The organism is Treponema sp. UBA3813, from assembly GCA_002368605.1.
Taxonomy (GTDB): Bacteria; Spirochaetota; Spirochaetia; order Treponematales; family Treponemataceae; genus Treponema_D.
Genome location: DFEB01000027.1, coordinates 57,672 through 98,884 on the forward strand (window position 1 = coordinate 57,672; position 41,213 = coordinate 98,884).

The 41,213-nt window shown below is 45.7% G+C and carries 41 protein-coding genes (1 of these 41 only partly in view); 24 read left to right on the top strand and 17 right to left on the bottom strand.

Going from position 1 to position 41,213, the window contains the following annotated elements; all coding sequences use genetic code 11:
- The 7 genes in view from B2089_RS04160 to B2089_RS04190 are tightly spaced (at most 19 nt apart) and all read left to right on the top strand, a layout consistent with a single transcriptional unit that may run on beyond the window.
- A protein-coding gene (locus B2089_RS04160; protein ID WP_296326065.1) for a hypothetical protein crosses the window boundary here: on the top strand, positions 1–263 show its 3' portion. 259 nt of this gene lie to the left of the window's left edge; only the last 263 of its 522 coding nucleotides appear in the window; its start codon lies beyond the left edge, outside the window; it ends in the stop codon at positions 261–263.
- 4 nt (positions 264–267) lie between these two features.
- Positions 268–1,545 (top strand): glutamate-5-semialdehyde dehydrogenase, encoded by a 1,278-nt coding sequence (locus tag B2089_RS04165; protein WP_296326063.1) that lies wholly within the window; start codon positions 268–270, stop codon positions 1,543–1,545.
- Between the two features lie 4 nt (positions 1,546–1,549).
- Positions 1,550–2,344: a glutamate 5-kinase gene (proB, locus tag B2089_RS04170; protein ID WP_296326060.1), complete on the top strand. Its 795-nt coding sequence runs from the start codon at positions 1,550–1,552 to the stop codon at positions 2,342–2,344.
- 15 nt (positions 2,345–2,359) lie between these two features.
- Complete coding sequence (proC, locus tag B2089_RS04175; RefSeq protein ID WP_296326058.1) at positions 2,360–3,148, top strand: pyrroline-5-carboxylate reductase; 789 nt, start codon at positions 2,360–2,362, stop codon at positions 3,146–3,148.
- Positions 3,149–4,042: an HTH-type transcriptional activator IlvY gene (gene ilvY / locus B2089_RS04180; protein WP_296326056.1), complete on the top strand. Its 894-nt coding sequence runs from the start codon at positions 3,149–3,151 to the stop codon at positions 4,040–4,042.
- Between the two features lie 19 nt (positions 4,043–4,061).
- Positions 4,062–5,708, top strand: coding sequence for an NAD(P)/FAD-dependent oxidoreductase (locus B2089_RS04185; protein ID WP_296326053.1), 1,647 nt, complete (start codon positions 4,062–4,064; stop codon positions 5,706–5,708).
- A gap of 5 nt (positions 5,709–5,713) precedes the next feature.
- Complete coding sequence (locus tag B2089_RS04190; RefSeq protein ID WP_296326051.1) at positions 5,714–5,941, top strand: hypothetical protein; 228 nt, start codon at positions 5,714–5,716, stop codon at positions 5,939–5,941.
- A 9-nt stretch (positions 5,942–5,950) separates the two neighbouring features.
- On the opposite strand, the gene B2089_RS04195 is transcribed toward B2089_RS04190, so the two are convergent.
- From B2089_RS04195 to B2089_RS04205, 3 genes are read right to left on the bottom strand one after another with little or no spacing between them, the layout of a single operon-like run.
- Positions 5,951–6,742, bottom strand: a complete 792-nt coding sequence (locus tag B2089_RS04195) for a class I SAM-dependent methyltransferase (protein ID WP_296326049.1) — start codon at positions 6,740–6,742, stop codon at positions 5,951–5,953.
- Positions 6,739–7,947, bottom strand: coding sequence for a TraB/GumN family protein (locus tag B2089_RS04200; RefSeq protein WP_296326047.1), 1,209 nt, complete (start codon positions 7,945–7,947; stop codon positions 6,739–6,741). The genes B2089_RS04195 and B2089_RS04200 overlap by 4 nt, the downstream gene beginning before the upstream one ends.
- A gap of 3 nt (positions 7,948–7,950) precedes the next feature.
- Positions 7,951–9,318, bottom strand: a complete 1,368-nt coding sequence (locus tag B2089_RS04205) for a tetratricopeptide repeat protein (RefSeq protein ID WP_296326045.1) — start codon at positions 9,316–9,318, stop codon at positions 7,951–7,953.
- Positions 9,319–9,395: 77 nt separating this feature from the next.
- On the opposite strand from B2089_RS04205, the gene B2089_RS04210 reads away from it, so the two are divergent.
- Positions 9,396–11,141, top strand: coding sequence for a hypothetical protein (locus B2089_RS04210; protein WP_296326043.1), 1,746 nt, complete (start codon positions 9,396–9,398; stop codon positions 11,139–11,141).
- A gap of 113 nt (positions 11,142–11,254) precedes the next feature.
- A complete protein-coding gene (locus B2089_RS04215) occupies positions 11,255–12,682 on the top strand; it encodes an MGH1-like glycoside hydrolase domain-containing protein (RefSeq protein ID WP_296326041.1) in 1,428 nt (475 codons plus the stop codon).
- Positions 12,683–12,739: 57 nt separating this feature from the next.
- Here B2089_RS04215 and B2089_RS04220 read toward each other — a convergent pair whose 3' ends face one another.
- The gene (locus B2089_RS04220) at positions 12,740–14,143 is read right to left on the bottom strand and encodes an ATP-dependent 6-phosphofructokinase (RefSeq protein WP_296326039.1); all 1,404 of its coding nucleotides are present in this window, start codon (positions 14,141–14,143) and stop codon (positions 12,740–12,742) included.
- A gap of 152 nt (positions 14,144–14,295) precedes the next feature.
- Between B2089_RS04220 and B2089_RS04225 the strand changes: the two genes are divergently transcribed.
- The 5 genes from B2089_RS04225 to B2089_RS04245 all read left to right on the top strand — a co-directional run bounded on the left by B2089_RS04225 (position 14,296) and on the right by B2089_RS04245 (position 18,118).
- Positions 14,296–14,955, top strand: a complete 660-nt coding sequence (locus B2089_RS04225; protein WP_296326037.1) for a TetR/AcrR family transcriptional regulator — start codon at positions 14,296–14,298, stop codon at positions 14,953–14,955.
- Positions 14,956–14,997: 42 nt separating this feature from the next.
- Positions 14,998–15,708, top strand: coding sequence for a 16S rRNA (cytidine(1402)-2'-O)-methyltransferase (rsmI, locus tag B2089_RS04230; RefSeq protein ID WP_296326153.1), 711 nt, complete (start codon positions 14,998–15,000; stop codon positions 15,706–15,708).
- Positions 15,709–15,729: 21 nt separating this feature from the next.
- Positions 15,730–16,017 (top strand): flagellar biosynthesis anti-sigma factor FlgM, encoded by a 288-nt coding sequence (locus tag B2089_RS04235; protein ID WP_296326035.1) that lies wholly within the window; start codon positions 15,730–15,732, stop codon positions 16,015–16,017.
- A gap of 83 nt (positions 16,018–16,100) precedes the next feature.
- Positions 16,101–17,249, top strand: a complete 1,149-nt coding sequence (locus B2089_RS04240; RefSeq protein WP_296326033.1) for an iron-containing alcohol dehydrogenase — start codon at positions 16,101–16,103, stop codon at positions 17,247–17,249.
- A 38-nt stretch (positions 17,250–17,287) separates the two neighbouring features.
- A complete protein-coding gene (locus B2089_RS04245; RefSeq protein ID WP_296326031.1) occupies positions 17,288–18,118 on the top strand; it encodes a TrmH family RNA methyltransferase in 831 nt (276 codons plus the stop codon).
- Here the strand turns inward: B2089_RS04245 and B2089_RS04250 are convergent.
- Positions 18,105–19,607 (bottom strand): HDOD domain-containing protein, encoded by a 1,503-nt coding sequence (locus B2089_RS04250; RefSeq protein WP_296326030.1) that lies wholly within the window; start codon positions 19,605–19,607, stop codon positions 18,105–18,107. The two genes, B2089_RS04245 and B2089_RS04250, sit on opposite strands and share 14 nt — an antisense overlap.
- 94 nt (positions 19,608–19,701) lie before the next feature.
- On the opposite strand from B2089_RS04250, the gene B2089_RS04255 reads away from it, so the two are divergent.
- From B2089_RS04255 to B2089_RS04270, 4 genes are read left to right on the top strand one after another with little or no spacing between them, the layout of a single operon-like run.
- Complete coding sequence (locus tag B2089_RS04255) at positions 19,702–20,802, top strand: hypothetical protein (protein WP_296326028.1); 1,101 nt, start codon at positions 19,702–19,704, stop codon at positions 20,800–20,802.
- 10 nt (positions 20,803–20,812) lie between these two features.
- On the top strand, positions 20,813–21,580 hold the full coding sequence (locus B2089_RS04260) for a Nif3-like dinuclear metal center hexameric protein (RefSeq protein ID WP_296326026.1): 768 nt from the start codon (positions 20,813–20,815) through the stop codon (positions 21,578–21,580).
- 34 nt (positions 21,581–21,614) lie between these two features.
- Positions 21,615–22,205: a signal peptidase II gene (gene lspA / locus B2089_RS04265; protein ID WP_296326023.1), complete on the top strand. Its 591-nt coding sequence runs from the start codon at positions 21,615–21,617 to the stop codon at positions 22,203–22,205.
- Positions 22,205–22,498: a hypothetical protein gene (locus B2089_RS04270; protein WP_296326021.1), complete on the top strand. Its 294-nt coding sequence runs from the start codon at positions 22,205–22,207 to the stop codon at positions 22,496–22,498. The genes lspA and B2089_RS04270 overlap by 1 nt, the downstream gene beginning before the upstream one ends.
- A gap of 192 nt (positions 22,499–22,690) precedes the next feature.
- Here B2089_RS04270 and pta read toward each other — a convergent pair whose 3' ends face one another.
- From pta to B2089_RS04305, 7 genes are all read right to left on the bottom strand, one after another.
- Complete coding sequence (gene pta, locus B2089_RS04275; RefSeq protein WP_296326019.1) at positions 22,691–23,716, bottom strand: phosphate acetyltransferase; 1,026 nt, start codon at positions 23,714–23,716, stop codon at positions 22,691–22,693.
- A 117-nt stretch (positions 23,717–23,833) separates the two neighbouring features.
- Positions 23,834–25,489 carry a hypothetical protein gene (locus B2089_RS04280; protein WP_296326017.1) on the bottom strand — a complete coding sequence of 552 codons (1,656 nt, stop codon included), beginning with the start codon at positions 25,487–25,489 and terminating at the stop codon, positions 23,834–23,836.
- Positions 25,490–25,572: 83 nt separating this feature from the next.
- Complete coding sequence (locus B2089_RS04285) at positions 25,573–26,655, bottom strand: biotin--[acetyl-CoA-carboxylase] ligase (RefSeq protein ID WP_296326015.1); 1,083 nt, start codon at positions 26,653–26,655, stop codon at positions 25,573–25,575.
- A complete protein-coding gene (locus B2089_RS04290) occupies positions 26,655–27,329 on the bottom strand; it encodes a P-II family nitrogen regulator (protein WP_296326013.1) in 675 nt (224 codons plus the stop codon). The genes B2089_RS04285 and B2089_RS04290 overlap by 1 nt, the downstream gene beginning before the upstream one ends.
- A complete protein-coding gene (locus tag B2089_RS04295) occupies positions 27,326–28,876 on the bottom strand; it encodes a DUF1538 domain-containing protein (protein WP_296326012.1) in 1,551 nt (516 codons plus the stop codon). Before B2089_RS04295 ends, B2089_RS04290 begins: the two co-directional genes overlap by 4 nt.
- A 3-nt stretch (positions 28,877–28,879) precedes the next feature.
- Positions 28,880–29,374 (bottom strand): S-ribosylhomocysteine lyase, encoded by a 495-nt coding sequence (locus B2089_RS04300; protein WP_296326010.1) that lies wholly within the window; start codon positions 29,372–29,374, stop codon positions 28,880–28,882.
- 62 nt (positions 29,375–29,436) lie between these two features.
- Entirely contained in the window at positions 29,437–30,150 is a 714-nt protein-coding gene (locus B2089_RS04305; RefSeq protein WP_296326008.1) for a 5'-methylthioadenosine/adenosylhomocysteine nucleosidase, read from the bottom strand.
- 238 nt (positions 30,151–30,388) lie between these two features.
- Here B2089_RS04305 and B2089_RS04310 point away from each other — a divergent pair, with 238 nt between their 5' ends.
- The 5 genes from B2089_RS04310 to B2089_RS04330 are packed head-to-tail and all read left to right on the top strand — an operon-like array spanning position 30,389 to position 34,589.
- Complete coding sequence (locus B2089_RS04310) at positions 30,389–31,249, top strand: alpha/beta hydrolase (RefSeq protein ID WP_296686092.1); 861 nt, start codon at positions 30,389–30,391, stop codon at positions 31,247–31,249.
- Positions 31,250–31,259: 10 nt separating this feature from the next.
- The gene (locus B2089_RS04315) at positions 31,260–32,174 is read left to right on the top strand and encodes an undecaprenyl-diphosphate phosphatase (RefSeq protein WP_296686095.1); all 915 of its coding nucleotides are present in this window, start codon (positions 31,260–31,262) and stop codon (positions 32,172–32,174) included.
- A gap of 21 nt (positions 32,175–32,195) precedes the next feature.
- A complete protein-coding gene (locus B2089_RS04320; RefSeq protein ID WP_296686097.1) occupies positions 32,196–34,043 on the top strand; it encodes a M3 family oligoendopeptidase in 1,848 nt (615 codons plus the stop codon).
- 26 nt (positions 34,044–34,069) lie between these two features.
- A complete protein-coding gene (locus B2089_RS04325) occupies positions 34,070–34,369 on the top strand; it encodes a BrnT family toxin (protein ID WP_296325455.1) in 300 nt (99 codons plus the stop codon).
- Entirely contained in the window at positions 34,347–34,589 is a 243-nt protein-coding gene (locus tag B2089_RS04330) for a hypothetical protein (RefSeq protein WP_296325452.1), read from the top strand. The genes B2089_RS04325 and B2089_RS04330 overlap by 23 nt, the downstream gene beginning before the upstream one ends.
- An 11-nt stretch (positions 34,590–34,600) precedes the next feature.
- Here the strand turns inward: B2089_RS04330 and B2089_RS04335 are convergent, their stop codons facing one another.
- From B2089_RS04335 to B2089_RS04350, 4 genes are read right to left on the bottom strand one after another with little or no spacing between them, the layout of a single operon-like run.
- Positions 34,601–35,797 (bottom strand): ABC transporter permease, encoded by a 1,197-nt coding sequence (locus tag B2089_RS04335; RefSeq protein WP_296325448.1) that lies wholly within the window; start codon positions 35,795–35,797, stop codon positions 34,601–34,603.
- A gap of 47 nt (positions 35,798–35,844) precedes the next feature.
- Entirely contained in the window at positions 35,845–36,531 is a 687-nt protein-coding gene (locus tag B2089_RS04340) for an ABC transporter ATP-binding protein (protein ID WP_296325446.1), read from the bottom strand.
- Between the two features lie 8 nt (positions 36,532–36,539).
- The gene (locus tag B2089_RS04345; RefSeq protein WP_296325441.1) at positions 36,540–37,652 is read right to left on the bottom strand and encodes an efflux RND transporter periplasmic adaptor subunit; all 1,113 of its coding nucleotides are present in this window, start codon (positions 37,650–37,652) and stop codon (positions 36,540–36,542) included.
- 17 nt (positions 37,653–37,669) lie between these two features.
- Complete coding sequence (locus B2089_RS04350) at positions 37,670–39,196, bottom strand: hypothetical protein (protein ID WP_296325438.1); 1,527 nt, start codon at positions 39,194–39,196, stop codon at positions 37,670–37,672.
- A 227-nt stretch (positions 39,197–39,423) separates the two neighbouring features.
- On the opposite strand from B2089_RS04350, the gene B2089_RS04355 reads away from it, so the two are divergent.
- Entirely contained in the window at positions 39,424–40,932 is a 1,509-nt protein-coding gene (locus B2089_RS04355) for an IMP dehydrogenase (RefSeq protein WP_296325436.1), read from the top strand.
- Between the two features lie 21 nt (positions 40,933–40,953).
- On the opposite strand, the gene B2089_RS04360 is transcribed toward B2089_RS04355, so the two are convergent.
- The coding region (locus B2089_RS04360) for a hypothetical protein (RefSeq protein ID WP_296325433.1) at positions 40,954–41,213 on the bottom strand (260 nt) is incomplete at its 5' end.

The window sequence follows — 41,213 nt, forward strand, 5'->3', positions numbered from 1 at the left end:
TCGACAAATACTGCGCTTCCGTTGAGGCCGGCAATTGGTCAGAAGTTTATGCTTCTTTCACGGCAATCGTAAACGATGTGATTTACCTTATGTTCGGCGAAATGGCAAAAAGCGAGGATTTCAGCGAGTATGCCCTTCGCATTGACCCGGAATTCGGCATTTTCTGGTGGTATGTCAACAATCTGCCTGCCACAAACGATTGGCCAAACGAAAAGAACAAGGCTGTCATGTTAATTGCCATGTTCTTCCTCGCAAATTACTAAGCCTATGAATATCAACGAAATATGTGACAGTCTCCGCGCCGGAAGCGATACTCTTGCCCTCCAGACGGCGGCTCAGAAAAATGTCGCTTTGGAGGCGGTTATTTCTTCAATCGAAAAAAACCGTCCTGCAATTCTTGCGGCAAACGCTGAAGATGTAGCCATGGCCCGCTCAAAAGGCACCAGCGAGGCCCTTGTTGACCGACTTTCCCTTAATGACAAAAGAATCGACGGTCTTATCGACTCAATCAAAATAATCATTTCCCAGACAGACCCCATCGGCGAAGAAACTGCCGGCTGGAAGACGCCCAAGGGCATGTCAATCCGACAGGTTCGCGTTCCCCTGGGAGTCGTTGCCATTATTTACGAGAGCCGCCCCAATGTCACAGTTGATGCATTCGCCCTCGCCTACAAAAGCGGCAACGCGATTCTTCTCCGAGGCTCTTCAAGCGCATTAAAATCAAACAAGGCAATCGTGGCCGCAATCAAGGAAGGTCTTTCTTCCGAGGCTGCTCAGGGATTCGGAGTTCCAGGCGCGATTGAGCTTGCCCCCTGCGAAAGTCACGAGGAAGTCGAAGAAATTCTTACCGCCGTTGGCAAAATCGATGTGGCTCTTCCCAGGGGTAGCGCAAAACTGATTAACATGGTCGTTCAGACGGCAAAAGTTCCCGTAATTGAGACTGGGGCCGGAGTCTGCCACCTTTATGTGGATGAAAGCGGCGACCTTGAAATGGCCGAAAATATCGCATGGAACGCAAAAACCCAGCGTCCGGGAGTCTGCAACGCCATTGAGTGCATTCTGGTTCACGAAAAAGTCGCGGAAAAATTCCTGCCCCGTCTGGCAAAAAGATTTGCCGGCAAAGTGGAAATTCGCGCGGACGAAAAAGCCTTTGAAATCTTGAAAAATAAATCTCTTGAATCTGTGGACTGTAAAATCATTCCAGCCCAAGATTCTGACTTCGGTTTTGAATTCCTTGATTTAATCTGTGCGGTAAAAGTCGTGAGCGATGTAAACGAAGCGATTTCTTACATCAACAGCCACAACACCAAGCACTCAGAAAGCATCATCACTGAAAGCCGGGAAAATGCCCGACTCTTCCAGGCAAAAATCGACGCGGCTTGTGTCTATGTAAACTGCTCGACCCGCTTCACTGACGGCGGCGAATTCGGCTTCGGCGCGGAGCTGGGCATCTCAACGCAAAAACTCCACGCCCGCGGTCCAATGGGAATCAAGGCGCTCACCACAACAAAATATCTGATTGACGGCGATGGCCAGGTAAGGTAAGACTATGACAATCTCTCAGGCGATGAATGAATCGCGCAAAATCGTAATCAAAATCGGCTCAAACACCCTCGCAAAAGCGGACGGCACCCAGAACACCGAATTCATGGCTTCATTTGCCCGCCAGTGCAAAAATCTCATCGCAAAAGGCAAGCAAATCGTGGTCGTTTCTTCCGGGGCACAGGTTTCCGGGGTCTCAACCCTCAAGGAATGGGCGCGCAAAAAGGATGTTCACTTCCGACAGGCACTTTGCGCAATCGGTCAGGTGGAGCTTATGGCTCAGTGGCGGAAGGCTTTCGCCGAGCAGGATCTTCACATTGGCCAGCTTTTGTTTACCAAAGAAGATTTTGAGGACAATCACCGCTCCCTCAATATCCGCAACACGCTTTTCACTTTGGTTGATGAGGGAGTGGTCCCAATCATCAACGAAAACGACTCTGTTTCCACAGATGAATTTGCCATCGGCGACAACGACAATCTTTCCGCAATCACGGCCATTCTCTGGAGCGCGGATTTGCTGGTTCTTTTCAGCGACATTGAGGGAATCTTCACGGATAATCCCAAAACGAACCCAAAAGCCCAGCTGATTGAGCAGGTCTCATCAATCGAAGACTTACGCAAACAAATAACAATCGGCGAGACAAACGCCTTCGGAACCGGCGGAATCGAAACAAAAATTCAGGCCGCCAGCAAAAGCACAAAATACGGCATTCCAATGATTCTTGCCAACGGCGGAGAGTCCGACATCTTGGACAAACTGGCCGACGGCAGCGCAAGGGGAACGCTTTTTTTGGCAGAGTAATTTAAGGAGTTAATTATGACAATTTCTTGTATTGGAACTGGCGCAATGGGCGGCGCAATCATGCGGGCCGTTTGCAAAAAATTTGATGTTTCACAAATCAAAGTGACCGACAAAAACAGCGAAATGGGCAAAAAATTCGCCTCAGAAAACGGCTGCTCTTTCGTTGCCTCGAACAAAGAAGTTCTCTCTTCAAAATATATTTTCCTGGCCGTAAAGCCTCAGTTTTTGGGCGATGTCTTTGACGAAATCAAAAATGACATCAGTTCCGACTCAGTGATTATCTCAATGGCGGCTGGCGTAAAATTGGAAAAATTGCAGAATTTCGCCCCGAAAGCCAGATTCGTTCGCATGATGCCCAATGTCTGCGCTCAGATTGGCGAGGCTATGACCGCCGTTACAAAGAGTGAATCGGTTTCAAGCGAAGAATTTGAAGCTGTAAAAGAGATTCTCTCGGCGGCAGGAAAGGTCGAAGTCGTGCCGGAAAAACTCATGGATTGCGTTACGGCTGTAAGCGGATCGGGCCCGGCTTTCGTCTTCATGTTCATTGAAGCCCTGGCTGATGCCGCCGTGCGCTGCGGAATGCCCCGCTCTCAGGCTTACACCTACGCCGCCCAGACAGTTTACGGCTCAGCGGGAATGGTCTTGCAGAGCGGAAGCCACCCGGCTGTGCTTAAAGACATGGTCTGCTCGCCGGCTGGAACTACGATTGAAAGCGTCGCAGCCCTTGAAAAAAACAATTTCCGAAATGCAGTGATTGAGGCAGTCACAGCAGCCTGTGACCGCTCAATCGCTCTGGGAAAATAAGTGGATTTTTTTGAACTCAACGCCTTTCTTAATCTTTCTCAGACCCTTCATTTCGCCCACACGGCAGAAAAAGTGAACCTCAGTCCCTCTGCTTTGAGCCGATTGATTTCCAGGCTTGAAGACGAGGCTGGCACGAATCTTCTTGAGCGCAACAACAGGGAAGTAAAACTCACGCCCGCTGGTGCGGATTTTGCCCTCTTTGCAAAAAAATGCCTTGAAGAACAGGAAGACATTCTCAATTCCTTCCGCTCATCCGGGGATGAAGTTTCTGGAACTCTTCATGTTTACGCCTCGGTCACGGCCTGCTATTCGATTATGCCGCCATTCTTAAAATCCCTTTCCGAAAAATACCCGAAAATCCATCTTGAAATCGAAACCGGAGACCCGGCAGGAGCGGTGAACGCGGTCAAAGAAGGCCGGGCAGAGCTTGCCGTTGCCGCCATTCCAGAGAGCGGGCTTTCGGGCTTTGACACCCTTCCCATCCGCCACACGCCATTGGTTTTTGCCGCGAGCACTGGCGGCCCCTGGGAACACTCAGCAGGCAGCCCCCAGGATATCGTTTCTTCCGTGCCACTGATTCTCCCAAAAACAGGCCTCGCGCGGGAGAGATTTGACACTTGGGTTCAGAGCCGCAATGTAAAGCCAGTGATTGCCGCCGAAACCGAAGGCAACGAGGCGATTATGGCCTTGGTTCAGCTGGGAATCGGAATCGGCCTTATTCCCCACATTGTTTTGACAAACGGTCCCTACAAAGCAGGATTCACATGTCTTTCTGCGGGAAATGCCCTGGGCTACTATGAAGTCGGATTTATTCAAAAAAAGGAAATTTCCGGAAGCGAGTCGCTCAAAAGAATCCGCAAGGCCGTGAATGAGATTCTTAACGAGATAAGATAAATTCACTATAATTCTCTCCATGACGACTGACATTTCAATTACCGTAAAACCCGCCGACGAAAAAAACACTGCCCTCATTGACGCTGAAATCTTGCACGCTCTCGATAAAAAAGGAATCCATGCGTCAAAAAGCGATGTCACCAGTGTTTTCGTAAAAAAATCCATCGATGCCCGCCACGGACAGATAAAAATTCTCTTGCGCTACAAGGTCTACATTGGCGAAAAGCCCAACGGAGACGGAGAATTTTTGCCCACTTGGAAAAAGGCTGACGGAAGGCACTCAGTCGTCATCGTAGGAAGCGGCCCCGCCGGATTATATGCCGCATTCAGGCTTTTGGAAGACGGAATCAAGCCGATTTTAGTTGAGCGAGGAAGCTGCACGGACGAGCGAAAGGGCGACATCTCAAATCTTGAAAACGAAGGAAAACTCAACGCCCAGTCAAATTTCTGCTTCGGGGAAGGAGGCGCCGGCACTTTCTCAGACGGAAAACTCTACACTCGAAGCAACAAAAGGGGCGACATCGGAAAAATCTACCGCATTTTCGTGGAATTCGGCGCGCCTGAGCGAATCATGACCGACGCCCATCCCCACATCGGCACGGACAAACTTCCCGGAATCATCAGCGGCATGAGAAAAAAAATCATCGAACTGGGCGGGGAATTCCATTTCGACACCCTCTGCACTGATTTGATTATAGAAGAGATTTCCGGATCAAGCCCGACAATGACAAAAACGCAAACGCATCTCACCGTCAAGGGAATCCGCACGAAAAATCTCAAGACCGGGCAGGAATCCCAGCTGTCAGGAGATGCGGTGATTCTCGCAACAGGTCATTCTGCCATTGACATCTACAAGATGATTGCAAAAATCTCTCCCGAATCCCTTGAGGCAAAGACATTCGCCGTGGGAGTCCGCGTTGAGCATCCCAGAAGCCTTATCGACTCAATCCAGTTCCACGGAAAGGCAATGCCCGAAGCGGCAGAATACCGCCTGACCACTCAGGTTGACGGTCGCGGCGTCTACAGTTTCTGCATGTGCCCCGGCGGCTACATCGTTCCCTGCGCAACGGCAGAAAACCAGATTGTCATCAACGGAATGTCAGGCTCAGGACGGAACAGCAAGTGGAGCGATGCCGCAATCGTTGTGGAACGCCGTCCCGAAGACATCCCGGAAGAATTCGTCCAGAAAGCAAAGGCTGACGGCTGCCCCGCCCTCGCAGGCCTTTACTGGCGCACCTGGCTCGAAGAAGAAACCTTCCGTCAGGGAAAGGGCCAGTTCGCTCCGGCTCAAAAACTCACGGATTTTTTAAGTCACAAAGATTCAACGGCCCTTCCCGAAACCAGCTACAAGCCAGGGGTCGTTGCCAGCCGATTGGACAAATGGCTGCCAGAAGAAATCCGCAACCGCCTTGAAAAAGGTTTCCGCGACTTCGACAAGAACATGCACGGTTTTGTATGCGACCAGGCCCTCCTCATCGCCACAGAAAGCCGTACCAGCACCCCGGTCAGAATTCTCCGAAACAAAGAAAGCCTTGAATGTGAGGGAATCGCAAATCTCTATCCTTCAGGCGAAGGCTCAGGCTATTCCGGTGGCATCGGCTCATCAGCCATGGACGGGGAAAAGGTCGCGGCGAAGATTTGTGAGAAATTGAAAACGGAACATTAAGGATTATGACAAAAGACGACTTGATTTTTCTTATCAATACAAAAAAGGAATTTGAATTCACTTACCACGGAAAAAATTACAATCTCACCTACGACCGCGATGATGCCGGAAACGACCTGATTGTCTTCGGCGAACGCTTTCAGGGGAAAAAATACGCCTCCTTCGGCGAGTTCATGAACGAAGCCCGCATTGAAAACCACTTCTTCCGGGAAATGATCGACATCCTGTCGTGACAAGAATGACTATTTCCTCAAAACATCCACCGTGTGGGAGCTTGCTCCCAGCAATTCCGGCCGCTCACAAATTGACATCTGATAGTCGATAAAATGACGGAAACTTTCTTCGTCCAGGGCATTGAGCTCCCGCCGCATGTAGTCGGCCGCTCCGTCGGGGGCGAAAGTCTTAACCCGCTCAAGACTGGCCTTTTCATTAAGCCTGGTCATATCTTCCAGGCGGGTGTAGCTGTACAAATCCTCGTCTATGTTGGTAATCGTGTGAAAATCTTTTGTCAGCCTGCCTTTTTCCAGCACTTCCTTGATTTTTCCTTCTTTAAAACAATAGCTTAAAACGGCGTACTCGTTCATCACATAGGCAACGAGGATAAATCCTCTCTTTTTTGTGACCCGCTTAGCTTCGTTTAAGGCGGCAAGCCGGTCTTGGTCAGAGTGCAGGTGATACATGGGGCCGAAAAGGAGCGTGATGTCAAAAGTCTCGCCGCTTAAAAAATGCAGGTCGCGGGCATCTCCCTGCCAAGCTTTCACATTTTCATGCTTGCCCCGTAAAATTTCAAGGTTATGCTCAACCAGCTCCACCGCCGTCACGTCAAATCCTTCGCGGCTTAAGGCCACGGAATAGCGGCCGGTTCCTGCCCCCACATCGAGAATCTTGATTTGAGCGTTTTCCCGGCCGCCCCGCAAAAGCTCCATGCAATCGTGAATATGCTTCATGGAGACGGTGAATTCCACGATTCCGTGCCTTGTGGTGAGCCTGTGGTCTTCTTTGAATTTGTTGTAATATTTTTCTAAGGGTGTCATTTAGCGAACAAGCCTTTGAAGAAAGAAATCACGCTTACCACGATTGAAGAGCCGCCTACGAAAGTTCCGATTGAGCTTCCCAAACTTGAAAGGAAGAAAACGAGAAGCACCCGGAGAAGGCGATTTTTGTAAAAGCCTTTCACGCTTGAAACATCGTCCATCACACTTTCCATGTCGGCCACTTTAGGCTTACAAACAAAGGCCTGCACGATTCCGGCGAACATTCCCACGCCTACAAGAGGACAAAGTGAAGTAAAAGGAGCGCCCACGGCCGCCATAAGAACAGTAAGGGGATGACCGCCTGCAATCAAAGCTCCTATTCCAGCCAGAATTGCGTTCCAGAAAACCCAGGCACCAAGCAAGTCCGCGCCCTTTTTCATGCCGCCGTAGACAAAGCCCGCCACAATCAAAGCCATTATAATCACGGGAATGGCCCAGCCAAGAATTTTCGCGCCGATTTTTTTTGCGGGAAGGGAACTAATCTCGGTCGTGTCCGTGCCTTCTGCTCCGGCCGCGATTTTCTCAAGGTGAGCCTGCACGCCCGGTAAATGCCCCGCGCCCAAAACAGCAATCACACTCTTTCGACCATCTTTTTGCACCGCCTCCCAAATATGGGCCGCCAGGTAAAAATCCCGCTCGTCAATCAAAACTTCTTTTACGCCCGGCATGAATTGGGCAAGCTCGTTCATCATGCCGTCCATCTCGCTCTTGTTCTTGAGATTTTCGATTTCATCGCCGGAAACTTCTTCTTTTGAAGCCGCGCTGGCAAGCAAAGCAGAAAGCAGCTTGATTTTTCCGTAGCCGGAATTTTTTGCCCAGGCCCGGCGAAGCGTCGTCTGAATCGGGCGGTCAACCATCTCGCAAGGAATATTAAGCTCTTTTGCGGCCTCAATTCCCGCGCGCATTTCGTCACCCGGCTTCACTCCCACATTGGCGCCCATTCGCTTCTGAAAGCTGGAAAGCACCAGGTTTGCCAGGAGCAAAAATCCCTTCTTTTCCCGCAGGACTTTGATTATGTCAAGATTTTTCCAAGATTCACTGTCGTTCAATGAGGCATAACGCTGCTCGTCAAGCTCAATGGCGACGCAGTCGGGCTTTTTTTCGACAATGGCGGCCTTTACTTCATCGCAGCTGGCCTGGGAAACATGAGCCGTTCCCAGCAAAACTATTTCTTTTCCGTTAAGATTCAAATTAATCTGTGACAAAACTTAAACTCCCTTTTCAGCCCATTCTGCAAGCCGGAATTCAAAGAAATCCGCACCCTTTATAGAAGTGACTTCGGCATAGTATTTGTGTGCAATGCTGGAGTTTCCCTTTATATCCCAATAAAGTGCCAAATAATAGAGGTATTTGCCTTTTTTCTTTTTGCTTTCTTCGTTCTGAACTTTAAGAGCCAGCGTCGAGTCACCGGCCATATCATGGAACAGGCGCAATGAAAGATACTCAAAGGAATTTTTATCCATGCCCTTCATTGCCTTTTCTGTAAACTGCTTACACTCCTGAGGCTTTTTCATTTTTTGCAGGCAGGCAGAAATCATCAGTGCATAAGAAGCATTGTTCGGATTTGCCTTGTATGCAGCCTCAAATGCTGATTTAGACTCTTCATAATTTCCCTCATGCCATGCCAACATTCCGATTGACTCATAGGCATAGTAATAATTCGGATTTTTCTGAACGACTTTCTTGTAATATTCGTAGGCAAGGTCTAATTTATTCTGCTCATCGTAAAGCCCGGCAAGATATGCATAACCCAAAAAATAATCAGGTTCAAGCTCTGTCGCCTTTTTCCATGCTTTTTCTGCCTCTTCAAATTTTCCTGCCCCACGGTGAAAAGTTCCCAAATCAAAATAATAGTCACTGTTATCAGGCTCAATTTCAATTGCTTTAGAAAGATATTCTACCGCCTTTTTATAGTGCCTGGCCTCAGCCTCAAATTTTGCAAGATATGAAAGTGCTGGCGCATAAGTAGGATCAAGCTCAAGAATTTTGTTGAAGCTTTTTTTAGAATCATCATCCCGCTGGAGATAATAAGACATTTTTCCGTGTCCAAAAAGAGCCTCGATATTGTTTGGATCTCCTTTCATAGCTTTTAGGTAATAATCACGGGCATTACGATAATTCCGCTTCATAGCCTGTTCATTTCCCAATTCTATATTTGCGTCAGGATTATTCGGCTGAATCGCGATAATCTGCTTGAGATACTGTTGTTTTTTAGTTGTGTTGTTTTTCTGTTTTGCAATCATCGCATTGAGAAAAAGCACATCGATATTTTTGGGAGATTTTGACAGAAGTTCCGAGGCAATTTTGTCAGCCTCGCCAGTTTTCCCCGCAGACAAAAGAAGTGATGCGTGCAATGACTTTAAATCGACATCATCTTTTAAATCAGCAGGCATTTTCTCAAACAATGAGAGCGCATCCGAAAGCGTACCCGTTGAGAGTATTTTATCAAGCTGTTGTACGAATTGATTCGCTGAACTTGAGGCTGCAAAAGCCGGTGCCGTACACAAAAATACTCCTCCCAAAATTAATGTGCCGACAAGTTTTGAAACAAGTGATTTTTTTAGAAATTTCATCATAAGTCCTTAATAATGATTTTTAGACAGATTTTTCTGCCCTCTTTTAACTTTCCGCTCGGTTTGATAAACTGAATAAAATGTACAAGCATCCTATCAGAAAATCGTTCGGGCTTTTCGTCCTTTATTCTATTATAATTATCGGAATTTTCGTTCTCCAATTTAGAAATGAATCCGTTGTTTCAAAAAACACCGGTTTACTCTCCATTTCGCTCGCACAATCGCAAAGTCAGGAAGGAAACATTTCCCTCAAAAACTCCCTGCAAGTTTCTTTCAAAGGTATTTCCTTTACGGCCGATGAAGTCACTCCAGCAACATTAACTCTTCAAAGTGAGCATGGGCCTTCTTCCGAAAACCTCTCTCTCCTTTCTTATGAGCAGAGAACGCCGCTTTCATACACTTTCACTTTTACTCATGATGTCGAGCTTACATTTGCAGTTTCCGGCATTGACTCTTCGGCAGCCCTCACCATAACTGCGAGTCTTCCAGAAGGAGCATCCGGACTCCACTTACATTACAAACCAAGTTCGGGCTTTTCCGTTACTGAAAAAACGCGCTCAAAGCTGATTCTTAACTCAAGGAATCTTACCTATGCATTCACCGCCGCTCAAATCAGCGACAAAGATATTTTCCTTTCTTCAACAAATTCAACTTCCTATTATGTAGCATACGATGCTTCAGTCGTATTCAGCTTTATCTCTCTCGACTCAGACATCATTATATCAAAAAAATCAACTTATGAGTCAAATATCCGTGATTTCAAAGCGAACCTTATAAACTCCGTGGAATCTGCCCTCAACTCTTCGCAATCACTCTCGGAAAAAAGCATCATAGCTTATGTGGCGGAAATGGCTTCACAAGGACGATATGCCGAAGCCATAAAAAACATTCCAGATTCATTCAAAAAAGGCAACAAACGAACATATCTCTCTGCCCCATATTTCGATACTCTTGAGGCAATGTATCCAAGCCTTGAAATGCACAATTCCAATATGAACGAGATGATAGAAAATGCTCTCTCAACTCACTCACTTTCTATTTTCAGTGTTGACGGGCTCGCAGAATATCTCAACATTCTTCCTGACAATGAAAAAATTCATGAGCTGCTTTCTATTCCCCAAGCATATTTTGAAGACGAAGCTTTGAGCGAACAAGTAAAACTCTCGAATGCCTCTGGAATCCTCAGCACTTATATCGAGCTTTCTAGCCTTCATTCGCCGCTTGCAGATGAACTTTTTTCTTCTGCCGAAGCATGTCTTTCAATCATCGAGGGAAATTGTGTTCTCTCGGATGCTTCTTCACTGTCTCTTATGGAAAAAGGCTCGCCCGTGTCAAATTTCCTTGCGCTCACAACAGGAAACGCACTCCGAAAGTGGGGTGAATACAACAATGCTCCTGAATACACTCAGGCAGGATATGCCCTCATTAACTCGGTTCTTTTAGGCAATTCTCTGGACAGCATCACGCTTGCAGATGCATATCCAATATTGAGCAACAATCCTTTCTATCCGCATTACCGGCTCTTGCTGCGCGAAAAAGAAAACACAGTCTGGGCCTGGACTTGCGCACCTTTCTTCACAGCCACAAACCAGAACAATACAATTACCTTGAATTTGCAGTTTACAAAAACCGAAACGAATTATGCCATTATCAGTGGAATCAACCCCTTTGCTGAAATCGAAATTTATGGTCTGTCATTCCATTCTGACCCTCGATTTGAAACATACAACTCATCAGGATTTATTTATCGCGAACAAAAGAAAACGCTTTTCCTGAAGTCAAGGCACAAATCCGAGACAGAGGTTGTTCGGCTCAGTTACCGCTAAAAAAATCTCAAATTTTTCTAAATTTATGAGCAAATTTTAAAAATATATGATATACTATTACTCAAATGCCTTGAGAACATTTTTCCTTGTGTTTTCAAGGCTGTGGAGTTTTTGTGAGCAAGAAAGATTTTCCTAAAATTCATTTTTACGATCAGGATTTTGTCGATATCTATGACAAAACCTGGAATTGGCTTTCCGATTCATGGATTGACCCAAAAACAAATGAAGTCTCTCCCGATGGTTTTTTTATTCATCAAAATGACGGTCGATTTATCATCGATCAGGCAGAATCTATCTTCTCAACTTTCTTTTTAGTCTACTCAAATAAAAATTATACCGCAGAAACAAACCTCGACTTTTTCTATGGTAAACAGGAAGCGAACGGTGCAATCCGATGGCGCTATGATCTCAAAAGTGGCGCGCCTATCGTAGACAGCGAAAATCCAGAGGGAATCGGGCTTCCTTTATACGCATGGGCAGAATTCAACTTGTACCACAAACTTGCAAACAAACGCCGCGTAAAAGAAGTCATGCCAGTTCTTGTCAATTATATGAACTGGATCGACCAGAACTTCAAAAAAGAAAACGGTCTCTATTCTGTGCCTGCAAAAGCATGCGGTCTTGAAAATTCTCCCCGCTCAGGAACTTTCTATCCAATTGATTTCAATGCTTGTATGGCAATAAATGCCCTCAACATGAGCTCCCTCGGTGATATTCTCAACGACAAAGAGTTAAGTTTCCAATATAAGCGAATGTATTTCAGTCTAAAAACTCGAATCAATTCCCTTATGTGGAACAGCGAAGCAGGATTCTACAACGACTTGGACGAAAACGAAAACCAGCTTCCACAAAAAACAATCGCTGGATTCTGGCCGCTTCTTGCAGAAATCCCAAATGCAGACAAAGCTGACACTCTCATCGCTCATTTGTCAAATCCTCAAACTTTTGGAACAGAGCATCCCTTCCCAACGCTCAGTGCTGACCATCCTGAATTCAGTGAAAATGGCGAAGGTTACCGCGGATCGGTTTATCCCACATACAATTTCATGATAATTAAAGGTCTCGAAAAATATCAACGGTATGATTTGGCACGAGAATGTGCAATCCGTCACTTGTATTTCATCCTTGAGGGATTGCAGCCCGCAGACGGAAGCAAGGGCGACTTATACGAAGCTTACCTGCCCTGCAAAGAAGGTTTCGCAACAAAATCAGATGACAGCTCATTCCCGCGCAAACACTGCATGATTACAATCGGTCTTTCTACCATCGCGCTCATGATTGAAAATGTCATCGGCCTTTCAATCTCACTTCCGCGCAAAACCGTAGACTGGATTATCCCGAACCTCGAAATCATGGGAATCGAAAAGCTTTCTCTCAAACGCAATCTCATCACGATTCTCAGCCACAAAACACCTCGCGGCTGGGGAATCCAAATGGAAAGCGAAAAACTCTACTACTTTACGATTAACATCCTCAACCAAAAAAAGAAAACGCTTCCGATTCCATCGGGCAAATGCTCAATGCTTATCGACAAGCTTTAATCTGCTGTTTTTCAGCACACAAAAAAAGGGCTGTTCCAAGTGAACAGCCCTTTTGCTTTATTTAGCGGCCTTTTCGTTTGCCTTTTTCTCTTCTTCCGCTGCATTTCGCTTCATGTGCTCAATGACAGACTGAATATTGTTGACCATGAGAATCGGCTGACCAGTAGCGTCAAGGGCATCGCGCCAGAGAGCGCCTTCCGGATCGACCATGTTGCGCTTGCGGGTAACCATCTCGGTCGGAATGATGACATATTTGTCGTGTACGAGACCGACGACACACTTTGTTTTGCCAGCCATTGCAGCATGAACAGCGTTGTTTCCAAGTCGCTCACAATAGATTGAGTCATTTGCCGTGGTGACAGCAGAGCGAACCTGATAGCTTGGGTCAACATATTTAAGATTGACATGAATATTCTTTTGAGCGAAATATTCGTTGATTCGGTTACAAAGATAAACACCGATATCAGAAAGGCGCTTGTTTCCAGAAGCATCTTTTTCGTTGGTAGCCTGCATGTGCTCCTGACCAGCACCTTCCGCAACGATAACGACCGCATGACCGCGCTTTTCAAGGCGTTTCTCAAGGTGGGAGAGGAAGCCGTTGGGACCGTCCATATCAAAAGGAACTTCAGGAATAAGACAGAAGTTTGTCTCGTGGCTTGCCAATGCCGTAGAAGTTGCGATAAAGCCAGACTCGCGTCCCATGAGTTTTACGACACCAATGCCGTTTACCTGTGATTCTGCTTCCATGTGGATTGCGTCAACTGCCTTTCGAGCCGTTTCTACAGCCGTCTCAAAACCGAATGAGCGGTCGATAAAAAGCAAGTCGTTGTCAACGGTTTTTGGAATACCAACGACAGCAACTTTAAGGCCCCGCCTTTCGATTTCGCGGGCAACATCAAGGGCTCCTCGCTGAGTTCCGTCACCACCAACGATAAAAAGCATGTTCAAACTGAGGGACTCAACGCAATCAACGATATCAGTAACGCGATTGCCACCGCCACGGCTTGTGCCCAAGAATGAACCACCGTTCTTGTGGATATCATCAACTACTTTTGGAGTGAGTTCGATTGTATCGTATCCAGAATCAGCAAAAAATCCCTTGAAACCATAACGGAATCCACGAATTCGTTTGACACCATAGCGATACCAAAGGCAGCGCACGACAGCGCGGATAACATCGTTTAAGCCAGGGCAAAGACCGCCACAAGTACAAATACCCGCATTTACATGAGCAGGATTAAAATAAATGAATTCACGAGGGCCTGCTTTCTGAAGCAGATTACCCTTTGTGCACTCATTTTCAGTCGAATTAACATCAAAAACATTTACCTTATAGCGAACAAAAGATGTGTCCCGGACATAGTTTGCCCGGAATTCACCATGCTCTTTTGAAAGTTCAATAGGTGAAGGAACCTTACACTCACCAAGCTGTTCAATCGTAAAATCAAATTTCTCTTCCATGATTGCTCCTCTTTTAAGATGTTATTTTAAACTGATTTAAATAATTTATCAATGAAAACATACATATTTTCAAAAAACTTGACAAATCCCTCTTGTCATAATAAACTAATGATAGTTAGTCTTATAGAACAAAAAGTTCAATGGGTGGGAAAATGGCTAAATCAGATAAAGTTACTCGCGAGAAGATTATCCTCGCATTCCTGGATTCTTGCTTTGCAAAAAATGCGGGCGGAACTTCACTTTCAGATGTCGCTGACCGTCTTGGCATCAAAAAAGCATCGCTTTACAATCACTACGAAAGCCGTGACGCAATGGTGGAAGACTGTATCCGTTGGTGCGGCGATTATTTCCGAAAAACATATTTCATTCCAACCGACATCGATTCAATTTCTCAGCGATACCCTGCCGAAAATGTGATGAAGGCCATCGTAAACCGCTGGTTCAAGATGAACGAAAAAGAGCCGCTCATTCAGATTTATTCATTCATTGAGAGCGAAAAATACATTTCGACCGCCGCGGCAAAAATCTCTCAGGAAACACGAGAAAAACTGGTAAATCAGACAAAACAGGCTCTCCGCAGCCTTGCCAACGCAAAAAAAATCATCGACCTTGAAGAAAATGACCTTGAAACCCTGTCAAAGATGTTCGCTTCCCTCACGGTATCAAGTCTGGACTCTTACATCGTCGCAAAAAAGATTGAAATCCGCTCAAATCCAGAAAGCGGCGAAGGCTCTCTCTTTGAAAGCAAGGGCGACCCGGACTACAGCGAAATCGACGAACTGGTCACCACTTTCTGCTCAATGTTGAAATAATTTCTCATTGCTAATTTCTCATTGATAATTTATAATTAAATGGTGTCTACCTTATACATCGTTGGAACGCCGATTGGTAATCTCGGTGATATTACATTTAGGGCTGTAGAGACTTTCAAATCTGTTGATGTTGTTGCCGCGGAAGATACCCGGCACACGCTCCAGCTTTTGAATCATCTCCAAATAAAAAAGCCCCTCGTTTCCTGCCGGTCTCAAAATGAAGAGCAGGCAAGCGAAAAAATCATCAAGATGCTGGACGAAGGTCAAACGGTGGCTTATGCAAGCGATGCGGGCACTCCGGGCATTTCCGATCCTGGAGCGATTCTTGCGGGCTTGGCTCGAAAGGCAGGGCATACAGTAGTTCCAATTCCTGGGGCAAGTGCATTTGCTTCCCTTGTGAGCGTTGCGGGCGCGGGCGGTAAAACTCTGGTCTTTGAAGGCTTTCTTTCCCCCAAACCAGGGCGGCGCCGAAGCAGGCTCAGGGAGCTCATGGAAATGGAAGCGGCAATAGTTCTGTACGAATCTCCGTTCAGAATTACTAAACTTTTAACGGATATTGCCGATATTGATAGTGAACGGCGTGTGGTCGTCGGGCGAGAGCTCACGAAGCTGCACGAAGAGATAGTAGAGGGGACTGCTCAAGAAATACTTGAAAATTTTGCGTCAAGGAGCAAAATTCAGGGTGAATTTGCAGTATTTATCTCAAAATCTTCGAAAAATTCTAAAGATTTTTCAGAAGATGCCGATAATTAAAGAGTAAAAGGCAGGTTAGCTATGATGATTGGAAGAATTGACAATGTAAATCCTCTTAACAATGTTCAGAATACTCGTCGCACACAAGCTAAGGAAAATACATACTCTACAGCAGATCAGGTCAGCGTTTCTGATGAAGCAAAAGCAGCAGCAGAAGCTTACTACCTGAATCAAGTTGCGGCAGAAACTCCGGACATTCGTCAGGATCTCGTTGCCGCCATCAAAGAAAAGATTAAGGATCCAAACTACTTGAATCAGGCTGTTATTGCTTCAACAGCCGACAGAATTCTTGCAAGCTATGGGCTTTAATCAAAGGGCAACGGTGTCGCTTACAGAAAGACGGAATTTTTCCGTCTTTTTTTATTGCTAGTCATCAGTCAAAGGATTCAAAAATGGCAGATTTTTCATTCAAAGTTTCACCAAATATTCTTTTAGGTTCATACGCATCCAGCAGAATCGGGCAAGCAGTCGCCTCTTACGGCACGAAATTCATGTTGATTTTAGATCCGATTTTACGAGAAAACGGCACTTCTCAAAAAATCACAAACGCCCTAGACGACAAAAAAATCGACTATTTTATTTTTGATGAGCTTTCAAACAATGGGGATTCTGAAATTCTGGGGCGTACCCTCAAACTAGCCCGTGAAGCACATGTACAAGGCGTAATTGCTGTAGGTGGAGGAAAGCCGATTAGCATTGCCCGCGCGACATGCGCCCTTTTCAACGAAACGCACGATTTATATGATTTTCTTGACGGGACAGCGCCCACGGCAAATCCTCTCCCCTTTATTTGTATCCCAACCACAATCCGCGACGCATTCGTCTTTACGGATACAATTCCTTTAGTTGACGCACGAAGTTCAACGCTAAAACTTTTAAAAGCACAGTCTGGAATCGCAAAACTTGTTCTTTTTGATCCGACTCTCATAGTGACTCTTACCGAAAACCAGACAGACTCAATGTCACTCGAAACGCTTTGCCTGGCAACAGAAGCCTATCTCTCACAACGAGAAAATTTCTTCAGCAACATGATTGCCGAAAAATCCGTTGAACTCTTGACTTATGCACTTGACGGAAGCCAATCACTCACGATTACTACCCCACGGGAAGAATTGCTCTCACAGGGAGGTTGTATGGCTTCTCTCGCGGCTGCAACTTCTTCAATCGGAATCGCATCCTTACTCTCAATGTGTATTAATGCACGCTATAAAATTTCCCGCTCACTTATCACGACGATTTTGTTCCCCTATATGGTTGAAGAATGTGCAAAATTCAAAGCAGACCGTATCGCAAATCTCGCAAAAAAAATAGGAATCGCACAGGCAGAGCAATCAAGCGAAGAGGCGGCTCATGCTTTCGCCGAAAACATCCGCCAAAGAATCGCAAAGGCAAATCTTCCGGCCCGACTCAAAGATTTGTCTATTTCACTGGAACAGCTCGCTCTCGCCGCAGAGGACGCTGGCCAGCTGGATATAGTCAATTCTCTTCCCCGCAGCATGAACAGCGATGATTTGTTCGGATTGATTAAAACAGCATTCTAGCAAATTGAAAATCGAAAACGGGAAACTGAAAGTAAATTATGATTGAGCCTCACAAACTGAACCAACTGCAGCCGGGACAAAAACGAAGAAAACTCGCCCTTACATTCGGCGCACTGGAACGAGATGTTGACGGAATTCCCGAAAAGGGCAATGAGTACAATTTTAAATCAATGCCCCGCGCTGACTATATTAAAAAACTCATTGAAATAGTCATTCAAGACCCGGAACTTCCACAAGCAAGCAAAAATCAGCTTGAGGAAGTGCTTCAATCTTCATCTTTTGACGAAAAACGCGCCTGTAATCTGGCACGGAATAATCTTCTCGCAATAATAGGAACATTCCCCGCCGAATGGGATTTAATCATCGCCCCCCACGCATCCCCCCTGGACGAAAAAGGGCTTGTAAAGCAGCGGGATTTCTTTCATGGAGTCTATGTGTATGCTGAGGATATCCGCTCGCCTTTCAACTGCGGCTCTATTTTCCGCACAGCAGAGGCAATGGGAGCCGAAAAAGTCTTAATCTCCCCAATGTGTATAGATCCCAATCACCCCAAGGCACTTAGAAGCGGCATGGGCTGCATCGAAACTCTGGGATTTGAGAGAAAAAGCCTTGATGAGCTTGAAGAATTTGCAAAAGAGAATGATTTACCGATTTTTGTGCTGGAAACTGGCGGCAAGCCAATAGAAGAATTTAAATTTCCAAAAAAAGGGATTTGTATTATCGGGTCAGAAGAATTGGGCGTAAGCCCGCAGGCACTTTCAAAAGCCACTTACGGCCGGGTAACAATTCCCATGAAAGGACTTAAGGCTTCGCTGAATGTGGGCGTGGCTTACGGAATCTTGATGCAGGCCTGGGTTAATCAACTTTAAATGCAGACGAAAGTTTACCGGAAATCTTTTGAAGCTGAGTCTCGCTACCAATCCCGAACAATTTTAGGACATCCAAATCAAACTGATAGTAATCGACTTCATGAGTCTCGTAATGAGAAATCATGTCTGCAAGATAAACAAGAGAAGTAAGCTTTTTACTTGCTGGCGGAGCCATATCTGGCTCGTGATGATGACGAATAACCGTAATGATGATATCTGGGAAATTCCATTTTTCGGCGATAAGCGCTCCAACTTCACTATGATTCACGCCTGCAAGCAATTTTTCAAAAATATCAGTGGAAATATTTCGCTGACGACAGATATCTTTTATGCTGTCGATAAAATCAGGATGTGCCGTTGCAAAAACCAATTTGCCCATGTCATGCAAAAGACCACAGATGTAAGAATCGTCGATAATTTCTTTGTCAGAGGCACAGAAGTTTCGGGCAAGATTGTATGCGTAGAATGCGACACGATATGCGTGAACCCACAGAGTTTTTTGAGACTTGCCGCCAATATTATCAAGTTGTTTTATAGAGCCGACAGAAAGCAGCATGTTTTTGATTCCGCGGATTCCAACAAGTTTTACTGCGTCGGCAATACTTCGGCAAGGGGAAGCGAGGGCAAATGTAACCGAATTTACCAAACGAAGCAAATCCGCCGTAAGTGAAACATCACTGGAAATCGCCATGGCAATTTCACTCATCTTGGAATTTGAATCGTTGATAAGCCTATTGATTTTTGTGATACTCTCTGGGAACTGAGGAATTTCCTCGATAATTTTAACGAATTCATGGGAAGCCGTATTAAGCGCCCGCTGTGTTTTTTCGTTGATAGGAAGAATGATTCTTGTAATCGTCTCGCCATTTTCACTGAGAATTTGGAAATTTTCTTCGGTGAGACCAATTTTTTCAAGCATAAGAATCATAATGATAATGCCTAAGCCTGCGCCTTCCGACAAATCAACAATCTGCGTCATTGCCTGATCAACTGAAGTGTATTGCTGGGCCCGGCTCACTTTATCATGCATTCGCTTGTATTCGCGGAAAGTAAGCTCAGCGTTGTTGCGGACTTCGATTTTAATCTTGTTATTGCGCATTTGAAGAATCAGTTTTACATAGAGCCCGCCAGATTTTTGAAGACCAAGATAATAGCGGATATTATTCAGTGTGTCTTCTTTAAAACTCTGCATACCTTTTTCGTAGTCAGCATCGTTAAAAAGGTCAAGATTTTTTTCTTTGAAGTAAATTCTTTTTGTATTGGCTTTTTTTGCATTGGTCACAAGCTCATTGAGACAATACTTGAGATATGTCTCCATGTGTTCCTGCCCAAGCTCTGACAAAAATGCCGCGAGCACTTCTTCCATATATTCTGACATTTCACGAGGCAAAGTGTATGTTGTGATAGAAAGCGGAATTCCAGCCCGAATTGCCATTTTAATCTTAGAATTATCAAGATTGACTTTCTGAGTCTTCTGCGCTTGCTGCATAGGACAAATTATAACACAGTTAAGACTTTTTGGAAATACAATAACCTGTCTTTGGATGGTTGAGTAAAAATCAACATTCGGGCAAAATAAAGATATGTTCGATTGCTTTCTTGCACAAATGCTTGTGCTTACATTTATTTTTTTCAGCAGCTCACGAGTTTTCTTTTTAAAACATTCCCGCGTTGACTGTTTTGCCGCTTTTTCACCAGCCGCACTCATAATTTCATTTTTTATTTTTTATTGTTTTGACTTTTCTATTTTGTCATTCGCTGTCTTTTTACTCGCGCTTATCTCATTCTTTACAAACTTTCGGGCGACATTGCGTCTGTACGCAAAATTAATCGTTGACAGTTACAGCGTTGTCTTCAATATTTTCTCCATTATTATTCTCATACTCACAGTCTTGCTCGCAATAGGAATCATATATTTCCGTCCCGTTAAATATTCAGCATCTGATTTTGATATCAAAAAGACTCAATATACACTTACAGGAACAAGCGCAAACCTTAGGATCCGGGAAAGTTATTTTTCAGGTGCAAGCTTTTCCGGAAATCTCTTTAGCTACGAACCGATTATTAAAGATGACATAATTGCTGAATTCCACAAGGAAAAACCAACGATTATTTTTACGCCTGGAATCCATGCAAATGTTCAGAATTATGAGCCTTACCTCATGCTTCTCGCTCAAAAAGGCTACCCTGTCCTTGCCGCTGATTTTTACACAAACGATCTTCAAATTCTTGCAAAACACTTCGACAACAAAGTTATTAAATCCTTGGTAGAATCAAAATTCATGAGAAAATTTACCGCCATTCATATAGATAAAACTCAAAAAGAAGAATTCAGCAAAATTCATGATGATGAGCTGGCTGTTTCCACAAAAAAATATTCGGCTCTCACCAAACTTGCCCTGGAACTCTTCGGAGACGAAACAAAGGTCTTTTATGTCGTTGACGGCGTAGATTTCGATTCGATTTATGCGGTCATCGATGAATTCAACACCGAGCCTTACTCAAACGCAAAAGGATTTTTCTCCATGAATCGCGTTGATGAGTACAAGACCAGCGGATACGGCTTTATCGAACAAACCGATGTCTTTTTGGCTCACACAAAAGGCATAGAGCGTGAGAATAAATTTTTCATTCCCCGCTATGTGGCAAACAAAACTATTAAAGCTATCGAAGAGCAAAAATAGGAGCAAAAAAATGACTCTTACAGAACTTAACCGCTATTTTAATTCTTTCCTCCACAAAGAAGACTACGACTCTGACATTTCCCTCAACGGAATTCAAATTTCAAACTCAGCTCCAGACGAAAAGCCAATCACAAAAGTCGCCTTTGCCGTTGATGCCTGTGAAGCAACAGCCCTTAAAGCGGCAGAAGCAGGCGCCCAGGTACTTTTCGTTCATCACGGTCTTTTCTGGGGGCATTGCCAGACGATTACGGGCACTCACTACAAGCGGGTCGCTTCTTTCATCAAAAACGACATTGCCCTCATCGCCTACCACATTCCTCTGGACGCAAATGAATTCGTAGGCAACAATTTCGGTCTCGCCAAGCGAATCGGTCTTGAAAAAGTGCGGCCTTTCGGAAAATGGCGGGGCATGACTTTAGGGGCAGTTGGTGAGCTTCCATCAGAATGTACAATCGAAGAACTTAGCAAGAAACTCTTTCCCAATGGCGAAAAAGCGGCTCATATCCTCCCCTTCGGCAAAAAATCCATTAAAAAAGTGGCGATAATTTCCGGCGGTGCGGGCGACGATTTTGATCAGGCCGTTAAAATCGGTGCGGATGCTTACATTACCGGCGAAGTGGGCCACGAAGAATACCACGCCATTGAAGAATCTGGAATCAATGTAATCGCAGGCGGCCACTACAACACGGAGACAGTGGGCGTTCAGCTGGTACAAAAACGGCTGGAAGAGGACAAAGGACTTAAGACTGTTTTTATCGACATCCCCACTGGATTATGATAAACTATTTATCTGTTTGAAAAGGTATATAAAAATGTCAGATACAATCGAAGTTTCTTTTAAACCAAAATATTTCACGGCAAAAAAACTTGTACCTCTTGTACTAACGCTCATTGTTATTTTGCTCGATCAAATTACAAAAATTCTCGTCACTCAGAATATCCCTCTTTATGAAATCGGCTCTTCTTTTTTTGGAGGATTTTTCCGAATCGTTCATGTAAACAATCCGGGAATCGCTTTCAGTATCGGGCAGGGCTGGAGTTTACTCGCAAGAGGCATACTTTTTAGGGCAATTCCTCTTATTGTTCTTATCGTCGTAATTGGCGTCTATATGCGCAATGATGAATTTTCACAACTACAGCGATGGAGCATTGCAGGCATTGCAGGCGGCGGATTCGGGAACTTAATCGACAGATTTTTCCGAGCAGAAGGTGTCATCGATTTTCTTGACTTTAAATGGTTCGGAATCGAAAAATTCGCTCATACAAAGTTAAAATTCCTAAGTTGGGAACGATGGCCTACTTTCAATGTAGCTGACGCAGCTGTCGTTATTTGCGGAATATTCCTTGTAGTTTCGTTTTTAATCACAATGAAGAAAAATCAAAAAAAGGACGGTGAGGACTAATGACAACAAAAGAGCGAACCTTTATTTTTAATCTCTGCGTAATTCTTTTTAATATTATCGTCGGCTTGTTTATCGAAGCAATTCTCCTGCTTGGTCTTTTATTCTTTTTAGCGGAAAATCCAAATCTTCAGGAAAGTGTCTTCACCCAAGTTGCTATTCCTATACTACTTTTAATCGGACTCATTGCCGCCATGTCAATCTCAGTGCATGCCGTCAGCTGGGCAATCAAAAAATTTCACCTGGAAGACAAACTAGACCCAAAAGTAGTTTCCCGCTATCAGAAGAAACTGTAGGTGAAATTTCTCACAGAGTTAAAGAGAACACAGAGAGTTTTCTTACTATGAAATAAAAAAAATGCCATAAATGAAAAAAAAGACGGCCGGAGTCGGGGTTGCGACACAAACTCGCCTGAGCTTTGCTCACTGCGATGTTTGATGGCGCGTTCCCGACGGGAGGCCGTCTTTTTTTTGTTTTTATTGTGTTTCTTATGCCTGAAGAGCTGTAACTGCTACTGTATCGACGATTTCGTCTACATTACAGCCGCGGCTAAGGTCGTTGAGCGGTTTTGCAAAGCCCTGACAAACAGGACCGATTGCCTTCCAGCCACCCATGCGGGCTGCGATTTTGTAACCGATGTTTCCTGCATTGATGTTGGGGAAGATGAATGTGTTTGCATGACCAGCAACTTTGCTGCCCGGAGCCTTGAGTTCGCCGACTTCTGGAGCGATTGCGGCGTCAAACTGGAATTCGCCGTCCAAAGCCAAATCCGGTGCCTTTTCGTGAGCGATGTTCGTTGCGTGAACGACCTTTTCGACTGTGTTGCCGTCTTTTGGGTCGGCTCCAGAGCCTTTTGTTGAGAATGAGAGCATTGCGACTCTTGGCTCGATTCCTGCGATTGCCTTTGCTGTTCCTGCAGAAGCGATTGCAATGTCTGCCAGCTGATTCTCGTCTGGGTTGATGTTGATTGCACAGTCACCGAAAACTGCGATTCCCTCTGAGAGATATTTGTTTCCGCCCTCTGGAGCAACCATAATGAAGCATGAAGAAACAGTGCTGCATCCAGGAGCTGTTTTGATAACCTGAAGTCCAGGGCGGAGAGTGTTTGCCGTTGAGTGGCAAGCGCCAGAAACGAAACCGTCAGCGTCTCCTGCCTTGAGGATAAGAGCGCCGTACATTGTGTAATCTTTGAGGGCGGCAGCTTTTGCGGCAGCTACATCAGCGTATTCAGGAAGACCAGTCTTTTTGTTGAGTTTTCCTTCGCGGGCTTTGTACAAGATTTCTGCGTATTTGTCTGCCTTTGAATCTTTTGTCGGGTCAACGATGTCAACGCCAGCCATGTCAAAGCCGAATTTTTTGATGTCATCTTCGTTTCCAAGAAGGGTGATTTTTGCGATTCCTTCTTTAACGATGCGTGAAGCCGCCTCAACGACGCGTTTGTCTTCACCTTCACAGAGAACAATTCTTTTGCCAGCGGCTTTTGCCTTGGCACGAAGTTCTTTTACAAAATCCATAATTTTGCCTCGTATATAAAAAATATAAATAAATTCCTCACAGAGGTCACAGAGACGACAGAGGGAAACTTGAAAAACAAAAATCTCTCTGTGAACTCCTAAACTCTGTGAGGGATTTTAGTAACCATCTGACATTGCTCGGTTCAGATCACGCTGATAAAGTTCGGCGTAAACAGGACTTCGCATTTTGAGGTCGTCTTTTTTGGCTTGATTGAATGGAACGAAACGCCAGAAAACTGCGCGCAACTCTTTGTCCATTCGCTGGATACCGTCAACCTCTTTTGTCATCCACAAAACATAGTCTGCGATGAAGTAAGATTTTAGGTCGCCCTTGAGCTTTTGTCGTTCAATCCACTGGTAATACTGACCGGTAAGACCTTCTTCCATCCAGTAGTAGCTGGCCTTTTCTTTTGCAACCTGCCATCTCAAGTCTGCAACTGCCATAAGAATTGCGATTTTAAGGTCGCGGGGGTACATGGGAATTACGATTCGTCCACGGCTAGTGACGCGATTGTAGCGGTCGAAAGGCTCCCAGCAGAAACCAAAATCACCGTAAGTTGGCAAGCAGAGAACATAAGGAACGATGCGGTTCTTCATATTCTTGTGGACTCGGATAAAGCATTCAGGATCGTTGTCTTCTACCCATTTGAGAATATTGAGGACATTCTCACGGAAACCGGTGAGTCGGGGAACACAGTGATAGAACTCGCGGGTAAAAATCGGGAACTGGTTACCCTGACGGCCACAGGTCATTTTTGCCATCTGGCGGACAGTTTGGAATTCTATCATAATGTCGCCAGTGCTGACTTCCATTGCCTCTGGCTGTGCGCTCATCTTGTCTTCGAGAGAGCTACCGATTGCCTTTGCTTCTTCGAATTCTTTAATATATCCGACCAATTCTTTGTCAAGTTTTTGCAAAGCACGGAGTTTTTCCTGAATTTCAGCGAACAAATGCTTTTGACCTTCAGTATAGGTCTGTTTGTGTGGCTCAAGGCCAATCATCGGGCTGTGCTCGCAGAGTGAATCAACTCTGTTTTTAAGCTCGTTTTCCAGCATTTGACGCTCGCTTTCTTTTGAATTGAGCAAACTCTCAGCATTCTGCAATTTACCGTCATTTTTGCTTTTGAGTTGCTGAATGCGCTGAGCTTCTGCCCCCGGATCATTTTTTCGCGGAGTTCGAGCCTCATCTGTAGCAGAAAGAGTTAAGCGCCCTGATGCGATTTCTTTGAACCATTCGTCCATATAATAGACTGGCTCGCCAGTATTATTTTCAAGAATTACGGTAGAAAAAAGCTGCTTTTGTTCGGGAGTGAAAAGAGAAGGAAGAACAACACCGAAACGGAGAAGCATTTTTTTAGGTTTTTCGAGAGAACTGTCTCCTGCTTTTGTACACATGACGCGGATAAGCTCCCACCATGAAGTGACAATCTGCTGACGATAGACAGTGCGGTCTTTTGGATCCTGACAAGTAAGATACTTTGAAAGGATTTTGTGGACACGCTGAGCCTGCTCTCCTTCGCCTCCAAGAGCCGTTTTGTAATAAGCAGGATCATCAAAATAGTGATTTGACTCGTCTTCGTAGAATTTAGTGATTTCTTTGAAGCCTTGCTGTGACAAATCAACTTTGTGGGCAACTTCAGAGGCTTTATCTTCTACAGGTTTTGGCGGATTGTCAGAAATATCTTTAAAAGAAGGTAAATCACTAGGTCCTGATTCAGCTTCGGTTTCTGCAAGCAAAGCTGCAATCGTGGGGTCTAAATCCATATCTGTCATCTATGCGCATCCTCGAAAAAATTAGTCAAAATTCATTTTAATTATAACACAAGTCTGAATTTTTTTCATCATAAATCGATAAATTATACAAAGTCATAGCTGTGCAGGCTCACTTCCCCGGAAGACAATTCTTCTAGCCCGCCGCTTTCTCTTTCGACCACAAGTTTTATTTCCGGAGTAATTTCCTTGACCGTTGCCCTGTAGCTTTCAAAAGTGCTTCCCGCCACAGGATTTACCGTCACTTTTTGACCAATTAGCATTGAATTCTTGCGATATTCGGCAATCATCTGATTTTTTACTGCTTCATCGTCATTTTCAAAAGAATCGTAGAATTGAATGAGATTTTTTACGACTTCCGCAATCACGCGATTTTTTGAAACTTCGGGCATTTTTTCATTTTTTTCGATTTTTGCCTCTTCCACGCTGCCCGCGATTTTCGTGATTTCGCCGGAAAGGGCTGGATTTTTGCGGAGATTGATTCCGATTCCGACCACAGCCGCATCGATTGTGCCTGTCTCAAAATTTGCGATTCCCTCAACTAAGATTCCAGAAACTTTTTTACCGGCGAGAAAAATGTCGTTCACCCATTTTATTGAAGGATTTTCGCCATAAAGATTTTTAATCGCCCTGGAGACAGATACAGCGGCAGCAGCCGTATACAAAGCGGGATTTTTCACGCCGTTTTTCGGGGAATACAAAAGCGAAAAATAAACGCCCACATCGGCAGAAGAAACAAAGGTTCGCCCCAATCTGCCCTTTCCCCCGGTCTGACTTTCCGCGGCAAAAAGGGAAAGATGTGCGGATTTTCCTTTTTCGGTGAGATTTCCCGCCGCGTCACGAAAAGCACCCACATCGACCGCCCGCCTTTTCGCCTCAGAATTGGTAGAATCTATTTCGTCAAAAATGAAGACTTGCAAGCCTAAAACGCCGCAATCCTTCAAATTTGAAGAGATAATTTCTGAAGAAAGCCTGTCCGGGCTTGAAAGAATCCTGTAACCACGGTTAGTGACCGCCTCAATTTTGTAGCCCTCGTCTTCAATGGAGCGGATTGCCTTCCAGATTGCCGTGCGCGAAACCTGACAGGAAGAAGCCAATTCCTCGCCAGAGAGAAATTCACCATTTTTGAGAGAAAGCAAAGATTGAAGGACGCTGTTTTTCGTAGACATTATTTTTTCTTTCCAAGAAGGGTAAAATCCTCGACTGGAGAAGAAAATGCGATTCCCATGCCCGGCTCTTTAAGACATTTGACTTCCTTAATTGCAGAAAGGACTGCTTCTTTTTGCTCGTGGCCAACAACGATGACCAGCATGTCTTTTTCGGGAACGATGTGCATTCCGAAGAATTTTGCGTCGTCCTCACGGGCAGTTCCCCGCGCGTTAATCACCGTTCCGCCTGTAGCACCGGCTTTTCGGGCGGCAAACATCACATCGTCGGCATAGCCCTTGTTCACGATGACCGTAATCATATCGCTGGATTTTGTATTCTCATTCATTTTTTCTTCTCCTTTTGAATCGCTGGATTCTGTTTTTCCAGAAACGATGCCGGCTTTTAATGTGGAATCGACTGCAAGGGTAAAAAGACAGCCGAAATCAGCTTTTTCATTTTTTGCAGAATCAAGGATTGCGCTCATAATTGCCGATTTTTTTTCTGAATCAATGACCATGTAAATCAAATCTTTTGTGGTCTCGCCAGTTCCCAAAATCGCACCGAAATTTGACTTTGCAAGAGCCCGCCCCATTAAGACCGTGCCGCCACCGCAGCCAGCCGCAACTGCCGCCTTGGTGAGTTTTTCGCCCTTGTCATGGGGAACGATGCTTATAATCAGTGAAAATGCGCTCATTCTGCTGCCTCCGTAGATTCCATCACGAGTTCGGAATGACTGTTTTCCGCACGATTCGACTTAATCTTAAAGATGATTCCCAAAATCTGAATGGCAATCAGCGGTGTCATGGCGACCAATGCGATTACGCCGAAAGCGTCCACCGCAGGATTCCCGTCACTGGCTTCCGATGCCCCCAAAGTAAACGAAAGAATGAAAGTGCTGGTCATGGGGCCTGAGGCAACGCCGCCTGAGTCAAAGGCAATTCCCGTGAATAATTTTGGGCAGATAAAAGAGAGAATCAAAGCCAGAGCGTAACCCGGAATCAGAATGTACCAGAGAGAAAAACCGTGAAGGACACGGAGCATGGAAATTCCGATTGAAATCGCAACTCCTGAGCTTAAAGCTCCCAGCATGACCTTTCGCTTAATCGTACCGCCGGAAATTGACTCAACCTGATCGGTCAAAACCCATACGGCAGGCTCGGCACAGACGACGATTGCCCCGAAAACAAGCCCAACGAAAACCAAAAGCAAAGTCCAAAGACTGCCCGTCTGACTTGCCGCACCGAGGACTTTTCCCAATTCCTCGCCCGCTGGCATAAATCCGCCCTGAGCGCCTGTGAGGAATAAAATCAAGCCGATAAAACTCATTACAAAGCCGCGCACCATTCGCACGACCTGCATGGGTGGCATTTTAAGAAGTAAAAATTGAAAAAGAAGGGCCATTCCCGCCAAAGGAGCGAGGGCCCCCGCAACTTCCTTAAAAATCGAGGGCAAGAGTTTCAAAAAAACCGCGATTCCGCTGGCAATAAGACCGTGAGAGCTTTCGGTAACAGAATCGGCAGAAGAAGAATTTCCGCCGGACAAAATGATTCCGTAAACGATGACCGCAAGGACAGGTCCGATTGAGGCAATTCCCGTTAAGCCGAAAGAATCCTCGCTTGAAGACTTTAGCTTGCCGTTCTTGTCTGATTTTGCACGAACCGCAGCCACGCCAACGCCCAAAGCCATAATGAAGGGAACTGTCATTGGGCCGGTAGTGGCTCCGCCTGAGTCAAAGGCAACTCCCTGAAAGGTAGGAGGAGCCAGAAAAGCAAGGACGAAAACGAAAATATACGAAATCGTAAGGAGAATGTTCAGGGGAATTGAAAGAACCGTGCGCAAAATACCCAGGGCAACGAAAAAGCCCACGCCCACGGCAATCATAAAAATCAAACCCCACTTGCTAACATTGGGCGCAATTCCCCGCACCTGGTCAGCAAGCACCTGAACATCAGGCTCGGCCACAGTGACGATAAAGCCGATTAAAAAGGCCGCTCCCAATAAGAGAGGAAGGTTTCGCTTTGCAGTAAGAGCCGCTCCGCTCCGCTCACCGATTGGCAGGATTCCAATGTCAACGCCCAGCAAAAAAATCGTGAGCCCGAAAATAACGAGGATTCCGCCAAGCACAAAGCGGCTCATGGTTCCAAAAGACATGGGAGCAATGGTAAGCCCCAAAAGCAGAACCATGACCATAATGGGCAGCACTGAAGAGACAGTTTCTTTAAATTTTGCGAAGATGTTCATTTATTATGCGTCCGCAAAAACTTTTCCGTCATCAAGAGTGACTTTGAGTTTTGTATATTCACAGTGAAAGTCATTTTTGAGGCGGTCGAGGTAGCGCGCACATTCCCACTTGCACATAGGCAAATCGTGAAGAAGGTAATTTCCGCAGGCTTCCGGCCGGGTTGCAGGAACTTCATTTTGTGTAAGAATCCATTCAAGGCACTCGATTGTAAGAGAGCGCATATCCTGGACAGTGTATTTTCCCATCATAATGATGTACATGCCAGTAAGACAGCCCATGGGACCTACATAAACCACATCGTCCTTAACACGAGAGTTGCGGAACCAAGTCGCCATGAGATGCTCAATGCTGTGAATGGCAGAAGGAGCAATTGCAGGCTCTTTATTTGGCTCGGTGATTCGCAAATCGTAGGTGGTGAAACCTTTATCTTCGCGGGAAATGTAGATTCCCGGCTTCAAGTGAGTGTGATCAATAGTAAAACTCTGAATTACTTCCATAAAATATTCCTCCGGCAATTATATACATTATAAAAATATCCGACAATATCAGAATCGACCTGCTAGTCCGCAAAAGTTGAAATCATTTTCTCAACGACACGGGCGCTCAGTTCTGCGGCAAGTCCCTCGTTAAAATCGTATCCGTTTGAGCTTAAATCATCCGCCATGTCGCTCATGCAGCGCAAAATCACGAAGGGAACTTTGTTGAGGTAGCAGGCATGGGCGATTGCAGCCCCCTCCATTTCAACACAGGCCGGGGCAAAATTTTCGGCAATTTTTGACTTTACATTTTTTTCGCTGATAAACTGGTCGCCTGTAGCGATTCGGCCTTCAATCATTTTGTGGCCTTTAGAAAGTTCCGAGTCAGCAAAGGCTTTTTTTGCCGCCTCAATCATTTTTTTGTCAGCATCGAAAGAAAAGACGCTCATCTGGGGAACTTGACCGAGTTTGTAGCCAAAGCCCGTGGCATCCATATCGTGATAAACAGCATCCGTTGAAACCACGAAATCCATGACACCCAAACCGTGAGCCATAGCGCCCGCAATTCCTGTATTGATGATATTGGTGCAACCGAATTGAAGCGCAAGACGCTGAGCGCAAAGAGCCGCGTTCACTTTTCCCACACCAGAACGAGAAAGAACCACATCAACACCGTGAATTTTTCCTTCCTCAAAGACGATTGAACCGGCTTCAGTTTTTTTGACAGAATCGCCCATCAAATTGCGAAGGAAGTTTACTTCTACTTCCATAGCACCGATAATTCCAATTTTTTTCATTTTATGTTACTCCTTGCGAAAATCTGCATAATTTTCTGTTATTTTCGTAGAAAACTGCAAAATTTTCAATAATTTTCATAAAAAAGTATTGATTAAAATCTCTAAAAACTCTAATATATACTCAGCAGCAAGAAATATGACGCTTCCGTTGGAAGTTTGTCACCCAAAACCCCCGCCGTTTCTCCTCCTTTAAGCGGGGGTTTTGCTTTTTAAATCCCTTTTATAATATAATAAATCCATGATTCACGAAACATTAAATGTCTCAGATTCCAAAAATTCTTCTGCGACGCTCACCACATATATCCTTCAAAATTATCCCAAATTTTCGGCAGAAAGGCTCCGTCCCCTCGTTCTGGTAATTCCAGGCGGCGGCTATTCTCACTACGGTCAGCGGGAACAGGAATCCATCGCCCTCAAAATGAATTCACTTGGCTTTCATGCAGCCATTTTGCACTACACACTTGCTCCCATGCGCTTTCCTCAGGCTCTTTGTGACGCGGCAAATGCGGTCGCCCTTATCCGAAAAAATGCCGGAAGCTGGAATGTGGATTCAAATAAAATCATTCTGGCAGGCTTTTCGGCAGGCGGCCACCTTTCTTCCCTCCTTGGCTGCTTTTGGAATTCTCAATTCCTTAAAGACTACATTTCCTGCACAAGCGAAGAAATACGGCCAAATTTTCTCTGTTTAAGCTATCCTGTAGTCACGGCAGACGAAAAATTCTGTCACGCAGGCTCTATTCAAAACATCATCGGCTCAATCCCCGAAGAAGAAGCGGCAAAAATCTGCAAATCCCTGGGGAAAAATTCAATGCGGGAAGTCGTCTCCATCGAAAAAAACATAACTGAAGATTTTCCGCCAACATTTATATGGCATACACTCAAAGACGAAGCCGTTCCCGCCAAAAACACTCTTTTGCTCGCCAACGCTCTCTACGAAAAAGGAATCGATTGCGAATACCATCTATTTAATAGAGGAAAGCACGCTTTGGCCCTCGCTTCAGCAGAAACTGCAAATCCCGACGGAAGCAACGCAGAAAGCGAATGTACTGTCTGGCCGGAACTTTTCAAAAACTGGTTTGAGGGAATCCCCAATTCGTAAGGAGTAAAAAATGTCTGTTTTTCAAGCAATTATTCTTGGCGTGGTGCAGGGAATCGCCGAATTCCTTCCCATTTCTTCCAGCGGTCATTTGGCGGTGGCTCAGCGGCTTTTTGGCCTTGAGGATGTGCCGCTTTTGTTCGATGTAATGCTTCACCTGGCAACGCTCGCGGCGGTAATTTTGTATTTCCGAAAGAAAATCGCCCGGCTTTTCGCAATTTTGTTCAGGTGGATTTTAAGGAAGGGGGACGGCTCCCCCTCAGCTACAATGGCTTCGCCATTTTCGCCTACCCCCTCTGCGGGGGAATCCCCCGCAACGCCCCCAGCCAACACGGAACTTGACCTTCTCACCGGTACGGACGAACTGGGACGGAAGACCATTCTCGCCGTGATTTTCGCAACTCTCGTCACGGGCGTAATCGGCGTGTTTACCAGCAAACTCATCCCGGAACTTCCGCTAAAAGTCACTTGCGCGGGCTTTATCGTTACGGCTTGTCTTTTGATTTTTTCTTCGCTTTGGTCAAAAAAACATGACTCAAAAAAGAGCGGAGAGCCAAAAGGCATTTCTATCCCACAGTCGCTTTTTATCGGCTTTATGCAGGGAATCGGAACCTTGCCAGGAATCAGCCGCTCAGGCTCCACGATTGCAGGCGCGCAACTCTCTGGCGTAAACCGAGCTGCGGCAGGCGAATTTTCTTTTATCGTGTCAATTCCTGCGATTTTGGGAGCCTTCCTTCTTGAAGCAAAAGATTTGGGCGAAGTTTCAAGTCAGATTGGCGCCCTTCCTGTTTTCTGCGGCTGCCTCGCTTCCTTCGCATGGGGCTATCTCTCCCTTTCAATTTTGATGAAACTGATTCGCAAAGGCAAACTGGAGTGGTTCGCATGCTATCTGATTCCGCTCGGAATTTTAGGACTGATTTTCTTTTAATAATGTAAAAAAGGAGTTTTTATGAGCAATATTCCCCGATGGAACTTGGATTCTATTTTTTCTTCTATTGATTCGCCTGAATACCAGAAGGCCCTCGCTGATTTTACGGCTGGCATGGAAAATCTTGAAAATCTTCTCGAATCGGCAGGCAATTTTATCAAAAATGCCAGCGAGAATTTTGATTTTCCCGTCTGGCTCAAAGGATTTTTAGAGGCGGACGAAAAGGTTTCTTCTCTCTGTGGCAGCCTCAACGCCTACGCCTACATAATTTACTCCGTTGACACCACTAACACGGCTTACCTCAACAACATCACGAAAATTGACAACCTTACCCTCCGCTACAGGCAAATTGATTTGGGCTTTAAGTCAGTTTTGCTGGCAAATTCCGCTCGTCTCGATGATTTTTACAAACGCTTCCCTGAATTTGAAAGCTACCGCTACCTTCTGAACGAGACTCTCGAAGAAACCAAGCATCAGATGAGCCCGGCTGAAGAAAAACTTGCAGGCGAGCTGCAACAGACCGGGGGAGACGCCTGGGACCGCCTTCACGAGCAGCTGATTTCAAATCTCAGAGACGAAGAAAGCGGCAAAACTTTCAACGAGCTTCGTAACGACGCCTACTCTGCCGACGCAAATGTGCGAAAATCTTCATATTTAAAAGAAATCGCGCTTTTAAAACAGAATGAAATCGCCTTTGCCGCCTGTCTGGGAAACCTAAAGGGCGAAACGCTCGCACTCAACCGCCGGCGAAAATGGCAAAAGCCCATTGACCGCGCCCTTGCCTCTGCCCGGCTCTCGCAAAAAACGCTGGACGCCCTCATCGGCGCAATCGAAGACAGCCTGCCCCTCTGGCGGGAATATTTCAATTTAAAGGCGGATTTCCTGCACAGGCACAATCTTACGGTCTCTCAGGAAAAAAAAGGCCTGGCTTTCTACGATTTGTTCGCACCTGTGGCATTGTCGGACGAAAGTGTGTCATTGTCGGGCTTGACCCGACAATCTCTTCTCTCAAAAACCTGGACTTTCGACGAGGCAAAAGACTACATCATCCAGCGGTATTCCTCTTTCAGTTCGGAAATGGGCGACTTTGCAAAAAAAGCCTTTGCCGAAAACTGGATTGACGCGGAAGTCAGGGCTGGAAAAGTTGGCGGGGCTTACGACGAAGACTTTGCCCTTGGCCACCAGAGCCGAATCATGACCAATTTTACCGGGGCTTTCAGCGACATAATCACTCTGGCTCACGAGCTTGGCCACGCCTATCATTTTTCTTGCATGAAGGGAAAGCCGGCCGCATTTTTCAGCTATCCGATGACGCTTGCCGAAACGGCCTCAACATTTGCCGAGACAATCGTAAAGCAGGATATGATTTCAAAATGCAGCGACGCCGAAAAAATCCAGATTCTTGACCTGGACTTGCAGGATGTGAGCCAGGTCCTGGTGGACATTCTCTGCCGCTTCTACTTTGAAAAAAGCGTCTTTGAAGAGCGGGAAAAAGGCGAGCTTAACGCCGACGATTTCTGCCGGCTCATGAAAGAAGCCCAGAAAAAATCCTACGGAAACGGCTTGAACGGCGAGCGGCACGAGTACATGTGGGCGGTAAAATCCCATTATTACTCAACAGGACTGGATTTCTACAACTTCCCCTACGCTTTCGGCCAGCTTTTCGCAGCAGGACTCTACGCACGCTACCAGAAAGAAGGAGCCGCCTTTGCCAAAACCTACGCAGAACTGCTCTCCAACACGGGCAACATGACTTGCGAGGATTTGTGCAAAAAAGCAGGATTTGACATCACGCAAAAAGACTTCTGGAAAAGCGGAATCGAAATGTACGCAAAGGAAGTGTCTGAGCTAAAATCAATTTGCGGATAAAAACAGGCCGTGATATAATTTATGCAATGACTGTTATAAACGGCAAGTTTGAATGGGATTCAGAAAAAGACGAAATCAATAAAATAAAGCATGGTTTTTCTTTTTCTGAAATTCTTGATGTGTTCGATGACCCTTTTTTCATAGAGCGATATGATATTGAACATTCTTCGCTTGAAGAAGAACGCTACATCGGACTTGGAGAATCAGGCGGAGCGGTTATCGTAATGACCGCTTACACCGAACGAGAACGAACACGATTAATTTCTGCTCGTTTCGCTACAGAATCAGAAAGGAAATTATACTATGACTCAAGAAAGAATAGCTGAATTACAGAATAAACCAATTGATTTATCAGATATTCCCGAAGTGACTCCAGAGCAAGCGAAAGAATTCTACCCACGAAGTTTACGAAAAGCATTTCAACTAATTTATAATCTTTTCGACAAGGAAAATCTCATTTGGCTTGAAAAAAACGGCCTGACAAATCGTGTTTCTATAAATGCCGCGCTCGAAAAATTGCGAAAAGAATCTTTGAAACTCGCATAAGTTTCCCCTCCCTAGCCTGCCAGAGCTTCCACCGGGTCTAGTTTGCTGGCTTTCATGGCGGGGGAAAGTCCGAAGAAAATACCCACGAAGACGCTGAAAACAAAGGAAATCACGCAGGCGGAAAACTTTATCGAATAAGGAAGCTCGGTTGCCACATATTCAATGGCAAGGCTGATGGCGATTCCAAGTCCGATTCCCAAAATGCCGCCCAAAAGGGTAATGCTTGCGCTCTCAACCAAAAACTGGCGGCAAATCGCAAAGGGGCTGGCTCCCAAAGCTTTTCTGATTCCGATTTCCTGCTTTCGCTCAGTGACCGTGACAATCATAATATTCATGATTCCGATTCCTCCTACCAAAAGAGAAATAGCCGCAATTCCTGAAAGCATAAGACTCACCGTTCCCATGACGCTTTTGACCTGCTCAATCATTGTCTGCATTGAAGAAATGTTCACGCTGCCTTCCGTGCCGGATTTTTCGTTCATGTAGGCCGTTAAATCCGTGACCAGCTGGGAGCAATAATCAGTGTCAGTTGCCTGAACCATAATCGTGTCCGCCGTGGGATTCGGCTTGATTTTTTTTGAATAAAAGCCTCTGGGAATGTAAATGCCTGTGGTGGTGGATTCCATGCCGCTGGACTGCTCTTTAAGCACGCCAGCCACAGTAAAGGCAAATGGCACTTTTGATGAGACCACAATCACGCCCTTGCCCACAGCATCCCCGTCCGGGAAGAGGGAAGAAGCCACCTCGCTTCCGATAATCATTTTCTGTGCCCCGGAAACATCGTCAGTCACAGTAAAATAATCGCCAGAATCCAGCTCCAGCTGATACATTTCAAGATAGCCGGGCTCGATGGCGGTTGCATTTGAAGTAACGGTAGTCTCGCCGTAAGAGACCGCAAAACTCACCGAATTTTTATACCAGACTTTTTTTATATTGCGCACGCTGTCAAACAAATCGCTGCGCAAGGCTTCGTCGAATTTCAGAGTGACCGCATCCCGGTTCCGCCGCATAAATCCGCCCGCGCTCACGCTCACCAAATCCAAGCCCGAAGAGCCGAACTGATTCTGAATCTGCTTGGCGGAACTGGAGCCGATGCTGGTAATGATAATAACGCTGGCCACACCGATAATCACGCCCAGCAGGGAAAGCACCGTGCGGGTCTTTGAGCGAGAAAAGTTCCTAAGTGAGTCAATAAAGTCTTCAAACATAACACCTCATAAATCTGCGTCTATCTGCGTTAATCCGCGTCTAAATTTCACTGCCTTTCATCCCCCTGTATCATTCCGTCCAGAATACGCACGCATCGCCTTGTGCTGGCTCCGATTCCCGGATCGTGGGTGACGATAACGATTGTGGTTCCTGTGGCGTTGATTTCGCCGAACAAATCCAAGACCGCCCGGCCAGTGCTGGAGTCCAGGGCGCCGGTCGGCTCGTCAGCGAGGATAATCGCAGGCCGAGTGACCGTCGCCCGCGCGATTGCCACACGTTGCTTTTGTCCGCCGGAAAGCTCATTGGGAAGATGATTGATTCGCTCGGACAAGCCCACTTTTTCAAGGGCGGCCAGTGCCATGTCCCGGCGGAGAGGCCGCTCGATTCCCTGATAGCGAAGGGGAACCATGACATTTTCAAGCACCGTCATCGTGGGCAGAAGATGATACTGCTGGAAGACAAAGCCGATTGTTTTGTTGCGGAGGACGGCCAGCTCTTTCTCGCTCATTTTGGCCGTTTCCTTGCCCCCGATTTTCACGATGCCGCTGGTGGGTCGGTCAAGGCAGCCAATCATGTTCATGCAGGTGGATTTTCCTGAGCCGGAAGGTCCCATTATGGACATGAATTCCCCCTGCTCCACGGAAAAAGAAATTCCCCGCAAGGCATGGACTTCCTGCTCCCCCATAGAGTAAATCTTGCGAACATCTTCCATTAATATAACTGGCTCAGACATAAAAATCCTTAAAACGGAGGCATTCCACCCATGGGCGGCTGTTGCTGCTGATTCTTGTTGTTTTTCTGTGCCTTCTGGCCTTTTTTGCTCACGCTCATTCTGCCGCTCTTTGAAGCATTGCTCTGAGCCTTGAGCATTTCGCCGCCTTCAAGCCCCGAAATCACATTCACATATTCAAGACCGTAAGGCTCGACTTCCACCGCGACTTTCGTTGTCTTTCCGTCCCGGCCTAAAATCTCCGCAAAAGCCGTGCCCTTGTCCCGTCCGATTGCGTATCGCTCAACCACAAGTTTTGTCTCCGGCTCAGTGATTTGAATCTTTCCCGTAAAACTGAAATTTGGAAGGACTCCGCTAGGCACTTCGTCAATCCGCACTTTGGCATTCACGATTGTGGCTCCCCGGCTCGTCACTTCGCCAATGGCAGGATAAGAGACAAGGTAGCCTTCCACACTTCCATTGTAGGCCGGGAAAGTAAAGTCAACCTTCTGCCCCACTTTAAGCTTTGCCACATCGGTTTCGGCAATTTCCACATCAGCGGTGAGATAATCCGTATTCACCAGAGTTCCGATTGAATCCTTTGCCTCAAGATAATCGCCGGTCGCCACATCCAAATCAGCGATTACGCCGTCAAAAGTCGCCACAATCTTACGGTTCTCGACTTTGCGTACAAGGGAAATGCGCTGGGTTTCCATGAGTTTGAGTTTTCCCGCCGTCTGATTCTGCCGTGCCACGGAAATCTCGTAGTCAAGGTTGGCGAGATTGTACTGCTGCTCGGTGTCGTCCAGCTGAACGATTAAATCCCCCGCCTTCACACGGTCTCCCTCTTTTTTATAAACGCCCACCACAGTTCCGTCATTCAGGGATTTCAGCGTCTGGGATTTTGCCGCCGCCACAGTTCCCGCAATCTGAATCACATTTTCATAAGTCTCTTTGCGAACGACATAAGTAGTCTGGGAAGAAGCCGCCCGTTTTTCCGCAATTCCGCGAGAAACTTTCAAAATCACGACAAGAACAAGAATGGAGAGAAAAGCCCCAAGAATTATTTTCTGCTTTTTAGACAAGCGAATATTCATCTTCCTAATTTTCATCTTTCCCATCAACTTTTCCTCTTCACTTTTCATCTTTCCACTTTCAGTTTTCAGTTTTCCGTTTTCACAAACATCAGCTTCACATTATTATTGTAGATAATTTTCTCCACGGCGTTAATCAGAATGTTCATCTGAGCCTTGTCCCGGTTGTTGGCCGCGTCCAGATAATCACTCTTTGTGACGCTGCCCGCCTTCAACCAGTTATCCATATCATACTCAAGCTGGGAATACATGTCATACTCTTCGGCATAAGAACGCTCTGACCAATGCAAATCCCCCCTCTCAGAAAGTTTGTCCAAAATTGCCATGTCATAATCGTCCGCTGCGGATTTCACCGAAATTTCATCGATTTTTGAGTTCAACTCGTCCTGCTTTTTATCGATGGAAGAGAGCCTCCATGTGTTGGGATTGAGCGTAACAGAAAAAGTGTAAACCGGAGAATCAGAAGGCGTGCCAGAACTCGATGATTTTAGTGGAGAAAGATTCTGCCCCGTCGGAACAGAGACGCCGGCACTTGCCGTGATTCCCCGCCAGTCAAAAGTAAGGCCGCCGTCCACGGTGTCATATTTTGAGGTTGATTCGTTAAGAGTGTAGCCGCCGTAAATTCCTAATTCCAAAGAATAATCAGTTTTCCGCTTCAAATCACTGATGTATTTTGTCCAGACCGCACTCTCGGTTTTCGTGTAATCACTCGCCTTGTAAGAAAGCACATCTTCCAGCTCAACGCCAGGGACTTCCATAGGTAAGAAATTCATAACAGTCTCAAAAGCCTGATTCGCAATTTCCTCTGCCTTTTCCATATCAAATGTCGCAGGATTAAAGACTTGCTCGTATTCAGCCCCGCATTTCACCGCAAAAACAGCCGTCTCTCGCTCAAGTTTGCGCAAGGCCTCGTGGACATTCCGCCGGTCACTCTGACACTCCAGATATTTTTTTCTGTAAGATGCACTAGTCTTGCTGTAGCCCTGTACTTCCAAAACCTTTAAAGAAAGCTCATCATCATACAAATCATCTTTTGCCGTTAAGACTTTGCTGACATAGGAATAAAGATTCTTCAGACTCGTGTAAAACTCATTTTCAACCGTAAGAGCCTGATTCTGAAGATCTCGCTTTGCCTCAATATATGCGCGTTCAGCTTCCAAAAGCGAAACTCTTCTTTTTAATGACGCTTTCGTGATAATTCCTGTGCTCAGCTTAATCGTACCGTTATCAAGGAAACTTCCGTTTTCGCCATCATTTGAATAACCAGATTTTTGTGTGACAGGAAGAGTTGCCGTAAGTTTTGTTCCATTTAATTCTGGAACAGACAGAGAAGCCGATGGAGTGAAAGTATATTTAGTGCCGTCAGAAGACGATTGGATTTTAACCGTGCCAGATGAAAGTGTCAGCTCAATGCCATTCTGGATTTTTGTGCTGTCATAGGAAAGAGCCTTGTTCTCTGCGGTGAGCGCGCTTTTCTGAAGACTCAAATCGTTTTTTAAATAACCAAAAAGCAAAGAAGGCAGATTCGACTCCGCAAAAGAAAGCCCGTGAAAAACCGAGAAAAGAAAAATCACCCCGAACCGAATTTTCTTCATACCCGCATTTTATCGCAAATTACTTAATATTTCATTAAAGACTCCATAATTTGCTGTTATATAATGAAATTTTTATGGGCGCATCCGCCGCTACTACGCTGGCGCTTCGTGGTACGGCGGATGCACCCGAATTTTCTATTGAATTTCCCATGCGAATTTCGTTATACTTATACAATTATACTTTTTTAAATTTTTGCTCCATGAGAAGTTGGGGCTAGGAGAATCAAATGGCGTTTTATTTTTCAGAGCCGTCTCACACATTTGGTGAGTATCTTTTGGTGCCGGGTTATTCTAGCGCGGAGTGCATTCCTGACAATGTAAGTTTGCGCACTCCTCTCGTTAAGTTCAACAAAAAGGCCGGCGAGGAGTCTCCGCTTAGCATGAATATTCCGATGGTTTCGGCTGTTATGCAGGCTGTTTCTGACGACAAAATGGCTATCGCCCTGGCAAAAGAAGGCGGAATCAGTTTTATCTACGGAAGCCAGTCAATCGAAGATCAGGCGGCTATGATTGCCCGCGTTAAGAGCTACAAAGCTGGATTCGTCACTTCTGATTCAAATGTTCGCCCGGATCAGACTTTGGAAGAAGTCATTGCATTGAGCGAAAAAACTGGTCACTCGACTTGTGCGGTCACCGAGGACGGAACTGCTCATGGTAAACTGGTGGGAATCATCACTTCAAAAGATTTCCGCATCTCTCACTGTAAGCCAGGCTCAAAGGTCTCTGAGTACATGACTCCGCTTTCTGAAATGGTCACCGGTCAGGAAGGAATCACTCTCAGCGAGGCAAACGAAATCATCTGGAACAAAAAGGTAAACCAGCTTCCTGTCGTCGATAAAAACGGAAATCTCGTCTCTCTCATTTTCCGAAAGGACTACGCTACTCACGAGTCAAATCCCCTTGAGCTTTTGGATTCAAAACACCGCTACATCGTCGGTGCGGGAATCAACACTCGTGATTACATGGAGCGTGTTCCGGCTTTGCTTGAGGCTGGCGCAGATGTCTTCGTCTTGGATTCAAGCGAAGGATTCTCTTACTGGCAGGAAAAGGCTCTCAAGGATATTCACGAAAAATTCGGCAAGGATGTAAAGGTTGGTGCGGGAAATGTCGTTGACGCAGACGGATTCAACTTCCTCGCAGAGGCTGGAGCTGACTTCATTAAAATCGGTATCGGCGGCGGCTCAATCTGTATCACCCGTGAGCAGAAAGGCATCGGTCGCGGCCAGGCTACGGCAACAATCGAGGTCGCTAAGGCTCGTGATGAATACTACAAAAAAACAGGAATCTACATCCCAATCTGCTCAGACGGCGGTATCGTTCACGACTATCATGTAACCCTTGCCCTTGCAATGGGCGCTGATTTTGTAATGCTGGGCCGCTACTTTGCCCGATTCGACGAATCTCCTTCAAACAAGCTGGTCGTCAACGGTCAGTATGTCAAAGAGTACTGGGGCGAAGGCTCAAATCGTGCCCGTAACTGGCAGCGATATGATTTGGGTGGCAAAAAATCAATGGCTTTTGAAGAGGGCGTTGATTCTTATGTTCCTTACGCTGGTCACTTGCATGACGGCGTTGGAATGACTCTCCGCAAGGTCACCCACACAATGTGCAACTGTGGTGCCCTTTCAATCCCTGAATTGCAGGAAAAGGCAAAGATTACGCTGGTTTCTTCTGTATCAATCACAGAGGGCGGTGCACACGATGTCATCGTAAAGAATACCAGTATGCAAAGCTAAAAAATTCGGGCGCATCCGCCCCTACAATCCATTGCGCTTTTTAAAATGCTCTTCCTCTTGGGAAGGGCTTTTTTTTGCCCGAAAAGACAACTTCCCCCACTTTTCAATAAATTTTACTGACGAAAATATACACTTTTCAATATAAGTCCGCAAGAAAAACAGACACTTTTCAATATATTTTTGACCATAAAATCCACACTTTTCAAAGAATTTCCCCCAAAAATCCCCTTTTTTTTCCCCCGGAAATGTCGGAATCGTACTATTAAATTTAAACCTTGGTT

Coding starts and splice junctions, on each gene's coding strand:
- B2089_RS04350 (WP_296325438.1), bottom strand. CDS start 39,196: ATGAAGAAAATTCGGTTCGGGGTGATTTTTCTTTTCTCGGTTTTTCAC.
- B2089_RS04345 (WP_296325441.1), bottom strand. CDS start 37,652: ATGAAAAGTGAAGAGGAAAAGTTGATGGGAAAGATGAAAATTAGGAAG.
- B2089_RS04295 (WP_296326012.1), bottom strand. CDS start 28,876: ATGAACATCTTCGCAAAATTTAAAGAAACTGTCTCTTCAGTGCTGCCC.
- B2089_RS04320 (WP_296686097.1), top strand. CDS start 32,196: ATGAGCAATATTCCCCGATGGAACTTGGATTCTATTTTTTCTTCTATT.
- B2089_RS04290 (WP_296326013.1), bottom strand. CDS start 27,329: ATGAGCGCATTTTCACTGATTATAAGCATCGTTCCCCATGACAAGGGC.
- B2089_RS04250 (WP_296326030.1), bottom strand. CDS start 19,607: ATGCAGCAAGCGCAGAAGACTCAGAAAGTCAATCTTGATAATTCTAAG.
- B2089_RS04195 (WP_296326049.1), bottom strand. CDS start 6,742: ATGACACCCTTAGAAAAATATTACAACAAATTCAAAGAAGACCACAGG.
- B2089_RS04260 (WP_296326026.1), top strand. CDS start 20,813: ATGACTCTTACAGAACTTAACCGCTATTTTAATTCTTTCCTCCACAAA.
- pta (WP_296326019.1), bottom strand. CDS start 23,716: ATGGATTTTGTAAAAGAACTTCGTGCCAAGGCAAAAGCCGCTGGCAAA.
- B2089_RS04225 (WP_296326037.1), top strand. CDS start 14,296: ATGGCTAAATCAGATAAAGTTACTCGCGAGAAGATTATCCTCGCATTC.
- B2089_RS04315 (WP_296686095.1), top strand. CDS start 31,260: ATGTCTGTTTTTCAAGCAATTATTCTTGGCGTGGTGCAGGGAATCGCC.
- proB (WP_296326060.1), top strand. CDS start 1,550: ATGACAATCTCTCAGGCGATGAATGAATCGCGCAAAATCGTAATCAAA.
- B2089_RS04185 (WP_296326053.1), top strand. CDS start 4,062: ATGACGACTGACATTTCAATTACCGTAAAACCCGCCGACGAAAAAAAC.
- B2089_RS04190 (WP_296326051.1), top strand. CDS start 5,714: ATGACAAAAGACGACTTGATTTTTCTTATCAATACAAAAAAGGAATTT.
- B2089_RS04255 (WP_296326028.1), top strand. CDS start 19,702: ATGTTCGATTGCTTTCTTGCACAAATGCTTGTGCTTACATTTATTTTT.
- B2089_RS04285 (WP_296326015.1), bottom strand. CDS start 26,655: ATGTCTACGAAAAACAGCGTCCTTCAATCTTTGCTTTCTCTCAAAAAT.
- proC (WP_296326058.1), top strand. CDS start 2,360: ATGACAATTTCTTGTATTGGAACTGGCGCAATGGGCGGCGCAATCATG.
- B2089_RS04270 (WP_296326021.1), top strand. CDS start 22,205: ATGACAACAAAAGAGCGAACCTTTATTTTTAATCTCTGCGTAATTCTT.
- lspA (WP_296326023.1), top strand. CDS start 21,615: ATGTCAGATACAATCGAAGTTTCTTTTAAACCAAAATATTTCACGGCA.
- B2089_RS04165 (WP_296326063.1), top strand. CDS start 268: ATGAATATCAACGAAATATGTGACAGTCTCCGCGCCGGAAGCGATACT.
- B2089_RS04235 (WP_296326035.1), top strand. CDS start 15,730: ATGATGATTGGAAGAATTGACAATGTAAATCCTCTTAACAATGTTCAG.
- B2089_RS04210 (WP_296326043.1), top strand. CDS start 9,396: ATGTACAAGCATCCTATCAGAAAATCGTTCGGGCTTTTCGTCCTTTAT.
- B2089_RS04310 (WP_296686092.1), top strand. CDS start 30,389: ATGATTCACGAAACATTAAATGTCTCAGATTCCAAAAATTCTTCTGCG.
- B2089_RS04280 (WP_296326017.1), bottom strand. CDS start 25,489: ATGACAGATATGGATTTAGACCCCACGATTGCAGCTTTGCTTGCAGAA.
- B2089_RS04325 (WP_296325455.1), top strand. CDS start 34,070: ATGACTGTTATAAACGGCAAGTTTGAATGGGATTCAGAAAAAGACGAA.
- B2089_RS04340 (WP_296325446.1), bottom strand. CDS start 36,531: ATGTCTGAGCCAGTTATATTAATGGAAGATGTTCGCAAGATTTACTCT.
- B2089_RS04355 (WP_296325436.1), top strand. CDS start 39,424: ATGGCGTTTTATTTTTCAGAGCCGTCTCACACATTTGGTGAGTATCTT.
- B2089_RS04220 (WP_296326039.1), bottom strand. CDS start 14,143: ATGGAAGAGAAATTTGATTTTACGATTGAACAGCTTGGTGAGTGTAAG.
- B2089_RS04300 (WP_296326010.1), bottom strand. CDS start 29,374: ATGGAAGTAATTCAGAGTTTTACTATTGATCACACTCACTTGAAGCCG.
- B2089_RS04305 (WP_296326008.1), bottom strand. CDS start 30,150: ATGAAAAAAATTGGAATTATCGGTGCTATGGAAGTAGAAGTAAACTTC.
- B2089_RS04240 (WP_296326033.1), top strand. CDS start 16,101: ATGGCAGATTTTTCATTCAAAGTTTCACCAAATATTCTTTTAGGTTCA.
- B2089_RS04205 (WP_296326045.1), bottom strand. CDS start 9,318: ATGATGAAATTTCTAAAAAAATCACTTGTTTCAAAACTTGTCGGCACA.
- B2089_RS04245 (WP_296326031.1), top strand. CDS start 17,288: ATGATTGAGCCTCACAAACTGAACCAACTGCAGCCGGGACAAAAACGA.
- B2089_RS04330 (WP_296325452.1), top strand. CDS start 34,347: ATGACTCAAGAAAGAATAGCTGAATTACAGAATAAACCAATTGATTTA.
- B2089_RS04335 (WP_296325448.1), bottom strand. CDS start 35,797: ATGTTTGAAGACTTTATTGACTCACTTAGGAACTTTTCTCGCTCAAAG.